General features: G+C 48.4%; 39 protein-coding genes and 1 riboswitch (1 of these 40 running past the window's edge). Of the genes, 10 read left to right on the top strand and 29 right to left on the bottom strand.

What is annotated here, in order from left to right; all coding sequences use genetic code 11:
• Positions 1 to 323 precede the first annotated feature (323 nt).
• The 4 genes from KQI79_RS10780 to shc all read right to left on the bottom strand — a co-directional run bounded on the left by KQI79_RS10780 (position 324) and on the right by shc (position 5,272).
• Entirely contained in the window at positions 324 to 1,061 is a 738-nt protein-coding gene (locus KQI79_RS10780; protein ID WP_216538229.1) for a YheC/YheD family protein, read from the bottom strand.
• Positions 1,058 to 2,188 carry a 2-aminoethylphosphonate aminotransferase gene (locus KQI79_RS10775; protein WP_216538228.1) on the bottom strand — a complete coding sequence of 377 codons (1,131 nt, stop codon included), beginning with the start codon at positions 2,186 to 2,188 and terminating at the stop codon, positions 1,058 to 1,060. Before KQI79_RS10775 ends, KQI79_RS10780 begins: the two co-directional genes overlap by 4 nt.
• A complete protein-coding gene (locus KQI79_RS27545; RefSeq protein WP_253298075.1) occupies positions 2,157 to 3,302 on the bottom strand; it encodes an isocitrate lyase/phosphoenolpyruvate mutase family protein in 1,146 nt (381 codons plus the stop codon). Before KQI79_RS27545 ends, KQI79_RS10775 begins: the two co-directional genes overlap by 32 nt.
• Positions 3,303 to 3,394: 92 nt before the next feature.
• Positions 3,395 to 5,272, bottom strand: a complete 1,878-nt coding sequence (gene shc / locus KQI79_RS10760; RefSeq protein WP_216538227.1) for a squalene--hopene cyclase — start codon at positions 5,270 to 5,272, stop codon at positions 3,395 to 3,397.
• Between the two features lie 207 nt (positions 5,273 to 5,479).
• Between shc and KQI79_RS10755 the strand changes: the two genes are divergently transcribed.
• The 3 genes from KQI79_RS10755 to pdxR all read left to right on the top strand — a co-directional run bounded on the left by KQI79_RS10755 (position 5,480) and on the right by pdxR (position 8,499).
• A complete protein-coding gene (locus tag KQI79_RS10755; protein ID WP_356711042.1) occupies positions 5,480 to 6,484 on the top strand; it encodes a DUF2515 domain-containing protein in 1,005 nt (334 codons plus the stop codon).
• On the top strand, positions 6,444 to 6,860 hold the full coding sequence (locus KQI79_RS10750; protein ID WP_356711058.1) for a CBO0543 family protein: 417 nt from the start codon (positions 6,444 to 6,446) through the stop codon (positions 6,858 to 6,860). Before KQI79_RS10755 ends, KQI79_RS10750 begins: the two co-directional genes overlap by 41 nt.
• A gap of 193 nt (positions 6,861 to 7,053) precedes the next feature.
• Positions 7,054 to 8,499, top strand: a complete 1,446-nt coding sequence (gene pdxR / locus KQI79_RS10745; RefSeq protein WP_216538237.1) for a MocR-like pyridoxine biosynthesis transcription factor PdxR — start codon at positions 7,054 to 7,056, stop codon at positions 8,497 to 8,499.
• 161 nt (positions 8,500 to 8,660) lie between these two features.
• On the opposite strand, the gene KQI79_RS10740 is transcribed toward pdxR, so the two are convergent.
• Genes KQI79_RS10740 through cyoA form a run of 6 tightly spaced genes read right to left on the bottom strand, consistent with a single transcriptional unit; the run spans position 8,661 to position 13,456 of the window.
• Positions 8,661 to 9,236, bottom strand: a complete 576-nt coding sequence (locus KQI79_RS10740) for an SCO family protein (RefSeq protein WP_253298074.1) — start codon at positions 9,234 to 9,236, stop codon at positions 8,661 to 8,663.
• A gap of 16 nt (positions 9,237 to 9,252) precedes the next feature.
• Positions 9,253 to 9,600 (bottom strand): c-type cytochrome, encoded by a 348-nt coding sequence (locus KQI79_RS10735; RefSeq protein WP_216538225.1) that lies wholly within the window; start codon positions 9,598 to 9,600, stop codon positions 9,253 to 9,255.
• Positions 9,597 to 9,926: a cytochrome o ubiquinol oxidase subunit IV gene (cyoD, locus tag KQI79_RS10730; RefSeq protein WP_216538224.1), complete on the bottom strand. Its 330-nt coding sequence runs from the start codon at positions 9,924 to 9,926 to the stop codon at positions 9,597 to 9,599. The genes KQI79_RS10735 and cyoD overlap by 4 nt, the downstream gene beginning before the upstream one ends.
• Entirely contained in the window at positions 9,927 to 10,553 is a 627-nt protein-coding gene (gene cyoC / locus KQI79_RS10725) for a cytochrome o ubiquinol oxidase subunit III (RefSeq protein WP_216538223.1), read from the bottom strand.
• Entirely contained in the window at positions 10,541 to 12,514 is a 1,974-nt protein-coding gene (locus KQI79_RS10720) for a cbb3-type cytochrome c oxidase subunit I (protein ID WP_216538222.1), read from the bottom strand. The genes cyoC and KQI79_RS10720 overlap by 13 nt, the downstream gene beginning before the upstream one ends.
• Positions 12,515 to 12,544: 30 nt before the next feature.
• Positions 12,545 to 13,456 (bottom strand): ubiquinol oxidase subunit II, encoded by a 912-nt coding sequence (gene cyoA, locus KQI79_RS10715; RefSeq protein ID WP_216538221.1) that lies wholly within the window; start codon positions 13,454 to 13,456, stop codon positions 12,545 to 12,547.
• Between the two features lie 223 nt (positions 13,457 to 13,679).
• Between cyoA and dapA the strand changes: the two genes are divergently transcribed.
• Together dapA and KQI79_RS10705 are read left to right on the top strand one after the other, a co-directional pair.
• On the top strand, positions 13,680 to 14,564 hold the full coding sequence (gene dapA, locus KQI79_RS10710; protein ID WP_216538235.1) for a 4-hydroxy-tetrahydrodipicolinate synthase: 885 nt from the start codon (positions 13,680 to 13,682) through the stop codon (positions 14,562 to 14,564).
• 339 nt (positions 14,565 to 14,903) lie between these two features.
• Entirely contained in the window at positions 14,904 to 15,521 is a 618-nt protein-coding gene (locus KQI79_RS10705) for a histidine phosphatase family protein (protein ID WP_216538220.1), read from the top strand.
• Here the strand turns inward: KQI79_RS10705 and KQI79_RS10700 are convergent.
• The 7 genes from KQI79_RS10700 to KQI79_RS10670 all read right to left on the bottom strand — a co-directional run bounded on the left by KQI79_RS10700 (position 15,516) and on the right by KQI79_RS10670 (position 22,598).
• Complete coding sequence (locus KQI79_RS10700; protein WP_216538219.1) at positions 15,516 to 16,292, bottom strand: ABC transporter ATP-binding protein; 777 nt, start codon at positions 16,290 to 16,292, stop codon at positions 15,516 to 15,518. The genes KQI79_RS10705 and KQI79_RS10700 overlap by 6 nt on opposite strands.
• Positions 16,293 to 16,409: 117 nt before the next feature.
• On the bottom strand, positions 16,410 to 17,096 hold the full coding sequence (locus KQI79_RS10695; protein ID WP_216538218.1) for a FadR/GntR family transcriptional regulator: 687 nt from the start codon (positions 17,094 to 17,096) through the stop codon (positions 16,410 to 16,412).
• Positions 17,097 to 17,219: 123 nt separating this feature from the next.
• Positions 17,220 to 18,647, bottom strand: a complete 1,428-nt coding sequence (gene dcuC, locus KQI79_RS10690; RefSeq protein ID WP_216538217.1) for a C4-dicarboxylate transporter DcuC — start codon at positions 18,645 to 18,647, stop codon at positions 17,220 to 17,222.
• A 101-nt stretch (positions 18,648 to 18,748) separates the two neighbouring features.
• Positions 18,749 to 19,669: a ribonucleoside hydrolase RihC gene (gene rihC, locus KQI79_RS10685; RefSeq protein WP_216538216.1), complete on the bottom strand. Its 921-nt coding sequence runs from the start codon at positions 19,667 to 19,669 to the stop codon at positions 18,749 to 18,751.
• Positions 19,666 to 20,553, bottom strand: a complete 888-nt coding sequence (gene rbsK, locus KQI79_RS10680) for a ribokinase (RefSeq protein WP_216538215.1) — start codon at positions 20,551 to 20,553, stop codon at positions 19,666 to 19,668. Before rbsK ends, rihC begins: the two co-directional genes overlap by 4 nt.
• A gap of 15 nt (positions 20,554 to 20,568) precedes the next feature.
• Complete coding sequence (locus KQI79_RS10675) at positions 20,569 to 21,549, bottom strand: LacI family DNA-binding transcriptional regulator (RefSeq protein WP_216538214.1); 981 nt, start codon at positions 21,547 to 21,549, stop codon at positions 20,569 to 20,571.
• Between the two features lie 155 nt (positions 21,550 to 21,704).
• Entirely contained in the window at positions 21,705 to 22,598 is an 894-nt protein-coding gene (locus KQI79_RS10670; RefSeq protein ID WP_216538213.1) for an arylamine N-acetyltransferase family protein, read from the bottom strand.
• A 413-nt stretch (positions 22,599 to 23,011) separates the two neighbouring features.
• Here KQI79_RS10670 and KQI79_RS10665 point away from each other — a divergent pair, with 413 nt between their 5' ends.
• Both KQI79_RS10665 and KQI79_RS10660 read left to right on the top strand, forming a co-directional pair.
• The gene (locus KQI79_RS10665; RefSeq protein ID WP_216538212.1) at positions 23,012 to 24,514 is read left to right on the top strand and encodes an MDR family MFS transporter; all 1,503 of its coding nucleotides are present in this window, start codon (positions 23,012 to 23,014) and stop codon (positions 24,512 to 24,514) included.
• A gap of 785 nt (positions 24,515 to 25,299) precedes the next feature.
• Positions 25,300 to 25,860 carry a cupin domain-containing protein gene (locus tag KQI79_RS10660; protein WP_216538211.1) on the top strand — a complete coding sequence of 187 codons (561 nt, stop codon included), beginning with the start codon at positions 25,300 to 25,302 and terminating at the stop codon, positions 25,858 to 25,860.
• A 298-nt stretch (positions 25,861 to 26,158) separates the two neighbouring features.
• On the opposite strand, the gene KQI79_RS10655 is transcribed toward KQI79_RS10660, so the two are convergent.
• The 10 genes from KQI79_RS10655 to KQI79_RS10605 form a co-directional block, all read right to left on the bottom strand.
• The gene (locus KQI79_RS10655) at positions 26,159 to 26,920 is read right to left on the bottom strand and encodes a class I SAM-dependent methyltransferase (RefSeq protein WP_216538210.1); all 762 of its coding nucleotides are present in this window, start codon (positions 26,918 to 26,920) and stop codon (positions 26,159 to 26,161) included.
• Between the two features lie 167 nt (positions 26,921 to 27,087).
• Positions 27,088 to 28,521, bottom strand: coding sequence for an MDR family MFS transporter (locus tag KQI79_RS10650; RefSeq protein WP_216538209.1), 1,434 nt, complete (start codon positions 28,519 to 28,521; stop codon positions 27,088 to 27,090).
• The gene (locus KQI79_RS10645; RefSeq protein ID WP_216538208.1) at positions 28,518 to 29,435 is read right to left on the bottom strand and encodes an NAD(P)/FAD-dependent oxidoreductase; all 918 of its coding nucleotides are present in this window, start codon (positions 29,433 to 29,435) and stop codon (positions 28,518 to 28,520) included. Before KQI79_RS10645 ends, KQI79_RS10650 begins: the two co-directional genes overlap by 4 nt.
• Before the next feature lie 57 nt (positions 29,436 to 29,492).
• Positions 29,493 to 29,978 (bottom strand): RrF2 family transcriptional regulator, encoded by a 486-nt coding sequence (locus KQI79_RS10640; protein ID WP_216538207.1) that lies wholly within the window; start codon positions 29,976 to 29,978, stop codon positions 29,493 to 29,495.
• Between the two features lie 491 nt (positions 29,979 to 30,469).
• The gene (locus KQI79_RS10635; RefSeq protein ID WP_216538206.1) at positions 30,470 to 32,800 is read right to left on the bottom strand and encodes a universal stress protein; all 2,331 of its coding nucleotides are present in this window, start codon (positions 32,798 to 32,800) and stop codon (positions 30,470 to 30,472) included.
• 78 nt (positions 32,801 to 32,878) lie between these two features.
• Entirely contained in the window at positions 32,879 to 33,451 is a 573-nt protein-coding gene (gene kdpC, locus KQI79_RS10630; RefSeq protein WP_216538205.1) for a potassium-transporting ATPase subunit KdpC, read from the bottom strand.
• An 18-nt stretch (positions 33,452 to 33,469) separates the two neighbouring features.
• On the bottom strand, positions 33,470 to 35,497 hold the full coding sequence (gene kdpB / locus KQI79_RS10625; protein ID WP_216538204.1) for a potassium-transporting ATPase subunit KdpB: 2,028 nt from the start codon (positions 35,495 to 35,497) through the stop codon (positions 33,470 to 33,472).
• A 25-nt stretch (positions 35,498 to 35,522) separates the two neighbouring features.
• Positions 35,523 to 37,193, bottom strand: a complete 1,671-nt coding sequence (kdpA, locus tag KQI79_RS10620) for a potassium-transporting ATPase subunit KdpA (RefSeq protein ID WP_216538203.1) — start codon at positions 37,191 to 37,193, stop codon at positions 35,523 to 35,525.
• Between the two features lie 32 nt (positions 37,194 to 37,225).
• Positions 37,226 to 37,303, bottom strand: coding sequence for a K(+)-transporting ATPase subunit F (gene kdpF / locus KQI79_RS28225; protein WP_356711054.1), 78 nt, complete (start codon positions 37,301 to 37,303; stop codon positions 37,226 to 37,228).
• Positions 37,304 to 37,391: 88 nt separating this feature from the next.
• On the bottom strand, positions 37,392 to 37,733 hold the full coding sequence (locus KQI79_RS10605) for a hypothetical protein (RefSeq protein ID WP_216538201.1): 342 nt from the start codon (positions 37,731 to 37,733) through the stop codon (positions 37,392 to 37,394).
• 118 nt (positions 37,734 to 37,851) lie between these two features.
• Positions 37,852 to 38,031, bottom strand: a riboswitch (cyclic di-AMP (ydaO/yuaA leader).
• A 268-nt stretch (positions 38,032 to 38,299) separates the two neighbouring features.
• On the opposite strand from KQI79_RS10605, the gene KQI79_RS10600 reads away from it, so the two are divergent.
• The 3 genes from KQI79_RS10600 (at position 38,300) to KQI79_RS10590 (ending at position 41,167) form a co-directional block, all read left to right on the top strand.
• On the top strand, positions 38,300 to 39,826 hold the full coding sequence (locus tag KQI79_RS10600) for an ATP-binding protein (RefSeq protein ID WP_216538200.1): 1,527 nt from the start codon (positions 38,300 to 38,302) through the stop codon (positions 39,824 to 39,826).
• Between the two features lie 16 nt (positions 39,827 to 39,842).
• Positions 39,843 to 40,541: a response regulator gene (locus tag KQI79_RS10595; RefSeq protein ID WP_216538199.1), complete on the top strand. Its 699-nt coding sequence runs from the start codon at positions 39,843 to 39,845 to the stop codon at positions 40,539 to 40,541.
• Positions 40,542 to 40,720: 179 nt separating this feature from the next.
• The gene (locus KQI79_RS10590) at positions 40,721 to 41,167 is read left to right on the top strand and encodes an aminoacyl-tRNA deacylase (protein ID WP_216538198.1); all 447 of its coding nucleotides are present in this window, start codon (positions 40,721 to 40,723) and stop codon (positions 41,165 to 41,167) included.
• An 88-nt stretch (positions 41,168 to 41,255) separates the two neighbouring features.
• Here the strand turns inward: KQI79_RS10590 and KQI79_RS10585 are convergent, their stop codons facing one another.
• A complete protein-coding gene (locus KQI79_RS10585; RefSeq protein ID WP_216538197.1) occupies positions 41,256 to 41,960 on the bottom strand; it encodes an ABC transporter ATP-binding protein in 705 nt (234 codons plus the stop codon).
• A gap of 22 nt (positions 41,961 to 41,982) precedes the next feature.
• Positions 41,983 to 42,250: the 3' portion of an ABC transporter permease gene (locus tag KQI79_RS10580; RefSeq protein WP_216538196.1), read on the bottom strand. Its footprint extends 2,396 nt past the window's final position; only the last 268 of its 2,664 coding nucleotides appear in the window; the start codon falls outside the window, past its right edge — the gene reads right to left on this strand; its stop codon occupies positions 41,983 to 41,985.

The following is a 42,250-nucleotide window of genomic DNA, read 5'->3' as shown; positions in this document are numbered from 1 at the left end:
AACTTCATAGTAAGCGCCTCCTGATAGGTTTTTAGGGCTCTAGACCCGTCACACCCCTATCATACGAGGCGCTCCTGTTTTTTTCAAAGGCCATTTCTTAGCCTACACAGGAATGTTTACACGAGAAACAAGGTGGTTTACAGGCGATTAGCGTGTGCACGTTTCGTTAGCGCGCTCGATGAGTCGTCAGCCGCCAGCGGTATTGTGAAATTGACTCTTTTCGAAACTAACGACGATGATCGATGCAGCGAAAAGGATAGCGCGTCACACGCGACACGATCAAAAGGGGGAATTCAATCATCCTCCCTTTTGATCGTATAAATTCAACCTCTTTTGTAGCTCATAATTCGATGGTACGTTTCATAATTTTTCATCTTAATAAAATGGGACATGGACGGCGCTTTATTCGCTTCAATAATCCAAACATGGCCGTTCCGATCCAATCCCATATCCAGACCAAAAATACGTTTCCGCGGGTAATATTGATTTAATCTAGCTGCTGCCGCTAATGCAACCCGATGAAGGTCGGACACCATCGTTTCGACGGAACGGTTTCCGAGCGACGATCTTTCAATTCCGGTTCGAATCGGCAGCAACCTTCCTTTGCTTCTTGTGTTATTGGTGACGATGTACCCCTTGCCGGCCACCTTGGCCAATTCCCCGGTAACCGTCCATTCATGCGAATTTCTTCTACGTTGCACAATTACTCTTACGTCGAAAGGGCGTTTGTTGATGGTAGCAAGTTGAATTCGGCGTTGGACAATATATCGGCGGAGCCCGATTCTTTTTCTGACACGCGCGTAAGCTGTATGTTTTCCCCTGACGGTTGTTCTTTTGTTTTCTTTATGCAAGACGTATCGCGCTTTTCCCGCAGCCGTCACTCGGATGATGCCGGCTCCCCCGCTGCCGCCATTGGGTTTCACGATTACGGATCCGAATCTTGCAAGAAAATGGTTAAAGTTTCTTTTCGTCAGTCTTCTCGTTGCGGGCAGGTGAGGCGCCAATTGCGGGGATCCTTTCATGAACCTGTATTTTCCTAATTTGTTCGCTCCCTTAGTCATATGCTATCCGCCTTTCGATGCAAGTACTGGATTCCTTTCAGATAGTGCTCCAGCAATGCCAAAAATGCTTCAATGTCTTGGTAAGTGATATCCCCGATATTAGCGATTCGAAACGTGTTCGTCTTTTCCAATTTACCGGGATAGATCGTAAAACCGTTGCTATAAAAAAAATCATGCATCTCTCGAAAATCGTATCCGCTGCAATGGGGTTCAAGGATAGAAGTCACAAGTTTGGAATGATGCCGTTCTTCCACGAGATGCTTTAAGCCAAGCCGTGAAATGCCTTGGATTAACGTTTTCCACGATCGGGCATACCTTGCATATCGCGCTTCGACCCCTTCCCGCTTTAATTCTTCGATGGCTTGTTTCAGCGCATAGAACGTTTGTACGGGCGGAGTGAAGCGCATCTGCAGCGTTTCCGCAAAATATTGATACTGCGCATACAGGTCTAAATAATAATTTCTCGGCCGCTTGTTCTTTAAGCGATTCAATTTCCTCTTATTCGCGATGACGAATGCGATACCCGCCATTCCTTGCAGATTTTTATTGGAGCTCGCGGCCATATAGCTGATATTCATTTGTTCCATTTCAATAGGGATGGCTCCAAATGAACTCATAGCGTCTACGATCATGTCGATCCGATATCGTCTGCATAGATCACCGATGGCCTGAATATCGTTGAGAAGACCGACCGTCGTCTCGTGATGGACAACGGCAAGATGTGAAATGTTGTGGGGTGAACATTGAATCATAGTTTCCAGCGCGGACAGATCGATCGCCTCATCGTACGGGCTTGCAAATTCCACGGCATTCAGCCGATACGTTTGCGCAATCTCGCACATCCGTTTCCCGTATGCGCCGTTATTGATGATGACCACAGCCTCTTGATCGATCACGGAGCTAAGGATGGATTCAACCGCCGCGGTACCGGAACCGCTAAACAATACTGTTGTATAATAGGAAGGATCTCCCGCCAGAGCTGCTAGGTCTTCGGAGACCGATTCCATCAAACGGCCGAATGACGCTTCACGAGGGCAAATATCCGGCACCACCTGCGCCAATTTAACGCTATCGGTCGTTGTAGCGGGACCGGGATTAAGCAAAATATTCCTCTTGACGCTTTTCATACTGTCCCCCTTCCGGCGGGTCATTCCTGAGGAACGACTGCAAACGTTGCTTGATTTCGAACGGCTTGATTTGAGGGCGGCCCAACTGCTCCCTATAACCTTTGGAAATTTTCATATAGAGGAAAGTCAGCCCTTTTGTCCTTTTCCATTCCTCCATCGCCCATTGCAGCTCTGCCAGATTGTGTGTGTAAATCGATTGAACATAACCGCAGGAAGCGGCGATCTTTACGAATTGAACATTATGCGAAACCGTGCTTTGCCCTCCCGTCGAATCATGAGCGTTATTGTCAAGCAAAATATGCAGCATATTGGGGGGGCTATACGTTCCGTTCGTAGCCAAACTCCCCATCCGCATTAGCACGGAACCGTCTCCGTCAATCACGACGATATCCTTATTGTTGTTGCGTTGGGTCAGAGCAAGTCCAAGCCCAAATGAGCTTACGCACCCCATGGAACCAACCATATAAAGGTTATTGGGGCTATCTTCGATTTCGTACAATTCCCGGCCGGTTATTCCTGTTGTCGCCAGCTGTACCGTATGACGGTCCTTCATCGCATTAATGACCGTTAGCGCTTCGTACCGGGACGGATACTGATCGGCCTCTTGCCTTGCCGTTTGCAAATGATTCATTCTCGAGACAAGCTCCTGTTTTCTCAATGCCACTTGATCGAATGTCCGATTTCTGACGACAAAGAAAAATGACCGATTGCGATCGATCCATCGGCTTGCTAGCGGCTGGGCATTGCCGTTAATAAACGAGTTCGTTTTCGGAAACACTTTATCCTCAATGCAAACCCCTGCGATCTGTCGTTGTTCCAACTTTTTAACCAATCGCCTTGCATTGTTGAAGTTTCCATATCCCGTATCCCCGTCGAGTAAAATGGGAATGGAAGTCGCATCGCTCATAAATTCCAACACATCCAAAACTTGAGTCCAAGAAGCCTCGTTATTATCCCGCACGCCCATTGCCGCAGATATGGATAAACCGCTGGCCCAAATCCCTTTAAATCCGGTCTCCTCAACGATTTTGGCCGACAGTCCGTTATGGGCTTCCATTAAAAACTCCAAGTTTTGCGTTTGGACTAAATGCTTTAATTTTGATGTTTTTTTCATAAGCTGGCCCCTTCAATAAATGATGATCTAATCTATGTTGTCGAATTTGAAAATGAATGGGATTAAAGCGGAAAAGACAGTGCAAATTCATGTTATTCTGAAGAACCGGCTTCAAACTTCCTTCGATAATGCGCTAACGCAAGCAGAGGAAAGATATACCGGTAGCTATGATAATGGATATAGAACGCTCCTCCCATCCCTTGGCCCTTCGGATAGTCTGTCGTCCAATCCTCTTTCTCAAGGGAATCCAGCAAATAGGCGATTCCTCTACGAATGGCTGAAGCCGGCTTGTCGGCAATCGTTATCAAGGCATCCAGCGCCCAAGCCGTATCCGTCAGCGTGCTCGTCCGTAACGGAACGTAGGTCATTTGCATGTCGCTTTGACACGACTCGCCCCAGCCGCCGTCCGAATTTTGAATGCTTTCCAGCCATGCCGCCGCCCTTTGCATGCTTGGGTGGCTTGGCGATATGCCGGCCGCTTTCAAACCTGTCATCGCACCCCATGTTCCGTAAATATAACAAATGCCCCAGCGTCCGTACCACGACCCGTCCTTCCGTTGATTTTTCAACAGCCAATTGATAGCGTTCCGGATCACGGGATGGCTGGTAGGAACGTTCGTATAGTTCCCGAAAAATTCAAGCGTTCTCCCGGTCAAATCCGCACAAGAGGGGTCCGTCAGCAAAAAGCGGCCCTTTTCAATCGGAAGGAATTCCAGCAGCTTGGAATCGGTATTTTTTTCAAAAGCAGCCCAGCCGCCGTTATCGTTTGGCATTGACAACAGCCAATTGACGCCCCGGTCCCAGGCCGCCCGGTTCTGCAACGATATTCCGGATATGGACCTTAACGAGGCCGTCGTGTCATCCACGTCCGGATTCATCGTATTCGCGTCGGAAAATCCCCAGCCGCCCGGCAAGCTGCCCGGATTATGCACGGCCCAGTCGCCAAAGCGGTCATGCTGGCGGCTTAGCAAATACCGGTTTGCCTTCGCCACCATCGGGTCTTGATGCGAAACCCCCGCTGCCTGAAGAGCATAACCGATTAGCGAGGTATTCCACACATTGGCCGTGGTGTATTGCATATGGGGGAGACCGTTCATTTCGCATTTCATGGCCCGAATTCCCGCAACGGCTTTGATAATGACCAGATCGGTTTTTTTGTACCCTAAGGAAAGGAGGGCGAAAATCATCAAAAAGGTACTGCTGTAATAACAGTACAACGTTCCGTCCCGCTCCAAACGGTCCAGCATATATTGTTGGGCGCGCTCAAGCGCTAACCGGTGCAATTCCCTCGGGATGCCGAGCAATCTTGCGACTCCGTCCCGAATCAAGGAGAGCAGCGAGCGCCATTCCTTTGAGCGAACCCATTCGTCCTCGCCATCGCCGATCCGTTTCAAATCGGACAGGTCGGGAGTATAGGTTGTTTTCATGGAAAACTTGTTGTCGGCCAACATCATAATCGGAGTCAGATTGGCACGCCCGTAAACGGATAAAGAATAGAAATTGATTGGGAAGCTGCGCGGAAGCAGAATCATTTCAATCGGCAGAGGGCTTAACGAAGGCCATTGATATTGTCCGGTCAGCGCCAGCATAATTTTCGTAAACGCACTTACTTCCGATAAACCGCCGTTAGCGAGGATAAACGTTTTGGCGGCGTGAAGGCGCTCGTCTTCTTTCCGGTAGTATCCGGAAAACAGCAGTGCATAATAGGCTTCCAACGTGGCGGTTACATTGCCTTCTCCTTCGTCGCGATAGAGCTTCCACGCTCCGTTTTTCTGTTGTTTGCTTACAATTCTTCGGCACAGCCCTTCGATGAATTCCTCATCATCAATCTCTAAAGTGCGTAATAAAATGATCGTATAGGCATCTGTGGAAATCCCCGTCTCAAACGGATAAGCCCATGAGCCGTCAGGGGACTGGTCTTTACGAAGCGTTTCGATCATCCATCCGATCCCTTTCGCGGTATCCATCATTCCAGTGCTCCTTCCTCGTACAAAAGCATCTTAAAGCTATACATATTCGTTACTGCCATAGAGAATTCGTAAGGGAGGGAAGCCGCTATCCTGTTTACAAGAGTCCGCAAAACAACACCGCTTGAAACGATCCGCAAGGAATTAAAGAGAAGAAAGAAACGTTCCCCTGCCATCCCGAAAGAGTTGACTATTACAGAAAAAAAGCTTGTGCGCGACATTAGATCCATTACACAGGGCCACAACCTAAATAATGTGACCAGAACGAAAGCCTATCTCGAGTTTTATCTCCGGCATCCCGAAATCCACTGGGCATTTTTGGGACATATGGTATCGCGGAATGGCGGATGGAATATGACCGATCTCAAGGGAGAATTTCTAACCAAACTGCTGCCGGAAAAAGATCGGGAAGCTTTTTTTCATTTTTTGGAACGCGGCAACTGGTTGATTTTCCAGGATGTTTACCCGCAATTTCTACTCTACGAGGAAAGTTTAAAACAGAATAGACCCCTGTTTTATTTGCTGCCTCAACTAAATGTTTCCATATTTATGGAAACGATTTGGAACTATTTTTGGAAAGTCAGAGATACGTATATGCATTGCATAGCGTTAGTCGTCAACGAACAAAGCTACCTGGAACTAAGGGTTGTTCAAAATCCCCATTATCAAAAAGAAGTGTTAAACAAACTCGAATTTCATCTTCAGAATTGGCTGTCCTTTAATCAAATTCTTTTTCCTGCGGAGGGTGAGAATGTAAAGGGACAGACACTCCGTGAATTCCAATCACTCCATGAGCGAATTTTACTTGGAAAAAAGCTGTATGCCGTTTTGTTTAAAAATAACGATTTCCATCGTCAGGTATTGGATTGGGCGAAACGTCATCCGCATACCGGATCAAGGAAGGATTACTGGCCGCATGTATTCAATGACGTACATGAAGGTGCGCCGGGAATTCCCTATCCGTTGCGGTTGAAATCGTGCCGGCTTCGCAAGGGAGCGAGGAGAGTTTATAGCCCGAGGCTTGAGCATGCCTGGAAAAATATCAGCCAGCCGGAAGCGGAACCGGGGGATTGGTTTCAAGATCTAAGCGTGGCGGATTATTTAGCGGATGACCTGGAAATGATGGACGGGGAGATCAAGGATGAATACTGTAAAACATTGGAGCGGCTCGAAGTTGCCGCGCTTGCCAAAAAAACGATCAGCCTTTTGGAATAAAGATAGCTTCGCATGTGCCGTATTGGCATCATTGGTCGGCACGTATTTGGATCTCTATTTTGTCGGTAAAGGGTTGTACCATTTTCCGCACAGGCTTTTGCCGGAGATCTTCCCGATTCATATCGTCTTCACTTTAATCGTGCTGCCTCTATTCACAATCGTTTTCCTGTACTGCCTTTCCCAAGCGAATAGATGGGGGAAGGCCTGCATGATCCTCTTTGTCAGCCTGTTGATGCCGATGTTGGAAACTGTAGCAGAGCGGCTAGGGATGTTTATTCATTCCGATCAGTGGATGCATCTATACAGCTTCTTCGGTTATTTCCTGTTTTTTACGGCCATTTCAGGAGTTTATTTGGGGCTGAGAAAACAGGAATAACTCCCGTACTAAGCGAAGAGAGCACCTCTTCGTAAACAGAGACCATCCAATTTACAAACCAAACCACCATCCAAGTTCAACAGATTGATATACATTCGTCAATTTGAGCGGCTCTCCATGTACATGCCAAATGTTATGATAAAGATGATTTTTCGACACTCTATCTGAAACTTATACGGAGGAGGTGATTATCATCTGGAAGCCGATTCGTAACAGCAACCAACCGCTTTATCAGCAAATTGCCGACGACATCGAACGAAGAATTTCATATGGCGAATTTCCGCCAGGCAGTCTGCTGCCTTCGGAGCGGAAATTAGCCGAACAATTAGGAGTGAATCGAAGCACGGTTATCCTTGCTTATGCGGAGCTGCGTGCGCTTGGAATCATCGAAAGCCGTACCGGAAGCGGGACCCGTGTTAGTAAATATAAATGGGGAGCTACTCCGAAGCATACCCCCAACTGGCATCGGTATGTAGAAGGCGGAAGTTTTTTACCCAATCTGCCTTTTTTGCGACGGATCCGGGAAGCTCTCCAAAAAGACAAAACGTTGATTGACTTTGCCAGCGGCGAACTGGGCGCGGACATTTCTCCTGTGGAAGAAATCAATACTCTGATCGATGAAAACCACTATACGGAATATCTTGGTTATGACAATCCGCAAGGGTTTGTTCCACTTAGAGAAATACTCGTCGCGTATTTAGATCAATATCGGGGTATTCAAACGACAGAATCGTCGATTCTTATTACATCCGGCTCTCAGCAATCATTATATTTAATTACGCAATGTTTGCTTACTCCCGGGGATGCGGTAGCCATTGAAGATCCTTCTTATTGCTACTCGTTGCCGATGTTTCAATCGGCCGGCCTTCGATTGTTCCGTCTTCCGGTCGACGATAAAGGTGTCCGCCCCAAGGATGTTCGTACTCTATATAAAAAACATCGGATTAAGATGATCTTCATTAATCCCAACTATCACAATCCAACAGGAACGGTTCTTGACGAGAAACGCCGAATGGAACTGCTGGATGTTGCGAGCGAGTTGGGCCTTCCGATTGTGGAAGATGACCCTTATAGCCTCACCGCTTATCATGGAACTCCTCCGATGCCGCTGAAAGCAAATGATTCAATCGGCTCCGTCATTTACATCGGATCCTTCTCCAAAATCGCAGCTTCCGGGTTGCGCGTCGGGTGGATGGTCGCTCCTCATTCCGTTGTAGAGCGGCTGGCCGATGCCAGACAGCAGATGGATTTCGGACTTAGCGTCGTTCCTCAAAAGGTTGCCGCGCAGTTCTTGAGATCTTCATATGTCCAACCTCATTTGGAGCGGCTGCGAACGGATCTGCTCTATAAACGGGATTTATTGATCGAGACGCTTCAGAAAGAATTGCCGGACTTGGTCAGCTTCTCGATTCCGCAAGGAGGCTTGCATTTGTGGTGCAAGATAGCTCCCGAGGTGAATGATCATAAATTGTTGGAGGAAGCGATCCGTAATGGAGTTATCTTTGTTCCCGGCAGCGTCTATGGTTCCGATTCCGGATATGTGAGATTCACTTATGCAAGGCCTAAGGCAGAAGAAATCGTCGCGGGCACATTGAAATTTGCCTCATCGCTACGGGGCGTTCTTGGCCAATCAAGCTAAAAGGGGAATGAAAGCTTGTATAGATCCGATCTATATAAGCTTTTCATTCCCCTTCATTGTAAGCAAAGACGATTTAAAACCACGAATTGATTATACTCACTTTATCAAAGTACAGCAAAATGCCCACAACGACAAGCAGCAAGCCGCCAATCTCTACCAACCTATCGCTGCAATGCCTTCACATCTCTTATAATTTGATCGTAAGGCGTATCCGTCATTCCATCATACTTGGCAACCACGGTCCCCGACGGATCAATCAGAAAAAACGAAGTACCGTGAATGACTTGATCGGATGACGTATCCTCGGCAACGACAGTCTTAAACGAATCCAGAGCAAATGTTTTGATCTCGTTAAACTCGTAGCCGGTTAACGCATGCCAATTCGAGAAATCGGCATCAAATTTTAAAAGGTATTGTTTTAGCGCTGCGGGATCGTCACGTTCCGGATCCACAGAGAAAGAAACTAACTCTGCCTCAACGCCTGCTGATTTTAACCGCGTTTGCAATTCGGACATATTAGCCGTCATGGTCGGACACACTGTTGCACAATACGTAAATATAAAATCTGCGATCCAAACCTTGCCTTTTAAATGGGACAAGGACATCGGGTCACCAGACTGGTTGACGGCTTCAAAAGGTACAACCTGATAACCAAGCTGATTCGGCTTTCCGCTGCCGCATGCGGCAGCTATCATGATCATCAAACAGAACAACACGCAGAGTGCCGCCTTTTTCAACGAAAATCCCTCACTTTTATGATTTATTTGCCGCGAGCCATTGCGCCAAAGCTTCCATTTCCTCTTCACTCAAACTTTTTTTAAATGCCGGCATGCCCTTTGCACCATCATGAATTATCTCAAATAATTGCTTTTCCGCCATTTTAGAACCGATCCCCCGCAAATCCGGTCCCACCTTTCCGCTTAAATCGGCAGCATGGCAAGACAAACATTGTTTCTTATATAATGCCGCTGCGTTTGCTTCAACAGGGGGAGTCGTTCCCTCATGATGAACCTGGTTCCTCGTCTCCTTATTACACGCGGTGATGACAAGCAAAATCATAACAATAAGAAAAATCGTAACATTTGCGGAAGTCCTGCTCATGTTGCCACCTGATTGAACATCATAATCCACATCGAGCCGACAACGATAAGGAGCAAAATGAACAAACCAAGAATCAAGGTCACCAGATTGTAACGAGGCTTTTTCTCCTCCCGCAGATGCATGAAATAAATGAGTTGAACGACAAACTGCAGTACGGCTGCCGTCATCAGAACGATGGTGTTCGCCATTCCCTCGAGCCAGCCAAATACAACGACCGCAACGGGAATGATCGTCAACATAATGGAGAACAGGAAACCGATCGTATAGGATTTCAAGGAGCCGTGGCTTCCGGCGTCATGCGGAGCGGTCATATCATGCTTCGTCATCTAGCTCACCCCCATCAAATAGACAATCGTAAATACGAAAATCCAGACGACGTCAAGAAAATGCCAAAACAGGCTAATCACATTCACTTTACGTTTCGTTACCGGCGTAATGCCATGCTTGGCCAGTTGAAGAATCAAGGCAACCATCCAGACCAATCCTATAGATACATGAAGCCCATGAGTCCCAACCAAGGTAAAGAAAGCCGATAGAAAAGCGCTTGTGCCGATGGTGGCTCCCTCGTGTACCAGATGAACAAATTCATTGACTTCCAGTACGATGAATGCCGCACCGAGCAATGCCGTGACGCCGAGCCAGCCCATCAGGGCCTGACGATTGCCTTTATTCATAGACAGCACGGCGAGACCGCTCGTATAACTGCTGGTCAGCAAAATAAGAGTGCTTGCAATAATACCGCTCAGCTCAAACAGTTCTTCAGGTCCGGGCCCGCCGTCTCTGTTGCCTTGCAAGACAATATAGGCAGCGAATAACGTCCCGAATATAATTACATCCGTCATCAAGTAAATCCAAAATCCGAAGGTGCGCATTTCCTCCATATCCGGATGCTCGTGACGATCCGAATGGAATGCCGGTTGATCGTCATACGCAGATTCGTTCAATGAAGCCATTCGCCCGTTACCCCCTCTGTTCGTTTAATCTCCTTCACCGGGATGTAATAATCGGTATCGTAGTTGAATGAATGAACCAGCATGCATACCGCTACTCCCGCTAAACCGGATATCGTTAACCAAAGCCAGTCGAATACAAAACCGAATCCGGCCGCGAACCAGAACATCGACATCACAAATGGAATGCCGGAATTTTTGGGCATATGGATCGGTTCCAGCTTCACCGGAGCCGGAGAGAATTGACCGCTCTTTCTGCGCTGCTTCTCCTCCCACCATTCATCCTGGGAAGAGACCTGCGGCAGCGTTGCAAAATTGTAGTGCGGCGCAGGAGACGGAAGCGACCATTCCAAGGTGCGTCCGTTCCACGGATCGCCCGTTTCATCTTTCTGCAGATGCTTGACGCTGTACGCGATTTGCCATACCTGAAACAAGAAGGCCAGTCCCATCAGCGCGGCCCCGATCGTGGAGACCAGGTTCATCTCCCACCATCCCTTGTCCCATCCGTAGGTGACAAGGCGCCGCGTCATTCCCATCAACCCGAGCACATATTGCGGCATGAAGCATACATAGAATCCGATATTCCAGAACCAGAACGCCCATTTCCCTATTCGCTCATTCAGCTTAAAGCCGAACAGCTTGGGCCACCAATAATACAGGCCGGCGAAATAACCGAATACTACACCGCCAATGATCGTATTGTGAAAATGCGCGATCAGGAAATAGCTGTTATGGAATTGAAAATCCGCCGGCGCCACCGACAGAAGCACCCCGGTCATCCCGCCGACGACAAAGCAAACAATAAAGCCGATCGTCCATAACATCGGAGTTTCGAAGGTGATCTTTCCCCGGAACATCGTAAACAGCCAATTGAACACCTTAACGCCGGTCGGGATGGCAATGAGCATCGTCGTAAGCGCAAAGACGGAATTGACCCCCGCGCCGGAGCCCATCGTAAAGAAATGATGCGCCCAGACAAAAAACGATAAAATGCTGATAATCATCATGGCATAAACCATGGATTTATAGCCGAACAGTTTTTTCTTCGCAAAGGTGGATACAATTTCCGAGAAAATGCCGAAGGCCGGCAGCACGATAATATATACTTCAGGGTGTCCCCACATCCAGATCAAATTGATATACATCATCGGATTGCCGCCGCCGTCCAGGGTGAAAAAATGCGCCCCCAAATAGCGGTCCAGAAACAGCAGCGCCAAGGTTGCCGTCAAGATGGGAAAAGAAAATATAATGGCGATGCAGCTTGATAAAACGGACCATGAGAACATCGGCATTTTCATCAGCTTCATGCCGGGAGCGCGCATTTTCAGAATCGTCACGATAAAATTGATCCCTGAAATCAAGCTGCCGATCCCTGAAATCTGTATCCCCCAAATGTAGAAATCCTGGCCGACACCCGGATTGAACATCCGTTCCGAATAAGGCGGATAAGCGAGCCACCCCGCATCCGGAGATCCTCCGATGACGAAGGACAAGTTAAACAGCATGGCTCCGAAGAAGAAGAGCCAGAAGCTTAGCGCATTCAGGAAAGGATAAGCGACATCGCGCGCACCGATCTGAAGCGGTACTACTACGTTAAACAAACCGAACATAAACGGCATCGCCATAAACAGAATCATAATCACGCCATGCGTGGTAAAAACCTGATTATAATGATCGGGCGTCAAGAAGCTCAGCTCCGGCACTGCCAGCTGCGCCCGCATCAGTAGCGCGTCCACGCCGCCGCGGAACAGCATAAGAAAAGCGGCAAGAATGTACATAATGCCGATTTTTTTATGATCGACAGTCGTTAGCCATTCACGCCACAACCATCCCCATTTTTTGAAATAAGTAAGCCCAAATACAATGCCAATAATGGTTATAATAATGCTGACATCCGCGCCGTAAATTAACGGATCGCCCGTAACAAAAAATTCCGAAGCAAAGCTTTTGATGTTGTCCCACATGGGCATTCTCTCCCTCCAATTCGAAGCCCGCTATTCCTGGAGCTTGATTTTTTGCATGTCCTTCCAGGATAAGCCATGATTGTGAGAAGCGCCGTATTTGGTTACGGTCATCTCAAACAAGCCTTCCGGGAAAGCGGAAAAGGTTTGAACTTCGGAAGCGGCCGGCTCTGCCAGCTGTTTGTAGCCGTCCAAAGTTAGTTCCGGTGATAAAGCTTTAATCTCGTTCACCCATTGCTCGAACTCTTCCTGCGTTGTCGATTTCACATCAAAATTCATCTTGGCAAAATCTTTCCCTGTGAAATTCGCACCGGATCCCCAATAGTCTCCAACTTCATCGGCTTGCAAATAAAGCGTCATCGCCATTCCGGACATGGCGTAAATTTGTCCTCCAAGCTGGGGAATCCAAAAAGAATTCATGGGAGAATCGGCCGTAATCTCGAATCGGATGGGTGTGTCTTCCGGAAAATGGACAACATTCACGGTGGCAATCCCCTGCTCCGGGTATTGAAACAACCATTTCCAGTCCAGCGAAGTCACTTGAATCGTCAACGGTTTGCGATCCGACTCGAGGGGCTGGGACGGCTCCAGGTCATACGTGCTCTTGATTGTAATCACGCCCAGAATGGCAATAATTACGATCGGAATCCCCCACCAGATGACTTCCAGCTTCGTGCTATGCTCCCAATCCGGTGTGTACTTCGCTTTTCTGCCTTTCCTGTCGCGATATCTCCAAACAATAATGGCGGTCATAATCAGAACCGGCACGATAACGATCGACGTCAATACCGTTGAAATGAACATTAAATCCCGCTGCCCGCCGGCAATCGGCCCTTTCGGATCAAGTACGACGATGCTTTCCGTGCTGCACCCTGTGACCGTCAAAAGCAGCAACGCCAGCATGGCCAAGCAAGTGATCCGTCTGAGCGCTGTGGAGGTCTTCATATTCTCATCTCCTATCTCTAACATTTAGTACAAACCGATCGTAAAGGAACGAAGCAGAAGCGTAACCATCCATTTCTCTTATTTTTCATTCCAACCAATATCGAGAGTGTTCGGTTCAACCGAAACGGCTCGGTCTATTACATAGACAATTGGGTGGTTACTTTTCATTGGAAGTGTTTTAGGCTTTTTCATATCGCGAATTGAGGGGAAGGAGTTGAAAGCTGTGCTCACAGAAGATACTTTACATGGCGTCATGGTTCCCATTGTTACGCCGTTCGATCATCGTGGAAATTTGGATATGAAGTCATTTGAAGAACTGGTTCAAAGTTTAGTGAGCAGGGGAATTCACGGTCTCATTATTAATGGAACTACCGGGGAATCCCCAGTGATCGAATCTCACGAATTGGAGTCCCTTATTGTATCGGCTCGCAAGGCGATAGCGGCATCGTATAACATACCGCTTATTGTTGGAACCGGTTCTAATAGTACTCTAGCTACAATGAAAAGAACAGAACAAGCTAAATCTCTCGGAGCCGATGCTGCCCTTGTTGTCACCCCATACTATAACCGTCCGTCACAACAAGGCATCATCCGGCATTTTCAAGCTTTGGCCGAAGCGGATCTGCCTATTATTTTATATGATATCCCTCACCGTACCGGGGTCTCTTTAACTGTTGAGACGGTAAAGAACATTATGAAAATGGATCATGTGATTGGGCTTAAAGAAAGCACAGGCAATATACAACGTATTTTCAAACTGGCCCGATCCATGTCAAAACCGCTCCTATGCGGGGAAGACGCTCTCTTTTTTGCTTCCTTATGCTGCGGTGCTAAAGGGGGAATTCTGGCCAGCGCTAACTTGGACAGCGACCAGTTCGTTCAAGTGTACGAGCTTTTCCGAGCGGGAAAAATAGAGGAGTCGAATGAGTTGTTTAACCAGTTGCTGCCGCTCGTTGAATTCCTATTCTCCGAGCCGAATCCGGCTCCATTAAAATGGCTTCTCGCTCAACGGGGATATATCCGTTCGGACCGGCTCCGTCTGCCTATGACAACGATCAGCATGGAAGCAACCAGAATCGGGACTCAACTGGTTCAAACAAACTATTAGACAGGGTGAAAAGTTCTTTTAGGGGCACGAATCAAATATCGAAGGCAAAGGCGCGAATGTAAAAAGGCAAGAACATGATACAACGTTCTTGCCTTTCCATTAGTCGAATTATTCTCTGCTTTACCGGTTTCGGCTTCTGCTATTTAACGGCAAGCCAGATTTCATGTATGGAATTCGGGCTATAGAAGGCATTCACAAGTGCGTCCGGGGCGGGCCCTTCCGAAACGGCTTGGTCTAATACAGGTACAATTGGATGGTTACTTTTCATAGAAAGTGTTTTATGTTTTTACTATATACAAAGCGTGCATTCATATCGCAACGATAGGGGGATATTCATCTATGAAAACAACACTATATTTCACCCGTCATGGTCAAACGAAATGGAACTTGCAAAAAAAGATGCAAGGGCATAAAGATTCCCCGCTTACGGAATTCGGTATTCGGCAAGCCGAATGGTTGAAGGAACGTTTGGGAAACGTCGATTTTGACGCCATTTATTCCAGTTCCAGTCCAAGGGCGGTAAGCACGGCTCGGATTCTTTTGGGGAATCGCCCGATTGACATTTCGACGCTTGATTCACTAAAAGAAATTAATATGGGACTGTGGGAAGGTCAAAATGTAGAACATATTCAACAAGCATATCCCGTTCAATATGAACAGTTTTTCAATCAACCGCATTTATACACCCCTACCGGACACGGGGAAAGTTATCGCGAATTGCTTGGAAGAACGATCCCTGCGATCAAAGATATCATTGCAAAGCATAAAAGCAAAGAGGTTCTTATTGTAACGCACCGGATCACATTAAAAGCGATTATGGGTTATTTTTTGAATAAACAGCTTGATGAAATGGGAAACTTGCCCGATATCTACCCGACTGCTTTGTGCAAGATTACTATGAATGAAGATACACCGGAAGTTGATTTGTATGGGGATGTTTCGCATTACCTTTCATAGCGAAAGCCAAGCCCGGTTATTTTTCCAACTTACTTGAACAGGGGTTTCAAATAAAGCCGATAACTGTTCGCTAGTGAGAATTTCCTCTGTTTTTCCGGATGCAAAAACCGTTCCTTTTCGGAGCAGCAAGGAATGTGTAAATTCAGGCAATATTTCTTCTACGTGATGCGTCACGTACAACAGCGTTGGGGCATCCTTTTGATTAACCAGACTTGCGATGCTTTGGAGCAAGGATTCTCTGGACAAAAAGTCCAGTCCGTTACCCGCTTCATCCAGAATAAGCAAATCAGGCGAGGCCATAAGCGCTCGGGCGATAAGAAGCTTTTGTTTCTCCCCTTGCGAACAAGTTTGATATGGGCGGTCGAGAAGATGCGCGCAGCCGAGTGTTTCCATGAGGGAAACGGCTTTTTGCATATGGTCTTCCGTTGGTTGCTCAAATAATCCAACGGAAGCATGCAACCCGCTAATCACCAGATGTTGTGTTTTCTCATTGGGATGAATTCGTTCTTGGAACGAAGAGCTTACCCATCCGATCCGTTTTCGCATTTCCCGCAAATCGACGGTTCCATACTGATGGCCTAGGACGGAAATCTCTCCCTTTGTCGGCCAAATGTAGCCGGTTATCATATTCAATAACGTCGTCTTTCCGGAACCATTCAGCCCTAGCAACGCCCAATGTTCCCCCTTACGGATCGTCCAATTGACGTTCTTCAATATGGATTTATGCTCGCGTTCCCAAAGGACGTCTTTGACCTCAATAATATTTGACACTTTATGTTCCTCCTAAGCGTTTGGGGTAGTAGTTGCTGAAATTTGAATGTGATCGCCAGTATACCAAGCGACAATGAAACATCATATCATCTGCTGTTTGATTTTAAAAAAATCGGATTATAACTCGGCGATTGTTCCCTCCAGGATAAGAAGCGTCCATTTTAAAGCAAGCTCAGAGTCTTGACGCTTAATCGCTTCATATAACTGCTCATGATAATAGGATTGCGGATCATGCGAACTATATTCTTGATTTAATTTGTTCATCGCGTTTGATAAAACATGAGAAAAGGTTCGAAATAAATCAATAATAACTCCGTTTTTGCTGGCAATCGCTATAGCCATATGAAACTCTATATCCGACTTGGCATACAGTTCCCGGTCATTTTGCCGCAACGCAAAGTTGCGCGCCTCCAAATGAGTGCGCATGTTTTGCAGATCATCTTCATCGCGGCGTTGAGCGGCTAATCTGGATATTTCCAACTCCAGCATTTTTCTTGCCTCGAATACCTCTATAAGCTCTGCGCGATGCAGTCGATGGGTAAGGGGCTCTTGGATGACAGGGCTGGCTTTCAGATAAGTGCCGTACCCTTGTTTTTTCTCAAGCAAGCCGGCGTGCACCAAAACCCGGATCGCTTCCCGGATCGTGGACCGGCCAACCCCGAAGAGCTCCATTAGTTCCGGTTCCGGCGGAATCTTATCTCCGGGACGAATCTCGCCCGTTGATATTTTATGCTGCAACTGATTAACTACATCATCCACAAGTTTATGAGGATGCAACGTCTTAAATGTCAGTTTACCATTCATCAGATCATCTCCTGTTTTCAGAATCCTAACATATTCGCTGGATTTTGACAAGAAAAAGAAATAAAAAAAGAAGAACAAGGCCTAAGCCTGCTCTTCTTGTCTTACATGATGATGGATTTCAATTTAGAGAAAGATCACCATTGACAGGACGAACATAAAGATCACGCCTGCGATCATTGGAACCGACGTTCTTTTTACGATAGCGATCGGATCCGTCTTCACCGTACCGGCAACGATCAGCACGACGGCCGCAACCGGGGATACCGCACGGAAGAGGTTGCCCGCAAGTCCCATCGGCACCGAGATCGCGATGGGGCTAATGCCCGCTGCATCGGCTAATGGAACCATCAGCGGCACCATAGCGAAGATCAGGGCCGTGCCGCTGCCGCTAAGAATAACGATGAGCGCCGTAATGGCTACCAGGACAAGCGGTAGAACGAAGTCCAAGCCGTTGCCTTGGATATTTTGCATCGATTGCTGCAGCGCATCCACCAAGCCGATGGATTTCAGTCCTGTAACAAAGACGGAGGCTGCAACCAGCAGGGCGACGATCGGTACCGCTCCGCCCATTCCTTTAAAGAAGGATTCCGTTTTTTCCAGCACGCTTTTGTCGCCTTTGTGGCGAATAAGTTCGCAGACGATGGCCAGCACGAGCGATACCAAGGTCGCCGACTCTACGCTCAGTTCTATGGCATTGCCTGTCGTAATTTGAACCGCGTAAGTGCCAAGCAGCAGAATGATCGGGAAGATCGGCAGGATCGCATAGACCGTTTTGAACAGCTTGCCGCCTTGGATCTCGATGTCTTCCTTGGATTCATGGTTCACTTCGGCTTCGTTCTCCAAGCGTGTTGCTTTCTTGTCCATGCGCTTCTGCCAGAAGTAATGAACCAGCGCGATAAAGATCAAGGTCGGAATGGATACGACAGCGTGATATCTGAACGCATAGTCCGTTACCGTCAAGTTGGCGAACAGCGCATGCTTGGCCAATTCCTCGGCGATGGCGACATTGTCGCTTCCCAGCGGCGTAGGAACGATCGTGGCGGATGTAGCGATGACCGCTGCCGCGGAAAGCGCCGACATACCCGCTTTTCTTAAAATCGGAAACAAGGTTGCCAGCAAAATGATCGCCAAGTTAGACGCACTCGGAATAACGAGGGACAATAGATTTCCTAGCAAAAAGACGATCGGCACCAGAATATAAGGCGACTTAATTTTGGAAATAGGCTTCGTTAATGCATTGACCGTCACTTCATTCGCTCCGATGGAGGACATATAGGCCGTGTAACCTCCAAGCAGAAGAATGATGAAGCCCGCAGAAGTTAAGGTCTGCTTGAACTGGGTAACGATGACCTGGAGCGGATCCAGCCATATCGAGCCCGTCGATGCGAAATCCTTAACGGCGATATCGTTGCCCATAGCTGTGGCGACCAGAATTAAAATGATCCCCATTAGAAAAAGCGTAATCTTGATATCCATTTTCTTGATTAGCATATAAATAACGATAAGTACAGCAATAATCGCTGAGCCGTACATGACTATATTAGAGCCCATGATGGCGTTCCTCCTAAGATGCAAATTGGGTGCTGATAAAGCGGATCAGATGCGGACCGGACGGCCATTCGTACAACTGAGCCGGCAGAGCAAGGCTTAGCTTAGTTGCACTTGCTCAAGCTTTCCATGAACCACGTTTTAAACATTTGCGGATCGATATCGACGCATACTTTGGCGTTGTTGGCCTGTCCCAAATATCCTTTCAAGTCGACAACGGTACAGCCTGACGTTAGCGGGCCGTGAATCTCTACATCCACGAACGTATCCGCCACCGTGAACATTTCAGGCTGCAGGAGATAAGCGATCGCGCAGCTGTCGTACATCTTCAATCCTGTCTTCATGCTGCCGCCTCTATACTTTTGGAACAGCTGATAGATCATTCTTCCGGTTTCGTTCATGCTTTTCAATTGCTCGCTGTCTTCCGGGTACACGAGCGCTTTCCATCCAACGTCAAGCCCGACCATGACGACAGGCAGACTGCTCTGGAACACAATTTTGGCCGCTTCCGGATCGGCATAGATATTGAATTCCGCCATCACTCCGGCATTGCCGCGTGCCGTTGAGCCGCCCATGAGTACAACCTCGGCAATTTTCTCTTTCACTTGCGGATACATTTTGAGCAGAAGCGCAATATTCGTCAAAGGACCGATCGGAACGAGGGTGATCGGTTGCTCGCTTTCCATGATGACCCGGTACATGGCATTGACCGCATTCTCCTTCAAGAGCAGTTCCTTCGTCGGCTCTTCAAAATCGTAGCCGTCCATTCCCGTTGAGCCGTGTACGTTGCTCGCATCAATCGGTTCTTTGATCAACGGTCTGTCGGCGCCCATCGCCACCGGAATCTCTTGCTTGAAAAATTTCAGCAATTTCAAGGCGTTCAACGTCACCTTATCCAAGCCCACATTACCGGCTACGGTAGTGATCAAGCGCACATCCAGCTCTTCGCTGTACAAGGCAATCGCTAATGCAACTGCATCGTCGATTCCCGGATCGGTGTCAATAATAATCGGTCTTTTGTTCATTGGTTTCTTCCTCCTTGAATAAACTGTGCTACCTCTTCTGCGGTTGGCATTCCGGTTTGCGCCCCGAGCTTCGTGGTTGACAAGGCCGCAACGGCATTGCCGTATTCGCAAGCAGCTTTCAGCGTCATACCTTGGCTTAAGGCAACGGCTAGTCCGCCGTTAAAAGAATCCCCTGCTCCAGTCGTATCCACGACATCGATTCGATAGGCGGGAACGTTCAGTTCGCGGCCCTCCTGCCTAATCGACAGGCCCTGGCTTCCCTTCGTAACGATCAGCTTATCGCCGATGTCCTTGCCATGCTGCTGCATCAATACCCTTTGCTCATGTTCGTTCGGCGTAAGGTAGTCCGCTTGCCGTATCAATTCTGCAGGCAGCTCCTGAATGGGAGCCGGGTTAAGAATGACGGTAACTCCGTTCTCTTTGGCAATTTCTACTGCTTTTTGCACACCTTCCAATAGTATTTCCAACTGCACGAGAAGAACATCACTATCTGCGATAACTTTTCGCTTGGACTCTACAAAAGATGCGGTTACATGATGGTTGGCCGCCGGCACGACAATAATGCTGTTATCTGCGTTGTAGACCGTGATCGTAGCCGTTGCCGTACGATCTGTAACCGGTTCCACATTGGACACATCAATACCTTCTTCTCTGAGGTGCTGTAAAATGTCCTGACCGAAACGGTCATTGCCGACGCAGCCAATCAAACGAACATCCGCACCGAGTCGTGCTGCCGCTACCGCTTGATTGGCTCCTTTTCCGCCGGGATTCATCTGAAACTGCTTGCCAAGGAGCGTCTCTCCCATTTGAGGCATTTGAGTTGTTATGGTGACTAGGTCCATGTTGATGCTGCCAACAACAGTAATTTTGGGTTTCCGCTCCATTCCTATCTCTCCTTCTTAGGTTGATTCTCTCTCTATCAGCGATACGTCCAATATTTTATAGTTCTCCTGATCCATGGTCTGCTGACGCTCCATTAAGCTCACCAGCATCTTGGTTGCCTTCTCGCCCATTTCATAAATGGGCTGCTGCACGGTAGTCAGCTCCGGCGTCGTCGCTTTGGACAGGCTGATGCCGTCAAAGCCGACGATCGCTATGTCCTGGGGCACTTTTTTGCCCAGTTGATACGCAGCTTTAATCGCGCCGATCGCCATGATGTCATTCGCCGCAAAGATACCGTCAATATCCGGATGCCTTTGCAGCAGTTCCATTGTCGCTTGAATGGATGATTGCATATCGTATTGACCATACGCAATGTATGTCTCTTCGAACCAAGGCTCCCCACCGACGATTTCCTTGTAGCCCTCGCAGCGTTCTTCAGCATTGACTACGCCGCTGTTTCCTTTGATATGGCCAATCCTGCGGCAGCCTTTGCTCTGCAAAAAGCGGGTTGCCATCATGGCCCCTTTCTTGTTCTCTACGACAATCGTCGGCAAGCCTTTGCTAATAACGCGGTCGATACTGACGACCGGAATGTTCAACTGCTCGATTTGTTTCGCAGTCATCGTATTTGAGGAAACAATAATCCCTTTGACATATTGCTGCTGCAGCACGTCCAGGTAATTTTGTTCCTTTTGTTCATCTTCATCGGAATTGCAAAGAATTACATTATATCCCAACTGAATTGCAGTATCTTCAACAGCTCTCGCAAGCTCGGGAAAGAAGGGGTTCGTAATATCGGGCACGATCAAGCCGATCGTGCTGGACTGCTTCTTGAACAGGCTTCTCGCCACCTCGTTCGGCTTGTATTTAAGCTCTTGAATTGCCTTTTCTACCTTCATCCTCGTATCCTGGCCTACATAACCGCTATTGTTCAAGACTCTAGATACGGTTGCTACAGATACGCCTGCATGCTTGGCAACATCTTTGATTGAGATCATATGTTCACTCCACTTTATAGGTAACCGGTTACACACAAAATATACCCTGTATTTTGCTATAAGTCAACAAGTATTTTTACAGTAAACTTTGCCAAGGAACATGAAAGACATAACTTGTCATTCTTTCATTTCAGTAACGCCGCCACCAGCGTTCGTCACTCCATTTCCCCGGCTTGATCCCGATTTTGCCGATTCCTTTTCCATTCCTCATGGGTTTTTAATACTTTTGTCCATAGGCCGTCCTTTTCGTGCTTGCTGAAATGATTCAGCGGCTCTCCAAATACGTCGCTCAATAGCTCGAACCATTCCGAGCGATTGGTAATTTCGTTTTTGATTAGGCCGCGCTCATCGCGTCGATTGTATACGCATCCTCTCAGCTCATTGCTGCCTGTCTTATGCCTGTTCTGCACCAGCAGCAGGTTGATCCAGGCGGAATCCGGGGACGAGCTTAAATAATGATGCTTCGGTATGAATTCATCCATATTTTGAACAGCTTCCGGATCGATATCAACGCCGGTAAAAATTCCTTGAGGATCATGTTCCAAGCGCCATCCCGGAGTAATGACGCCGGACTGCGTAAGCTTATATGTATGAAAGCCCTGCTTATACACCCCAAATCGAAGAGGAATGGGCTCATACGGCATGTCGCCCAATCCAACGTCTACAATCCATGTTTGCGGCTTTGCGTCTTCATCATTTTCGATAGGCAAACGAACGGATAGACTTACATGAAATGAATTGATTCTTGGTTTTTGGCCATGGGATTGCACCCCAGCCCGATGTAACGACACTTCATATCCCAACGCACACAGTAGACGACGGAATGCTCCGTTAAGGTGAAAGCAATACCCGCCCCCCTGATGAATGATATGATGAACCAAGCCTTCGTCGTCGATCGGAACAGGCTTGCCCGCAAATATATCAATCGTTTGCCACGCAATTCTCTCTACGTGGGCACGGTGCAGTGCGAATAGAAACTCTCGCGTTGGCCGCTGCCGTTCCAGACCTAAACGCCGCAAATAATCTTCAATTTGTCGTAGCGTTAACATCGTATCACTCCGGGTTCTTTACTCCAGCCTATCCATCTGCTGTGATAGAATCTCATGGTTGATATCAAGCTCTATGATTTCAAAGACTACATGTCCAAAATACTTCACTTGGGCCGTACTTGCAAGGCCTATTTGCGTATGTGCGAGAGCGTTCACCCGACTCAAGCTATGTTAAGAAAATGAATTGACAAAGTTTAGTTATTAAAGATACTATTTAAACATAAATATTTAAAAAGTTGAGATGGGTCTCATTGACGAGGAAATCTTTCCGTGAACAACTCGCGCACTTCATAGCGTAATGTCGATGTTGGGAAGTGATGAACGTTATGACGAAATTGTTATGTATAAACAAGTGTCCCCCCTTATTTGGAAGCGGTACATGCTAAACCAAATAAAGGAGGATGCTTGTTACTATGAACATGAATCGATCGATGGTTATGATCTCTATCTTTGTCGCTACCTTTTTAGCGGCTGCAGAGTCATCGATTGTTACGACGGCCATGCCTAAAATTGTAGCTTCCCTTCAGGGCATCGAGCTTATGAATGGGGTATTTACGGTCTATTTGCTGGCCTCTACCATTACTGTATTGATATTCGGCAAGCTTTCCGATTTGTACGGAAGAAAGCTTATTTTCGCCGTTGGCGCCGCTATTTTCTTGGTCGGTTCCGCCCTGTGCGGACTAGCCCAGACGATGGAGCAATTGATTGCATTCCGGCTTGTTCAAGGAATCGGTGCCGGTGCTATTTTGCCGGTCACACAGACTATCATTGCGGATATTTATCCCTCGGAAGATAAGCGGGCTCAGATGATTGGACTTACGGCTTTCGTTTGGGGAGGAGCGGGTGTGATTGGGCCTCTGCTCGGCGGTTTCCTCGTCGACTATGTCTCCTGGCACTGGATTTTCCTGTTTAATATTCCGTTCGGTCTGGCGGCCATCCTTCTCATGGTGATATTTCTACGAGAAAAATTTGAGAAAAGCAAAAAAACAATCGATTACTGGGGCATCCTTACCTTCTCATTCAGCATGCTATTTTTATTATATGCCGTTCAAAAGGGTGGGCAGGGGCATTGGCTATCGGGGCCTGTCCTTTGGTGTATAGCCGCTTTCGTCGTGTTGATGGTGTTATTTTTATGGATAGAAACGAAAGCGAAGGAACCGATCTTGCCCTTGTACATGTTCCGGGAGCTTAAAATCTGGTCAGCCAACGTTATTCAATTTCTCGTGAATGCGATCATGATGGGAACGTTAGTGTATATGCCGATGTGGTTTCAAGGGGGACTGGGAACGGGAGCGATGGAAGCAGGGCTCATGCTCGCTCCCTTAGCGATTCTCTGGGCATTCGGTTCCTATATATGCGGGAAAATGCTCGTGAAACAAGGGATAAGAGTGACCTCGTTCACAGGCAATATGATTCTGATTCTATGCGGAGCGTGGCTGGCGGCCATGCAATTAACGAGCGGTTCGTACGGCTTTTACTTGATTTCCGCATTGCTCGGCATTAGTTTTGGCATCACGGTGACCTTGTATACCATTGTCGTTCAATCCGCAGTCGAATCTTCCTTAAGCGGAGTGGCAACAGCGACCAATTCGCTGTTTCGTTCGTTAGGACAAATGTTGGGGATTTCCATGTTCGGAAGCTACTTTAACTCCCGGATTGTTCAACACATGGCAGCCGAAAACTTGGAAAGTGCGGATATCAATCAAATGAACAGATTGATCAACGCGTCGGGCATCGATCAGCTCTCCCCTTCGATGCTTTCTCAATTGCAACATATTCTTGTTTCCAGCATCCATGATATTTTTGTCATATTTCTAGGGTTAGCAATAGTGTGTGTGCTAGCAACGCTGTTATTGCCCAAATCCAAACATAGCAGAGCGGATAGTGCAGCCGATAGTGCAGCCCGCCCCCATTAACCCGTTACGTTACGGCAGTTTCGCATGAGTTCAACTAGGAGTAGGATTGCGGGTTGACCTTTTTTCTCCGCGAACTCATTCTAATAAAATAGAAAATCTGTTGGCCGCGATTGATCGGCTCACATTGCTACCAGGCCGAAATCCGGTGCCGGAATCCAAGTCCAAGAGAGGGTATCGGTTTTGAACGCATGGACATTGGAACCTATATGTTGGAACAAATGGTGATTGCTGCTCTATGCCGTTGATCAACGTTTCGGTCACCTTCGTGCAGGGCGGCTCTGGCCAAAGTCGTCTCCTCCGCGCTGCCGCGTGAACAAACCGGAATTGGGATGGGCATTTACAATTTGGTCAATTTCTTGGCCGCCGTTCGAGAGTTACGGCAAACCGGTACAAACGGATAAGACACACACTAGCGGACTATGGTCCGTCCATCAGACCGACCGCTTTACCCAGTGCAACAAAAAAGGATCGCTTCATCCGCTTTTTTCGCGGCGAAGCGATCCCTTTCTTTTCATACAGGGGTCGATCAACTCTTTCATCGTGAGTTGTTCAGAGTCCGCTTGATGAGCCTTTTGCCCGGACCGCTAAGGATGATCTAGTTCCGGAACTTTCGATTCCTGCCTTTGGCAAATCCAGGAACAAAAACTTCGATACATCTCCCAGGTCATGATGAGCAACATTTCCCATTTTTAGGCACTTGCCCATTATTGCGCATTTTACATTCATTTAAATAGGCAACTGCATAGGATAAAAAGTAAATAAGTAATCATCAAAGGAGAATGAACATGTACCGTAATTCTTATTTTCATAATCAATGGCATTATCCTATGCATGACAACTGGGATAACAATACATGGGGCAATACTTTGAATCCTCATTATTATAATTGGTACAATAACAACTGGAATCCTTATTTTAAAAACATCAAATTAAGAGATTATGGATCAAGGCCATTCGTAGTGAATATTGACCAAGCTGCTAAGCAAAATAATACTTACCGCACCGCTTTATGGACAGGGAAACACTTTCAAGTGACTTTGATGAGTATTAATGTCGGAGATGACATCGGTTTAGAAGTCCATCCAACAACGGATCAATTTATACGCATTGAGGAAGGTCAAGGACTCGTTCAAATGGGCGATTGCAAAGATAAATTAGATTTTCGGGCAATGGCATATGACGGTTATGCAATTATGATACCGGCTGGAAAATGGCACAATGTAACCAATACAGGAAACAAACCACTTAAAATTTACGTTATCTATGCTCCGCCTGAACATCCATACGGTACAGTTCAAGAAACAAAAGCAGTTGCCATGTCTGCGGAAAGTAAGCAACATTACTAATGAATCGAGTGAAAAAATAGTGAATATGTAAAATTATCAAAACACTCTGGTTCAACGTATAGGTCGACTGCCAGGATTGCAGGCGGCTCGCCAGCGTCCCAACCATCCGGAAGAGTCCCTTAAACTAACGTAATCGTGAAAAATATTTCGAATCGTTTTCTCGTCCATCCGGCCTCTTTAGAAATGATTACAAAGGTACGTTGAAGGCTTTGTTGTTCGATTAGGCTAATAGACGTTTGGCACAACGCCGTTTTCGTCTAATGTGTGGTCAACCGGTTCCCAAAAAGTTTGATAACATTCAGAGGGTTGGTATCGCTGTCTTTTTGCTTCCGGTGACGATTCGCACTGAAGGAAACATCGTCCAATACGGTCCGGTAATTTGGACATTGAGCGTTCCAAGCTCACGGAGGGCATCCGCGTATTCCCGCACATGCTGGAAATCGAGAATAGCCAACTGGCCGCCCGGTTTCAATACTCTTATCATTTCGCCCAATGCCTTGTACCGCTCCGCACGATTGTAAATATTATGAACAGCCAGACTGGAAACGATCACGTCGAAATGGTCGTCAGGAAACGGAATGGCGCGCATATCGCCGTTCACTACTTCAACGCGTTCGGCTACTCCTTCGATCCGGGCATTCTCAATCGTTTCTTTCGGGTCATTACCCGACTGGTCTTGTTTGTTCCAGATGTCGATGCCATAGGCTTTCCCCGTCGTCAATCTGCGCGCTGCCGCGTTCAGGATCAAACCTCGGCCGCAACCGACGTCAAGCAGTAACTCGTCCCCGCGAAGTTGTACTAGCTCGATCAATTTCTCCCGCATGCGCAGTTTCCCAACTTTGCTGCTCCATACCATATAAAGCGATTCAACGATCACGATCAGAAACGACAATAACAGAATACTCCCGATTGTATCGCCAAGCCAATGCAATCTCGTCGGAAAGACATAAAACGCCGTAACGCCTAGAATAAGAAAACCAATTCCAAGGAGCACTAGGTTGCCAATAGCTTTCGGAGCGTCGATGCCGTAATTTCCTCGCTCATACTGGGCATCTTCCATACACGATTCCTCCCATCGCGAAAACGTCCATTTTCTACAAACATCCACTGATTTCCAAATTAATGACTCTTACTCATTCAGAGAATGTAAGCTTCCTTCTTCTTAATTAGCCGTTATCTCCGCATTGACAGGTTTTTGGGGCCGTCCTAGACAGACGGCCATTATTATTATGTCGACACTTCGTTTTCCGGTTCCGGCGATTTCGCCCTGAGGAAAAGACCGAGAACGAGCGCCGCTAGCGCGATAAAGACACCAACCCAGAACGCGTTGTTGATGCCGACGGCCAACGCTTTGGCTAGTTCCGCCGGAGACTGCGGGACGCTCGATCCGCTCAAGTACTGTTTCTGTCCGCCCGACATGATGCTGATATACAGGGCGGTGCCGATCGCACCGGACACCTGCTGCAGCGTGTTCAGGATCGCCGTTCCGTGCGGGTGCAGATGACGGGGCAGTTGGTTAAGCCCAGCCGTCTGTGCGGGCATCATCACCAGCGCGATGCCGATCATCAGCGCAATGTGCACGGCCACAAGAAAGCCGGTCGTCGTCGCTTCATCGAATCGGGTGAACAGCCACAGCGAGACGACGACAATAACAAGTCCGGGGATGACAAGAACGCGAGGTCCGAACTTGTCGAACAGCTTGCCCGAGATCGGAGCCATGAGCCCGTTTGCAACCCCCCCGGGAAGCAAGATCAATCCGGACTTGAACGCTGTTATCATCAGAACGCCTTGCATAAACATCGGAAGCATGATCGCCGACGAGAAGAACGTCATCAAAAGCACGAATAGAAGCGCCGCGACAAGCGCGAATGTCGGATACCGAAACGCTCGCAAATCCATGACGGGCTCCGTAAGCAACAGCTGCCTCCAGACGAACAGCGCCAGGGCGATACCGCCCGCCGCAATCGTCCAGATCACCAACGGCTCAGACCAACCTTGTTCACCAGCCTTGCTGAACCCGTAGACAATTCCGCCGAAGCCGATCGTCGACAGCCCGATGGATAACAGGTCCACCCGCGGTTTCGTGACGTCCGACACGTTCTTCAGAACGGCGGCCCCAACGATAATCGAGAGCAATGCCAAGGGCATTACAAGATAGAACAACCAGCGCCACGATAGGCCGTCAACAATCAAGCCCGAAACGGTCGGGCCGATCGCAGGCGCGAACATGACGACGAGCCCGAACATCCCCATCGCCCCTCCCCGCTTTTCCGGGGGATAAATGGCCATGATGGTGTTTATCGTAAGCGGCAACAGCATGCCGGTTCCTATCGCCTGAATAATCCGCCCGGCCAGCAGCATGCCAAATTCCGGCGCCACCGCCGAGATCACCGTGCCGACGAAGAACATACTCATCGCCGACAGAAACATTTGCCGAGTCGTGAACCATTGCTGCAGTACCGCCGTCACCGGAACGAGTACGCCGACGACGAGCATGTAGGCGGTGGCCAACCACTGGACCGTCGCCGCAGACACTCCGAATGATTTCATCAGTTCGGGGAGAGCGTTGCCCATCAGCGTCTCGTTCAAAGCGGCGACGAACGTTCCGACGATAAGAGCGAACATGATCGGACCGCGCTTGATGTTTTCCGAAATGTTCATCCGATTCTCCTCCAAGCCTCCATATTCAGTTCATTGTTCATGGCAGCGGCGACAAATGCCCCCATAGACGCGGCAGCAATAGCCTGATGCAGTCGCGATGCCGCATCCCCGGCGCTATAGACGCCCGGAACGTTCGTTTTCCCGAAGTCATCAACGTCAACCATTCCCGCCTCCGTGATCTGGCACCCGATGGCACGCGGCAAGTCCGATCCCGTAACCAGCTCCGGTTTAAAAAAGAGCCCCCTGCAAGGAATGATCGTCCCGTCTTCGAGAACGACTTGCCGCACGATCCCGTCGCTAGAGTCGATGGACCGAATCGGCGTGTCGTACAGAGGCACACGATGCCGCTGGAGTTCCTCGCGCTCGGCGCCCGTCAGCTCATCGGGGCCATTCGTGCAGACAGAAAAACGGTTCGTCCATCCGGATATGAGTGGAGCAAAATGCAAGAGCTCAGTTCCCTTAGTAATGATAACAAGCGGCTGATCCCTTAACTCCCAGCCGTCGCAATACGGGCAGACGAAGGCACTTATTCCGTATACCTCCGCCAGTCCCGGAATGTTAAGCGGCCGATCCTTCATACCGACGGCAAACAATACCTTTTTGCTTGCAAAAGTTTGTCCTCGTGTAGTCTCGATTTGAAATTGGCCGTCCGTTCCCGCAATCGACACGGCCGTATCCGCCATGAAAGACACGGAGGAATAGGCGCCGATCTCTTCCTCCGCCATTCGTCGAAATTCTCCGGGACTTATTCCGTCGCGGCTAAGAAACCCGTGGGTCTCGCGTGTCACGGCGTTGCGGGGACGGCCTTCGTCGATTACCACCACATGTTTCCTCGCCCGCCCAAGCACGAGGGCGGCGTTCAACCCTGCTGGGCCGCCGCCAATAATCGCTACATCGAGAAGCTGTTTTTCCATTCTCACCATACACCTCCATAGATCTATAATATCCATAATTAAAGCGCAAGAAGTGCATCACTTCTTGTTTACCTCATGGCTGCAACGCTTGATAGCTTCATCCAGTACCGACTGGATCGTGTGTTCCCGCAAGTATTGGTGCAGATGCTGCTCTGCGCCGTCCATCACTTTCTCAACCAGACATTCGCACTTTCCTGAGCGTTCCTGATCTCGCCCTGCAGCCCCCTCTTCCGCTAACAACCGATGCTGCCGCGAATTCGTATTCGAGCATTCGAACAACTGTTGTCTTCCTTCAATCACTTGAATCACATCAAGAAAAGTAATCTCATCGGCCGGCCTGGCAAGCTCATAACCGCCATTCACTCCCGGCACAGCGCGTACGATACCATCCTGCCTCAGCTTGGACATAATTTTGGATAAATAGCTTTCTGAAACGCCAAGTGTCGCAGATAATTCCTTGATCCCTACGTTGTTGCAACACTCCGAATGACCCAAATGAATTAAAGCGTGCAAGGCGTAATCTGTACTTTTGGAGAACTGCATGTTTCCCTCTTCCCTCCCAAAGATCGTTATTAATGTAGACCTACAATATCCATAATAAACGATTCAATTCCAATTTGCAACGACATCCTTGCCTCTGAGTCTTTACTATTACATCGTTGGCTTGTAAAGCACAAGAATAGGTATAGGAAAAATAGGTACCTATTCTTATGCTTGTGTTCGCTTGGCATTTCATTTTCCTACAACGCTTGATCCGTAGAAAAGGCACGGAGCATAGCTAATCCCATAAAGAGAACAATACGAACAGAAGCGCTGCGAAACCCAATACGATGGATGGATTGGAATAGCAAACGGTTGTTTGTCTTCATCCATTTATATACCCATTCCTTTAGTTAGTGCCTCCGCATGATTCCAACGTATCCATCTTCAATTGGTTGTCGATAAAGGAAGAATGCCTTCCCCGGAAAAGCCGATGAAAACGGCATTAGATTTGCGGCAATCTCATTCACCTCAACCTCAAAAGAAATGACTGATTAATTCTCCAACGGTTTAGCATGAGGATCAAAATCCGCAACAATTAGAACATCCATATGCCGGGCATGGCGCAGTACAGTCTTGACGATCGAACCATGGCACATAAGCTTCCAGATGTTCCTGCCGGATTGCCCCAAAACCATTTGCGTAGCCATTCTCTCGTCCGATTTGCCGATCAGAATGGAAGCCATGTCTCGTTCCCTTGCCGTAAACTGCACTTCGAATGTGCCTCCCAAACGCGCAGACAATTCTTTTAAGCGTTCGAGACGTTTATTCAATTCATCCGGAATCGAACTGCCCTTGTGAACATAAATCACGTACCATTCGGCTTTCAGACGATAAGCGATGCGAAACCCCCTTCGAATCAAACGCTCCGCGTTTGGACTAAGCGTTATCCCAACACAAATCGTCTCTTTTCTGCGCCAGGGCCCCCGAAGCGACGCTTTGCGCTCCCAGGACTCCAAACGTTCATCCACATCATCCGCAATCTCTCGAAGCGCCAGCTCGCGCAGGGCAATCAGATTTCCGGTTTTGAAAAAGGAGCCTAATGCCTGTTCGATTTTATTGGCCGCATAGATCCTTCCTTCTCTCATGCGCTGCTGCAAGGACGAAGGCGATACATCGATGAGTTGGACTTCCTCTGCCAAATGCAGAATATGGTCCGGAACGGTTTCCCGTACCCGAACGCCAGTGATTTGCTCCACGGCATCATTCAAACTCTCGAGATGCTGGACGTTCATGGTGGAAATCACCGAAATACCGGCGTCCAGAATTTCCAGCACATCGGCATAGCGTTTGCGATTCTTGCTGCCAGGGACATTGGTATGGGCTAACTCATCGATTAGCACGACCTCCGGATTACGCATGATAATTGCCGGAACATCCAGTTCTTCGAGTTCTGTTCCTCGATAAGGCGTTTTGCTTCTAGGGACGATCGGTAGCGCGCCTACCTGTTCCAACGTTTCAGCGCGGCCATGTGTCTCCAGCAGTCCGATGACAACATCGATTTGTTTTTTAAGGAGATCATTTCCCTCTCTCAGCATCGTGTACGTTTTTCCAACGCCGGGGGCCGCACCGATATAGACTTTAAACTTCCCGCGCCTAATTTTCTGTATTCGTTCCTCCATTTCCTGATCCGTGAGCCGATGATAGGCGCTCGTATCCCGCTTTTGGCGCGTCCTGGCAGGCAATATTCGTCTGCCTTCCCGTTCCGAACTATCGGCCATAAACAAGAGGTCGACATTTTTGATTTTGCTCAGTAGCCGGTTTGCGAGCGATCCTCTCCAAAACTCTTGCCATGGACTCATCTTGGAATGTCCCATGACGATTCGGGTAACATTATGGCTAGCTGCGTAATGGACCAATTTTCGAGGCAGTTCTCGCCGGGAAGCAATCGGTACTTCCTCGAATGATCCTTCTACTTTTTCAACCAATTGAAGCAATGAGCGTTTAAAGGCCATAGCTTCTTTAGACAGGGTTTGTTTAGGATTGATAAAGGTGACGACAAGCAGATCGCCGCCGAGCCGTTTGGCCACCTGCTGACCTCTGCGCACGTAAATCGAACCGTTCCAATGGTATTGCGCAGACACAAGGATTCGCTCCGCCGCGCCGGAAGGACCGAATAACCCGGAAGCTTCCCGATGCTTTTCCAGCGATTCATTCACCCCTTCGGCCACAAGCCGCAAGGCAAGCTCCCGAAGTTTCGCCAAATTCCCCCGTTTGAACAGGGTCGGATCAGGGTGCCGGAAACGACCATCCGATAACCGCTCAAGTATCGCCTCCGGCGTCACATCAATCAGGCGAACCTCATCTGCCGAATCTAGTATATCGGAGGGAATCGTATGCTCCGCAGTGATGCCCGTTAATTTATGAGCGAGTTCGATTACCCCTTCCAGCTCATAGACATTAACCGTCGTAATGACACTGATTCCCCGATCCAGCAGATAGCGAATGTCGTCCACTCTTGTCGAATGATGCGCCCCTTCCCTGTTCCGATGGGCCAGACCGTCTACTAGGACCACTTCCGGATTGCGCTGCAGCAACGATTCCAGATTCAAATCCTTGTAGTCGACGCCATCCTTTACCCAATGGATGCTTGGAATCCGCTCCAGATCGCCAATCTGCTCCAGCGTCTCGGGGCGTTGTCCGGTTGAAACGGCACTGATCACCACGTCAACCCCTTGCCGTTTTAACATTTGTCCTTCTTGGAGCATATGATACGTTTTGCCTGAACCGCTGACCGCGCCAATGTAAACTTTTAAACGGCCTCGATGAAGCCGGTAAATGGAATATAAGATTTCTTCCGGTGTTTTTCGTTTGAATGGCTCCATGTCATCTCCTCATTCCTTGAAACAAACTACAAACGGGAATTCCCTGCCGGGAAAAATAAGGCAGGGAGAGTTTATCGCTTACCTCGCCAGTAGTCGTTGCAGCCCGATATTGAGTTGCAATACATTTACCGCAGGTTCCCCCAGAAAACCAAGCGCACGCTCGGTCGTTTGCTCTTGCACAAGGCTTTCCAATTGTTTCTGTTCAATACCGGTCAAACGGCTAATCCTTGGAATTTGAGCACGTGCCGCCTCCGGGCTGATATCAGGGTCCAAGCCGGATGCAGAGTTGGTCAGAAGATCCATCGGTACGTCGCTGACAGGAACCTCGGGGTTATTCATGTTCCATTCCTCCACAGATGCTGTCACCCGTTCCATCAATTCGGGATGCGACGGCGCATAGTTCGGCGATCCCGATCCATCCGCCTGATAGTCAATACTGGAGACGCGGCCATGAAAATATTCCGGCTCGGAAAACAACTGTCCAATCAACTTGGAGCCAATTACCGTCCCATCGTCGTCTTGAACCAGGCTTCCATCGGCTTGTTCGGGGAAAATGATCTGCGCGATCCCGGTGACCGCCAAGTTATAACCAAGTCCGCATAATACCATGAACAGCAAGCTGATTCGCAAGCTGGATGCCAATAATTTCATTTCCAGTCCTTCCTTTCGTCATACCCACAAATGGATAACAAGGTCAATAAGTTTGATGCCGACAAAGGGGACAATGACACCGCCTAAGCCATAAATAAACATATTGCGTTTTAACAGTTGCGCAGAACTGACTGCATTATAGGCAACGCCTTTCATCGCCAGCGGAATTAACAGCGGGATGATGATCGCATTGAAAATGAGCGCTGATAGAATAGCCGACATTGGCGATCCCAACTGCATGACATTCAGCGCATTCATCTCCGGAATGGCGAGCATAAACATAGCAGGCAAGATTGCAAAGTACTTGGCGATATCGTTGGCGATGCTGAACGTGGTAAGTGCGCCGCGCGTCATCAGAAGCTGCTTTCCAATTGCAACGACCTCGATTATCTTTGAAGGATCGGAATCCAAATCGACCATATTGGCCGCTTCTTTAGCGGCTACCGTACCGCTATTCATGGCGATTCCCACATCCGCCTGCGCCAATGCAGGAGCATCGTTCGTGCCGTCCCCCGTCATGGCCACCAACTTGCCTTCCGCTTGCTCCCGCCGAATCACAGCAATTTTATCTTCCGGCTTGCTCTCTGCGATAAAGTCATCGACGCCGGCTTCCTGTGCGATCGTAGCGGCGGTCAACGGGTTATCGCCTGTACACATCACCGTTTTAATGCCCATTTGGCGCATTTGGTCGAAACGTTCGCGCATGCCGGGCTTGACGGTATCTTTTAAATAGATGACGCCATAAATTTGGTTATCGACCGCCACTGCTAGCGGTGTTCCCCCGGCAGAAGCAACTTTATCAGCTGCCGCATCCAGATCGTTCGGTATAGTCCCGTTCTGCGCAGCTACCCATTTTTTAATCGCGTCGACAGCCCCTTTGCGCACTTTGCGACCATCTGTCAAATCGATCCCGCTCATTCGTGTTTCCGCTTTGAATTCGATGAACTCCCCACCGGAAGCAGATGATTCGTTGTACCCGAGTTCCAGCTTTTTCATCAAGTCCAGTACGGAACGCCCTTCCGGCGTCTCATCCTTCAATGAACTGATAGCCGCCCATTCGCCTACATCGCTTTGCTTTGCGCCGCCAACCGCGATAAACTCGCTCGCCATCCGGTTGCCATACGTGATTGTACCGGTCTTGTCCAAAATGATCGTATTGATATCTCCGGCAGTTTCCACAGCCTTCCCCGACATGGCGAGCACGTTAAACCGGGTCACTCTGTCCATTCCCGCGATTCCGATGGCAGACAATAGCCCTCCGATTGTGGTCGGGATGAGGCAAACGAGCAAGGCAATGAGGACAGCCACATCAATTTCAATATTCAAGTAGTTCCCGAAAAACGGCAGTGTCGCAACGACAATCAGGAAAATCAGGGTCAAACTGATCAGAACCGTATTCAGGGCAATTTCATTCGGCGTTTTTTGCCGCTTTGCGCCTTCAACAAGTGCAATCATCCGATCCAGAAACGATTCGCCAGGATCGCTGGTGATCCTCACTTTAATCTGGTCACTAATGACACGCGTTCCGCCCGTTACGGAACAGAAATCGCCTCCGGCTTCCTTAATAACAGGCGCGGACTCTCCCGTGATGGCCGATTCGTCTACCGATGCGAGCCCTTCAATCACCTCGCCATCTCCCGGAATCATTTCTCCCTGTGATATGACGACGATATCTCCTTTACGTAGATCCGTTGAAGCAACCTGCTTCATCTCTCCCCCAACCCATTTGTTTGCAACAATGTCTTTTTTCGTTTGTTTTAACGAATCGGCTTGCGCCTTGCCTCTTCCTTCAGCCAATGCCTCCGCAAAGTTCGCAAACAACAACGTCACCAGCAAAATGGCGGCGACCACCATATTGAACCAACCCGGTGTCGAACCTTGGAACGCTCCGGGAACAAAGCATAGAAACAACGTGATGATAAAACCAATCTCCACCACAAACAGGATCGGATTACGAAACATGACTCTAGGGTCCAGCTTCATGAACGCTTCCTTGACAGCATTCCGAATAATCGGCCCACTAAGCATGGATTTTTTGGTTTGCATCTTAAGAACCTCCATTAAATCAAACTTATGGCTTCAATGTTAACTGTTCCGCAATCGGACCGAGTACGAGACTTGGAAAGAACGTCAACGCACCAACGATCAGCACAGCGGCCAAAAATACTACGGCGAACAAACCTGTGTCTGTCCGGAAGGTGCCTGTTGTTTCCGGCGCCGGCTTCTTGGCGGCAAGCGAAGCGGCTACTGCAAGCAAGGCGACAATGGAGAAGAAACGGCCCACGTACATCACGATTCCTGTCGTAATGTTCCAGAACAACGTATTATCGCCCAACCCTTCATACCCGGAACCGTTGTTGGCCGCAGACGAGGTATATTCATACATCGCTTGCGTTAAGCCGTGAAAGCCCGGATTGGAGATGGTATCGGGATAGCTGAACAGCGCGACAGCTGTTGGAACCAGAATTAGAAAAGGCGAAACCAACATCGTGACGGCAATCAGCTTCATTTCCTTGCCTTCCAGTTTTTTACCCAGAAATTCCGGTGTACGACCTACCATCAAGCCCGATAGAAACACACCGATCATGGCGTACATCAGTACGTTCATAAAGCCGGCCCCGACACCGCCGAATGCGGTATTCAGCATCATGTTGGCGATGGCGATCATACCGCCAATTGGCGTTAACGTATCATGCATCGTGTTCACCGCCCCCGTTTCCGAGGCTGTGGTGACGACGGAGTATAACGATGACTGCGCCAGACCGAATCGGACTTCCTTGCCTTCCATGCTCCCTTGATTATGCTGAATACCGAGCGCGTTCAAAGCAGGGTTGCCGGCATTCTCGGCTGTCAGCGAAACGCCTAGCAAAACAATAAAAAGCGTGGCCATGGAAACAAACAGCACTCGTCCTTGCTTGGCATTCCCAACCATCTTCCCGTATGCAAACGGCAGGGATGTCGTAAGCAGCATCATCAGCAAGATTTGGATCAGATTGCTGATCGCATTGGGATTTTCAAACGGGTGGGCCGAGTTGACGCCCATAAATCCCCCGCCGTTATTCCCAAGCTCTTTAATCGACAAGAACGAACCCATCGGGCCCCTGGCAATCGTTTGTTCTCCGCCCTGAAGCGTTTGAGCGACCGCCGCGGGTTCCAGCGTTTGCGGAACCCCCTGCGCAATTAGAATGAATGCCGTGACAAAGGCAATCGGCAGCAAAACCCGCGTAATGGCGCGAGTCATATCGACGAAAAAGTTGCCTAGCGGCTTGCCCGCCAGCCCGCGCATAAAAGCGAACACCGCGGCAAGCGCAGTGGCCGGAGCCGTAAACATCATAAAAACGATGGCAATCATTTGCGACAAATACGATAATCCGCTCTCACCGCTGTAGTGCTGCAAATTCGTGTTGGTCATAAAACTGATCGCCGTATTGAACGCAAGACTTGGGTCCATATTGGCAATGCCGGCCGGATTCAACGGCAAATACGCCTGTGTTCGGAACACGAGATAAACGAGCAAGATCATGACGGTATTGCTGACCACTAATGTCGCGGCGTATTTCCGCCAGGTTTGATTCTCTTGGCGAATGCCTCCGATGGCATAAATCAATTTTTCCAATGGACCGTAAAATCGATCGAGTCCTGACTGGTTATAATCAAAAGCTTTGGCCATATATAGTCCGGTGGGCCGAGCCAGCAGCAGCACCGGCAATAATGTAACAACAATGGCAATGATTCCGGCCATATCACGATACTCCTTCCTAAAAACAAGCGGATTTAGAATTTCTCCGGTTTAACCAAAGCGTAAACCAGATAGACAAACATGAAGATTGCGACGATCCCCAGCGCCCACATCATGCTTCCTCACGTCCTTCCTCGACAACCTTGCCTGCCCAACCGGCAAGGCCAATCATGGATGCGGCCAGTGCAGCCGCCAAGGCAATCATTCCGATATCCAGCATATATTCATGCCTCCTTTTTCAGACTTTACGATTTCTCGTTTTGTCGTCCAGAGACGGCATATTTGAATGTACCTGCAACACCAATTCAAGCTTTGTTCAAACAGGTAAACCTTCCTGATTGGCATCTCGGGTATCATCGGTGCGCGACTTTCTTTTGCATTCACCATTAGAATATGCTTGACTCCGATTTCCTCCAGAACTTGCTTTTCGGTTTTATTGTTCGTCAATGCAGCATATGGCATTTCTTTCATCGCCAACGTCCGCAAAAATGCTTGGCCGCCTTCCGTCGGCGCTGAAACGAGAAAATAATCGTCTTGAATCATCACGCGTGTCCCTCCTGTCCATAAACGGGGAGGCAACAAAAAAGAAGCTGACGAAAAGAGGTCGCTTTTCATCAACTTCCAAGACACAGCGAATAAACCGTGTCTGGTTTTGATAAATGTTGCCTCTCCTATGTCGCTTACGAGGTTAGCTGACGGATTCGGGCGGTGAGAGTCGCCCTACCTGCCAACGAGTCGAATCTCGGTGGCAGGATTCACCCCGCGCGAATGCTCGCTCTCACACAAGCTTCCGCAATTGGTTCCCCCGTTTGCCTGAAAGGCAATTCAGCGAATAAAACGGTGAATCATTGAATTCATGAATCGTATGTTACGCCGAATGCAAAAAATTGTAAAGCCATGCACGGCGGGTATTGGTGTAAATTTTATTGTCTAATTGCAATTGAATGCTTCATCGCTCGGGATCTTCCTTTTCCTCCCTTTTACTCTTGTTTTCTTTCATTTTCAAGATTTTTACGGAACTTTTACCCCCGGATAACGTTTCTTTTACGCTTTATTTACAGTACGCTTATGGTAAAAGTGATTCATCATTGATATGGGAGGCACAGACCATGACAAAGTCCCTTTCAAAATTCGACTGGCATCCTTACATCATTTCCGTACTGCTTATCGCCGGGATGACGATCCTGTTAAAGCCATTTGGTATCGCGTTTGAAACGACCAATATTGCACTGATCTTCTTACTCCCCGTTCTTTTGAATGCCGCAGTTTGGGGACTGCGGCCGGCATTCTTTGCAGCCTTGCTCGGCTTGTTGTCCTTTGATTTCTTTTTTGTGCCGCCGGTAATCAGTTTCACGGTCGCAGATTTAAGGTATTTGATATCCTTTGCCGTTTATTTGGCGGTCGCGGTTATAACAGCCAGTTTGGCAGCGCGGCTTAAACAACAAGTGCTTTATTCCAAGCAAAAAGAAAAGCAAACCGCTACGCTCTATGCGCTCAGTAAACAGATCGGTTCTGCCGTCGATATGCCATCATTGCTGGACCGTTTTACCCGGCAGCTATCTGAAACCCTGAAAATGGACGTCACGATCTATCTGGTTGAAAACAACAATGAGCTTACGCTCGCCCGTCGTTCCAGCCCATTTGCCCATCATGTGCAGGAACAAGCCGAGCTTGCTCTTGCTAAACGCGTTTACAAACAAGGTAAGCCATTGGAAAAAGGAATCTCCCATACGGGCGGACTCATCGGGCACTTTATCCCTCTTCAGATCGAGGAACACCGATTCGGAGTTATGGTTCTTATTTCCCAGCGCGAGAGAAGCGAAACCTTACCGGAACAAGCCTTGTTGTTTGAAGCGGTTGGCGGACTGGCGGCCAGTGCGGTCGCACGCGTCAAGTTCGAGGAAGAGGCAAAACTGGCTCATCTGACCGCCGAATCCGAGCGGCTTCGCATCGCCATTCTGAATTCCGTCTCGCATGAGCTCCGTACTCCGCTCGCAGCCATTATCGGTTCGGCAACGGGGCTGATCGATGGCGAGAAACTGTTTACCGCCGAGCAACGAATGGAACTTCTTGTCACCATTCGGGATGGCGCGCTTCGTATGAATCGGTTGGTTTTGAATTTGCTGGGTATGGCCCGGCTCGAAGGCGGCATGCTTACATTACGGAAAAATGAATGCGAAATGGAGGAAATCATCGGCTCGACTTTAATGCAGTTGAAAGGCTACCAGGAGCATCGCACGATTCGCCTTGACCTGCCCGATGAGATCCCCATCGTTCTTGGCGATGAAGCTCTGCTCGAGCAAATGCTAATCAATGTGCTCAGCAATGCGATCAAATATAGCCCAGATCATAGTGAGATCGTCTTGTCTGTCAAGGTAGACAGCGAATTCGCCCAACTATCTGTTGCCGATCAAGGAATCGGGCTGAAGGAAGATGAATTGGAACGCATTTTTGAAAAGTTTTACCGTTCCGAACAAACCGGGCAGCTCACGGGAACGGGCTTGGGGCTGGCCATCAGCAAAGGGATCGCGGAATTGCATGGGGGAACCATCTCCGCAAAGCCTAACGAGCCAAAAGGAGCGATCATAACAATATCCCTTCCGCTTGACCAAGATAACCAATATGCCACCAATTAATAGGAGGACGTGACGAATGATGAACCATGAACATAACATTCGAATTCTTGTTGTGGAAGACGACTCCCAGATACGGAAATTGCTCAAAGTGACGCTGCAAGCTCATAAATACACCGTATATGAAGCGTCAACCGGGGAAGAGGGAATAGAGCAAGCTTCTCTTGACGCTCCGGATCTCATGATACTCGACTTGGGATTGCCGGATCAATCCGGCCTGGTTGTACTAAGGCGAATTCGGGAATGGTCCAATTTGCCTGTAATCGTCCTCACTGCAATTGACCGGGAGGCGGATAAAATCATTGCGCTGGATAACGGGGCTGACGATTATGTGACCAAACCATTCGGGATGGGAGAGCTTGTGGCGCGGATTCGCGTAGCGCTTCGACACTCGGCCGGGTCCCAAGAAGAGCCCGTCCTGCACCATGGAGAACTGATGATCAATGTTGCGCAAAGAAGTGTGGAATTGAAGGGAGAACCGATCAAGCTATCTCCGACGGAGTTTGATTTGTTGAAAATTCTAGCCTTTAATGCTGGAAGAGTCATTACGAAAAGCCAATTGTTGAAACAAGTTTGGAACGAACACGACGATTCCAATCGGCATTATTTGCGCATATACATCGGGCACTTGAGGAAGAAGCTTGAAGACAATCCTGCGGAACCAAAATACATTGTAACAGAACCCGGCGTTGGATATCGCTTTCTCGCCGCTGAATGACCGCGAACGTTTTCGAATGTTGTATAGAGCAAGCTTAACTTTCAAACTGACACAATCAGAGATGGAACAAGCGAATGAATGTGTTACTATCCTGCACAATTCAGGCATGCCGTGTTTGAGGAATGTTTCGCTTCCGTCTAAAGGGTATGTTAAAATATACCAAGTGGAGGTGTGTTGGTATGGAACACTTAAAGGAAATTTTGAAGAAATGTAAATATTCGTACGAGTTGATGAAACATGAAAGGGCAATTCTTTCGGCACAAGACGGTGCAGACTATTTTGGAATCGAAATTGGACAAACAGCCCCGACATTAATCATAAATACCGATAAAGGATTCTTTGCGGTCGTTGTGTCTGGGAGTCGCGGGAAAGTCAATTTTGATGAATTAGCCGAAATATTGGAGTGTAGTGAAGTCAAATTAGCGTCAGGCAAAGAAGTTAAGAAAGCAACAGGATTTGAAGTAGGTAGCATTCCTTTAATTGGTCTAAACTTACCTTTCGTTATAGATAAAAACCTGTACCATTACCCTTTCATTTATGGAGGTACTGGCGAGCGAACGTACACACTAAAAATACAACCTCAAGCATTGGAAGAATTAAATCACGTTGAAGCGGTTCTTCTTTAATCATCTGAAAATGCTGCCCGTTCCTGAATACAGCATCATCTAGGAACGGGCAGCATTAATTAGCATTACTAAACACGCTCATGGCTTATCATCCGCCCGTTTCTTCTACCCTGTCGCGCTCAACAGAATCGGTTAGTCTTCCGTCTTTCATACGGATGACACGATCTGTTGCTGATGCAACTATCGGGTCATGCGTGACGATAACGATGGTCACTTGCTTATCTGCATTGATCTTGCGCAGCAGAGTTACGATCGCTTCCGATGTCACAGTATCCAAAGCTCCGGTAGGCTCATCAGCCCAGATGACGCGAGGATTATGGACAATAGCGCGGGCAATTGCAACCCGCTGGGCTTGTCCTCCGGACAGTTCATGCGGCATGGCCTTCAACTTATCCGATAGCATGACATCTTCGAGTGCCGCCTTAGCAGCTTTGTGGGCAACTGACCTCTGAGCGCCCTGACTGATAAGCGGCAATGCCACGTTATCAATGACATTCAACACAGGAATCAGATTGTATTGCTGATAGACAAAACCCATCGACGTCAGCCTGAGCGCGGAGACATCTTTTTCGCTCATTTGGTGTATCGCTTGCTTGTCGAACCAAATCTCGCCACTGTCGGCCGGCTCAATACCCGACAGCGTATAAAGCAACGTGGACTTGCCACAACCGGATGGCCCCATAATGCTTACCATCTCGCCCCTATGGATGTGTAAATCCACCCCTGATAATGCGACCGTTTGTGGAGTCGCTGCCATGCCGTAGTTCTTATGAACAGCTTTGGCTACAATCATGATCTAGAAACCTCCTCCCATGTTACTCTGTCCGACTGATCTGTAAACGTCTTAATCCGGCTGTGCTGAATCGGTTGAACAACCAGATGAAGATCAGCAATCCGATGACGAGACCGGCCACGTTCAGATAAGGGAACGAAAACTCAACACCCATCCACGCCAGACGCATCAGCATCTCCGAACCGAGCCTTCCAACCACAATACCGCTAATCAACCCAACGATCCCAATCAGACAACCCTCTACGATAAAAATCTGTCTCAACGACTTGTGACTTACCCCCATCTGCCAT

Source organism: Paenibacillus sp. MSJ-34 (assembly GCF_018918005.1).
Taxonomy (GTDB): Bacteria; Bacillota; Bacilli; order Paenibacillales; family Paenibacillaceae; genus MSJ-34.
The sequence above is the reverse complement of the archived record's forward strand: the minus strand, read 5'-3'. Positions and strand labels throughout refer to the sequence as shown.

Bases quoted from the DNA above. Each gene is read 5' to 3' on its own strand.
- KQI79_RS10585 (WP_216538197.1), bottom strand. From the start codon at position 41,960: ATGATTGTAGCCAAAGCTGTTCATAAGAACTACGGCATGGCAGCGACT.
- KQI79_RS10640 (WP_216538207.1), bottom strand. From the start codon at position 29,978: ATGCAGTTCTCCAAAAGTACAGATTACGCCTTGCACGCTTTAATTCAT.
- kdpC (WP_216538205.1), bottom strand. From the start codon at position 33,451: ATGAAATTATTGGCATCCAGCTTGCGAATCAGCTTGCTGTTCATGGTA.
- cyoC (WP_216538223.1), bottom strand. From the start codon at position 10,553: ATGGCTTCATTGAACGAATCTGCGTATGACGATCAACCGGCATTCCAT.
- KQI79_RS27545 (WP_253298075.1), bottom strand. From the start codon at position 3,302: ATGAAAAAAACATCAAAATTAAAGCATTTAGTCCAAACGCAAAACTTG.
- KQI79_RS10655 (WP_216538210.1), bottom strand. From the start codon at position 26,920: ATGGAAGATGCCCAGTATGAGCGAGGAAATTACGGCATCGACGCTCCG.
- kdpA (WP_216538203.1), bottom strand. From the start codon at position 37,193: ATGGCCGGAATCATTGCCATTGTTGTTACATTATTGCCGGTGCTGCTG.
- kdpB (WP_216538204.1), bottom strand. From the start codon at position 35,497: ATGCAAACCAAAAAATCCATGCTTAGTGGGCCGATTATTCGGAATGCT.
- KQI79_RS10705 (WP_216538220.1), top strand. From the start codon at position 14,904: ATGAAAACAACACTATATTTCACCCGTCATGGTCAAACGAAATGGAAC.
- KQI79_RS10645 (WP_216538208.1), bottom strand. From the start codon at position 29,435: ATGGAAAAACAGCTTCTCGATGTAGCGATTATTGGCGGCGGCCCAGCA.
- cyoD (WP_216538224.1), bottom strand. From the start codon at position 9,926: ATGACGAAGCATGATATGACCGCTCCGCATGACGCCGGAAGCCACGGC.
- KQI79_RS10600 (WP_216538200.1), top strand. From the start codon at position 38,300: ATGACAAAGTCCCTTTCAAAATTCGACTGGCATCCTTACATCATTTCC.
- KQI79_RS10675 (WP_216538214.1), bottom strand. From the start codon at position 21,549: ATGATCTCAATCAAAGATGTTGCCAAGCATGCAGGCGTATCTGTAGCA.
- KQI79_RS10780 (WP_216538229.1), bottom strand. From the start codon at position 1,061: ATGACTAAGGGAGCGAACAAATTAGGAAAATACAGGTTCATGAAAGGA.
- rihC (WP_216538216.1), bottom strand. From the start codon at position 19,669: ATGAACAAAAGACCGATTATTATTGACACCGATCCGGGAATCGACGAT.
- rbsK (WP_216538215.1), bottom strand. From the start codon at position 20,553: ATGGAGCGGAAACCCAAAATTACTGTTGTTGGCAGCATCAACATGGAC.
- KQI79_RS10595 (WP_216538199.1), top strand. From the start codon at position 39,843: ATGATGAACCATGAACATAACATTCGAATTCTTGTTGTGGAAGACGAC.
- KQI79_RS10605 (WP_216538201.1), bottom strand. From the start codon at position 37,733: ATGATTCAAGACGATTATTTTCTCGTTTCAGCGCCGACGGAAGGCGGC.
- KQI79_RS10720 (WP_216538222.1), bottom strand. From the start codon at position 12,514: ATGTGGGACAACATCAAAAGCTTTGCTTCGGAATTTTTTGTTACGGGC.
- KQI79_RS10735 (WP_216538225.1), bottom strand. From the start codon at position 9,600: ATGAGCAGGACTTCCGCAAATGTTACGATTTTTCTTATTGTTATGATT.
- shc (WP_216538227.1), bottom strand. From the start codon at position 5,272: ATGATGGATACCGCGAAAGGGATCGGATGGATGATCGAAACGCTTCGT.
- cyoA (WP_216538221.1), bottom strand. From the start codon at position 13,456: ATGAAGACCTCCACAGCGCTCAGACGGATCACTTGCTTGGCCATGCTG.
- KQI79_RS10665 (WP_216538212.1), top strand. From the start codon at position 23,012: ATGAACATGAATCGATCGATGGTTATGATCTCTATCTTTGTCGCTACC.
- KQI79_RS10660 (WP_216538211.1), top strand. From the start codon at position 25,300: ATGTACCGTAATTCTTATTTTCATAATCAATGGCATTATCCTATGCAT.
- KQI79_RS10670 (WP_216538213.1), bottom strand. From the start codon at position 22,598: ATGTTAACGCTACGACAAATTGAAGATTATTTGCGGCGTTTAGGTCTG.
- KQI79_RS10635 (WP_216538206.1), bottom strand. From the start codon at position 32,800: ATGGAGCCATTCAAACGAAAAACACCGGAAGAAATCTTATATTCCATT.
- kdpF (WP_356711054.1), bottom strand. From the start codon at position 37,303: ATGTGGGCGCTGGGGATCGTCGCAATCTTCATGTTTGTCTATCTGGTT.
- KQI79_RS10775 (WP_216538228.1), bottom strand. From the start codon at position 2,188: ATGAAAAGCGTCAAGAGGAATATTTTGCTTAATCCCGGTCCCGCTACA.
- KQI79_RS10695 (WP_216538218.1), bottom strand. From the start codon at position 17,096: ATGAATGGTAAACTGACATTTAAGACGTTGCATCCTCATAAACTTGTG.
- KQI79_RS10650 (WP_216538209.1), bottom strand. From the start codon at position 28,521: ATGAACATTTCGGAAAACATCAAGCGCGGTCCGATCATGTTCGCTCTT.
- dcuC (WP_216538217.1), bottom strand. From the start codon at position 18,647: ATGGGCTCTAATATAGTCATGTACGGCTCAGCGATTATTGCTGTACTT.
- KQI79_RS10590 (WP_216538198.1), top strand. From the start codon at position 40,721: ATGGAACACTTAAAGGAAATTTTGAAGAAATGTAAATATTCGTACGAG.